Origin of the sequence: Microbulbifer hainanensis (assembly GCF_014904735.1) — a bacterium.
GTDB classification, from domain to species: Bacteria; Pseudomonadota; Gammaproteobacteria; order Pseudomonadales; family Cellvibrionaceae; genus Microbulbifer; species Microbulbifer hainanensis.
On sequence record NZ_JACZCR010000028.1, the window covers coordinates 115343 to 165534 of the forward strand.

Annotated in this window: 37 protein-coding genes (1 of these 37 cut by a window edge); 25 read left to right on the forward strand and 12 right to left on the reverse strand. The window is 57.5% G+C overall.

Annotated features, from left to right (window positions below):
* A protein-coding gene (locus IG168_RS11295) for a cation diffusion facilitator family transporter (RefSeq protein ID WP_193164498.1) crosses the window boundary here: on the reverse strand, positions 1–442 show its 5' end (the start). The gene continues 674 nt to the left of window position 1, outside the view; the window shows 442 of its 1116 coding nt (coding positions 1–442); it begins with the start codon at positions 440–442; its stop codon lies beyond the left edge, outside the window.
* A gap of 200 nt (positions 443–642) precedes the next feature.
* Between IG168_RS11295 and IG168_RS11300 the strand changes: the two genes are divergently transcribed.
* The 7 genes from IG168_RS11300 (at position 643) to IG168_RS11330 (ending at position 13831) form a co-directional block, all read left to right on the forward strand.
* Entirely contained in the window at positions 643–2301 is a 1659-nt protein-coding gene (locus IG168_RS11300) for a DUF1254 domain-containing protein (protein WP_226876851.1), read from the forward strand.
* A 55-nt stretch (positions 2302–2356) separates the two neighbouring features.
* Positions 2357–4387: a DUF3604 domain-containing protein gene (locus IG168_RS11305; protein ID WP_226876853.1), complete on the forward strand. Its 2031-nt coding sequence runs from the start codon at positions 2357–2359 to the stop codon at positions 4385–4387.
* 125 nt (positions 4388–4512) lie between these two features.
* Positions 4513–6219, forward strand: coding sequence for an arylsulfatase (locus IG168_RS11310; protein WP_319024698.1), 1707 nt, complete (start codon positions 4513–4515; stop codon positions 6217–6219).
* Between the two features lie 1021 nt (positions 6220–7240).
* On the forward strand, positions 7241–8857 hold the full coding sequence (locus tag IG168_RS11315) for a sulfatase-like hydrolase/transferase (protein ID WP_226876855.1): 1617 nt from the start codon (positions 7241–7243) through the stop codon (positions 8855–8857).
* 159 nt (positions 8858–9016) lie between these two features.
* Positions 9017–9910: a hypothetical protein gene (locus IG168_RS11320; RefSeq protein ID WP_193164501.1), complete on the forward strand. Its 894-nt coding sequence runs from the start codon at positions 9017–9019 to the stop codon at positions 9908–9910.
* Between the two features lie 360 nt (positions 9911–10270).
* Positions 10271–12067 (forward strand): arylsulfatase, encoded by a 1797-nt coding sequence (locus IG168_RS11325; RefSeq protein ID WP_226876857.1) that lies wholly within the window; start codon positions 10271–10273, stop codon positions 12065–12067.
* Between the two features lie 33 nt (positions 12068–12100).
* Positions 12101–13831 (forward strand): arylsulfatase, encoded by a 1731-nt coding sequence (locus tag IG168_RS11330; protein WP_226876859.1) that lies wholly within the window; start codon positions 12101–12103, stop codon positions 13829–13831.
* Between the two features lie 148 nt (positions 13832–13979).
* Here IG168_RS11330 and IG168_RS11335 read toward each other — a convergent pair whose 3' ends face one another.
* Both IG168_RS11335 and IG168_RS11340 read right to left on the reverse strand, forming a co-directional pair.
* Positions 13980–15536 carry an arylsulfatase gene (locus tag IG168_RS11335; RefSeq protein ID WP_193164502.1) on the reverse strand — a complete coding sequence of 519 codons (1557 nt, stop codon included), beginning with the start codon at positions 15534–15536 and terminating at the stop codon, positions 13980–13982.
* A 106-nt stretch (positions 15537–15642) separates the two neighbouring features.
* Positions 15643–16650 carry an HAD family hydrolase gene (locus IG168_RS11340; RefSeq protein WP_193164503.1) on the reverse strand — a complete coding sequence of 336 codons (1008 nt, stop codon included), beginning with the start codon at positions 16648–16650 and terminating at the stop codon, positions 15643–15645.
* Positions 16651–16993: 343 nt separating this feature from the next.
* Between IG168_RS11340 and IG168_RS11345 the strand changes: the two genes are divergently transcribed.
* Both IG168_RS11345 and IG168_RS11350 read left to right on the forward strand, forming a co-directional pair.
* Positions 16994–19327, forward strand: coding sequence for a tetratricopeptide repeat protein (locus tag IG168_RS11345; protein ID WP_226876861.1), 2334 nt, complete (start codon positions 16994–16996; stop codon positions 19325–19327).
* A 242-nt stretch (positions 19328–19569) separates the two neighbouring features.
* Positions 19570–21402, forward strand: coding sequence for a DUF3604 domain-containing protein (locus IG168_RS11350; protein ID WP_193164505.1), 1833 nt, complete (start codon positions 19570–19572; stop codon positions 21400–21402).
* 36 nt (positions 21403–21438) lie between these two features.
* On the opposite strand, the gene IG168_RS11355 is transcribed toward IG168_RS11350, so the two are convergent.
* The gene (locus tag IG168_RS11355; RefSeq protein WP_193164506.1) at positions 21439–22461 is read right to left on the reverse strand and encodes a helix-turn-helix transcriptional regulator; all 1023 of its coding nucleotides are present in this window, start codon (positions 22459–22461) and stop codon (positions 21439–21441) included.
* A 157-nt stretch (positions 22462–22618) separates the two neighbouring features.
* Here IG168_RS11355 and IG168_RS11360 point away from each other — a divergent pair, with 157 nt between their 5' ends.
* From IG168_RS11360 to IG168_RS11405, 10 genes are all read left to right on the forward strand, one after another.
* Positions 22619–23599, forward strand: coding sequence for an NAD-dependent epimerase/dehydratase family protein (locus IG168_RS11360; RefSeq protein WP_193164507.1), 981 nt, complete (start codon positions 22619–22621; stop codon positions 23597–23599).
* Between the two features lie 51 nt (positions 23600–23650).
* Positions 23651–24157, forward strand: a complete 507-nt coding sequence (locus tag IG168_RS11365; RefSeq protein WP_193164508.1) for a 2,4'-dihydroxyacetophenone dioxygenase family protein — start codon at positions 23651–23653, stop codon at positions 24155–24157.
* Between the two features lie 122 nt (positions 24158–24279).
* Complete coding sequence (locus IG168_RS11370; RefSeq protein ID WP_193164509.1) at positions 24280–25116, forward strand: SDR family NAD(P)-dependent oxidoreductase; 837 nt, start codon at positions 24280–24282, stop codon at positions 25114–25116.
* Positions 25117–25230: 114 nt separating this feature from the next.
* Positions 25231–27114, forward strand: a complete 1884-nt coding sequence (locus tag IG168_RS11375; RefSeq protein WP_193164510.1) for a DUF1302 domain-containing protein — start codon at positions 25231–25233, stop codon at positions 27112–27114.
* 98 nt (positions 27115–27212) lie between these two features.
* Positions 27213–28787 carry an AMP-binding protein gene (locus IG168_RS11380; protein ID WP_193164511.1) on the forward strand — a complete coding sequence of 525 codons (1575 nt, stop codon included), beginning with the start codon at positions 27213–27215 and terminating at the stop codon, positions 28785–28787.
* A gap of 202 nt (positions 28788–28989) precedes the next feature.
* Positions 28990–30051 carry an AraC family transcriptional regulator gene (locus IG168_RS11385; protein ID WP_193164512.1) on the forward strand — a complete coding sequence of 354 codons (1062 nt, stop codon included), beginning with the start codon at positions 28990–28992 and terminating at the stop codon, positions 30049–30051.
* 172 nt (positions 30052–30223) lie between these two features.
* Positions 30224–31258 (forward strand): AraC family transcriptional regulator, encoded by a 1035-nt coding sequence (locus tag IG168_RS11390; RefSeq protein ID WP_193164513.1) that lies wholly within the window; start codon positions 30224–30226, stop codon positions 31256–31258.
* Positions 31259–31348: 90 nt separating this feature from the next.
* Positions 31349–32842, forward strand: coding sequence for a flavin-containing monooxygenase (locus IG168_RS11395; protein ID WP_193164514.1), 1494 nt, complete (start codon positions 31349–31351; stop codon positions 32840–32842).
* Between the two features lie 115 nt (positions 32843–32957).
* The gene (locus IG168_RS11400) at positions 32958–33539 is read left to right on the forward strand and encodes a hypothetical protein (RefSeq protein WP_193164515.1); all 582 of its coding nucleotides are present in this window, start codon (positions 32958–32960) and stop codon (positions 33537–33539) included.
* On the forward strand, positions 33532–35037 hold the full coding sequence (locus IG168_RS11405; RefSeq protein ID WP_193164516.1) for a phospholipase D family protein: 1506 nt from the start codon (positions 33532–33534) through the stop codon (positions 35035–35037). The genes IG168_RS11400 and IG168_RS11405 overlap by 8 nt, the downstream gene beginning before the upstream one ends.
* Before the next feature lie 2 nt (positions 35038–35039).
* Here the strand turns inward: IG168_RS11405 and IG168_RS11410 are convergent, their stop codons facing one another.
* Both IG168_RS11410 and IG168_RS11415 read right to left on the reverse strand, forming a co-directional pair.
* Entirely contained in the window at positions 35040–35528 is a 489-nt protein-coding gene (locus IG168_RS11410; RefSeq protein ID WP_193164517.1) for a hypothetical protein, read from the reverse strand.
* Positions 35525–36316 (reverse strand): DUF2092 domain-containing protein, encoded by a 792-nt coding sequence (locus IG168_RS11415; protein ID WP_193164518.1) that lies wholly within the window; start codon positions 36314–36316, stop codon positions 35525–35527. The genes IG168_RS11410 and IG168_RS11415 overlap by 4 nt, the downstream gene beginning before the upstream one ends.
* Positions 36317–36691: 375 nt before the next feature.
* Between IG168_RS11415 and IG168_RS20660 the strand changes: the two genes are divergently transcribed.
* Positions 36692–38122, forward strand: coding sequence for a sulfatase-like hydrolase/transferase (locus IG168_RS20660; RefSeq protein WP_226876863.1), 1431 nt, complete (start codon positions 36692–36694; stop codon positions 38120–38122).
* Positions 38123–38131: 9 nt separating this feature from the next.
* The gene (locus tag IG168_RS20665) at positions 38132–39226 is read left to right on the forward strand and encodes an alkaline phosphatase family protein (protein ID WP_226876865.1); all 1095 of its coding nucleotides are present in this window, start codon (positions 38132–38134) and stop codon (positions 39224–39226) included.
* Between the two features lie 116 nt (positions 39227–39342).
* On the opposite strand, the gene IG168_RS11425 is transcribed toward IG168_RS20665, so the two are convergent.
* From IG168_RS11425 to IG168_RS11450, 6 genes are all read right to left on the reverse strand, one after another.
* Positions 39343–39789: an OsmC family protein gene (locus IG168_RS11425; RefSeq protein ID WP_193164519.1), complete on the reverse strand. Its 447-nt coding sequence runs from the start codon at positions 39787–39789 to the stop codon at positions 39343–39345.
* Between the two features lie 142 nt (positions 39790–39931).
* The gene (locus IG168_RS11430) at positions 39932–41224 is read right to left on the reverse strand and encodes an OmpP1/FadL family transporter (protein WP_193164520.1); all 1293 of its coding nucleotides are present in this window, start codon (positions 41222–41224) and stop codon (positions 39932–39934) included.
* Between the two features lie 35 nt (positions 41225–41259).
* The gene (locus IG168_RS11435; protein WP_193164521.1) at positions 41260–42048 is read right to left on the reverse strand and encodes a transporter; all 789 of its coding nucleotides are present in this window, start codon (positions 42046–42048) and stop codon (positions 41260–41262) included.
* A 186-nt stretch (positions 42049–42234) separates the two neighbouring features.
* Positions 42235–43392 carry an acyl-CoA dehydrogenase family protein gene (locus IG168_RS11440; protein WP_193164522.1) on the reverse strand — a complete coding sequence of 386 codons (1158 nt, stop codon included), beginning with the start codon at positions 43390–43392 and terminating at the stop codon, positions 42235–42237.
* Positions 43393–43439: 47 nt separating this feature from the next.
* Positions 43440–44351 carry a DMT family transporter gene (locus IG168_RS11445; protein ID WP_193164523.1) on the reverse strand — a complete coding sequence of 304 codons (912 nt, stop codon included), beginning with the start codon at positions 44349–44351 and terminating at the stop codon, positions 43440–43442.
* A gap of 76 nt (positions 44352–44427) precedes the next feature.
* Positions 44428–44937 (reverse strand): Lrp/AsnC ligand binding domain-containing protein, encoded by a 510-nt coding sequence (locus IG168_RS11450; protein WP_193164524.1) that lies wholly within the window; start codon positions 44935–44937, stop codon positions 44428–44430.
* Between the two features lie 142 nt (positions 44938–45079).
* On the opposite strand from IG168_RS11450, the gene putA reads away from it, so the two are divergent.
* The 4 genes from putA (at position 45080) to IG168_RS11470 (ending at position 49961) form a co-directional block, all read left to right on the forward strand.
* Positions 45080–48238, forward strand: coding sequence for a bifunctional proline dehydrogenase/L-glutamate gamma-semialdehyde dehydrogenase PutA (putA, locus tag IG168_RS11455; protein WP_193164525.1), 3159 nt, complete (start codon positions 45080–45082; stop codon positions 48236–48238).
* Between the two features lie 349 nt (positions 48239–48587).
* Complete coding sequence (locus tag IG168_RS11460; RefSeq protein ID WP_193164526.1) at positions 48588–48806, forward strand: hypothetical protein; 219 nt, start codon at positions 48588–48590, stop codon at positions 48804–48806.
* A 117-nt stretch (positions 48807–48923) separates the two neighbouring features.
* Positions 48924–49373: an MBOAT family O-acyltransferase gene (locus tag IG168_RS11465; RefSeq protein ID WP_193164527.1), complete on the forward strand. Its 450-nt coding sequence runs from the start codon at positions 48924–48926 to the stop codon at positions 49371–49373.
* A gap of 156 nt (positions 49374–49529) precedes the next feature.
* Complete coding sequence (locus tag IG168_RS11470) at positions 49530–49961, forward strand: DUF695 domain-containing protein (RefSeq protein ID WP_193164528.1); 432 nt, start codon at positions 49530–49532, stop codon at positions 49959–49961.
* Positions 49962–50192 lie beyond the last annotated feature (231 nt).

Below are 50192 nucleotides of genomic sequence, written 5' to 3' on the forward strand. Positions count from 1 at the left end.
CCTTTGACGCCACCACCAGTACGTAGCCTTCCAGCACAAAGGCAATCAGCAGCACTATCGCCGATACCCAGATCGGCGAGAAGGAAAAGCCGAGAAAGGCAATGGACTCCGGCACTTCGATCGACGCCAGGTTGTGATACGCGTGCCAGGCGTGCGCCAGGCCAAGCCCGCAACCCACGGAAAACAGGCCGATGGCACTCCACAGGTTCCACAGGTATTTTTTCTGCCCGTGGCCGAAGGCGTACACCCGATCCGCCGGCTGCCCCCCGTGGGTAAGCCCGACCAGCAGGAATACCTGGTTCAGTGTATCCATCAGACTGTGGACTGCCTCGTTCATCATCGCTGCCGAGTGAGTGACAAATGCAGCGATAAATTTCAGGCAGGTAATGATGGCGTTGACACAGATGGCGTAGAGAACGGCTTTTTTTGAACCTTGTGCCATGGTAATTCCGACTTCCTTATCCGTTGGTTAGTTGCGGTGGGGGCTACTTTAACCTGTGAAAGCTTTGAACGACAGATGCAGATTCGTCCATAGCGCCGCGGGCATATACCTGTCAGTCCAATCGTCGTGCAGTTCAGTAAGATGCCTGGCACGGCATGGTCAAAAGTCAGTTAATCGCAGCAAGGGATCTAAGCTTTACTTTGAGTAAGTATGCAAAGGGAGTCAGCAAGGTGCACCCGCTCAAGTATCTGCCACTCTGCCTGATCGCTGCGACAGTCGCGACCACCCTACCTGGACTGGCCGCCGCGCAGTCGGGACCCAAAATTCCGGCGTCCATCACCACACCGGATAAAACCGAGACGCGCATCGGCACACTCGAATACGTGGATGGCGTGCCGACCCGGGAAACCGTTGGGCGCGTGCTCGACACCCTGGATTTCACCCGTGCACTCAATGCCTACAACAACAGCTTTCGCGGCGCTTCCGCCTACGCGATTCGTGAGGGTGTGCACAGCATCGGCGCCAAAGACAATGACGTGGTGATCTATCCCGAACTGATGGACGCCAACTCGCTGTTTCTTACCGCCAACGCCGACACCGTCTATTACATGGCGGCACTGGACCTGTCCAAGGGCCCGCTGGTGATCGAGCAACCGTCGATGGGGTTGGGCACCATCAACGACATGTGGTTCAGCTGGGTCATCGACGTGGGCTTTCCCGGCCCCGACCGTGGCCACGGTGGCAAATACCTGCTGCTGCCACCCGGCTACGACGGCCCCCTGCCCGAGGGTGGCTTTTATATTGCCCGCGTCAAGACCAATCACGCACTCTACGCCATGCGCGCCTACCTGGAGAACAATGACCCCAAGCCCGCGGTGGAAAACATCAAAAGCCACCTGAAAATCTATCCCTACGCGCCGGGCGGCGTGGGGACCAGTATCGCCACCGCACTGGAGGGCAAGGTGCGACTCGGCAAAAACCCGCCACCGCCAGCCACCAGATTCATCGATGCCACGGGCAAGGCATTCAATACGATTCCGCCGAGCGACTACGGCTTCTTCGAAATGATCAACGCCAACGTGCAGAACGAGCCGGCGGGCAGCTACGACGTGGAGCTTGCGGGCCAGCTGGCAGCGATTGGCATCGTCAGGGGCAAGCCGTTCCGGCCGGATGCACGGATGAAGAAAATCCTCGCCGATGCCGCCGCAGCCGGCGACGCCACCGGACGGCTGCTCAACTGGCGCTGGAAAATGGCGCGCCCGGATTGGGCCTACTACTCCGATTCCATGTGGGCCAACATGCTGTGGGAGGGCGGCGCCTTTTTCGAAACACCGCCGCCGCAATTTACCAAAGAGAGCATGTTCAAGCCCTACCCGCCCACTGGCGCCCGTACCCTCGACTCCCGCACCGCCTTCTACTTTGCCTACACCCTCGACTCGCCGGGAATGATCATGCGCATTCCCGATGTCGGCTCCCAGTACCTGATGGGATTCACCGACGCGGATGGCAACCCCTTCGATGGCAGCAAGACCTACAAGGTCACGTTGCCGAAGAATATCCCGGCAGGAAAATTCTGGTCCCTCACCGCGTATGACAACCAGACCCGCTCGATGCTGGTAACGCCACAGCGATATCCGCGTGCCGGAAGCCAAAGCTACCCGAGCCCGGCCGCAGAACCCAATCGCGACGGATCTACTACCATTTATTTCAGCCCTGAGAAGCCCGGTGGCATCGCACGCGGCAACTGGATACAGACGATACCAGGGAAAGGATGGTTCACAATCCTGCGACTCTACAGCCCCCTGGAACCGTTCTTCACGAAAAAATGGCGATCCGGTGAAATTGAACTGGTCAAGTAACCGGGGACGCTGATCGCGTCCCGTGCTTCATGGATTTTCGGCAAGGAGTGACCCAATGACGTTCAGGCAAAAGCCCGGCTCGCTACTCATACTGATGTTTCTGGTCGCGATATTGACCGCGTGCGGCGGCGAACGCGATACCACAAAAGGCGCAGCGAAAGACCAGGCGACCGGGAAGGAACAAATTATCGAGGAGGAAATGGGGACTGCAGTGCCCAAGTCTGAAGACCTCAACACTGAATCCAACCCCTATTCCGCCAGCGAATCTACGGCCCAGTCTTCCAGCGGATCCACCACTGGAGGCCAGGCGCCCTCTTCCGCCGACTATCCGACCAATGTCTATTTCGGCGATACCCACGTGCACACTGGCTGGTCTGCCGACGCGGGTATGGACGGCGCCATCCTGACGCCGGAAGATGCCTATCGTTTTGCCCTCGGCAAAGAAGTCAAATCCAACAGCGGCCTCAAGGCCAAGCTGCACCGCCCATACGACTGGTTCATGATCACCGATCATTCCGACGGCATGGGCGTGATCAACGAGATCCGCGCCGGCAATGACGAGATGATGGCGGATCCTATCGTCAAGCGCTGGCACGACGCACTGGCTTCCGGTGATGAAAAAGCCGCGGCGGACGCCAAGAGCGAACTGATCGTTTTGCAGTCCCAAGGCAAATTGCCGAAGGTGGTCATGGACCCCAAATGGATGAAATCTGCCTGGGAGAAAACCGTCGACGCCGCTGAGAAGTACTACAAGCCCGGCGAATTCAGCACCTTTATTGCCTACGAATGGACCGTCAATGCCAACGGCGGCGATAACCTGCACCGCAACGTGATCTTCCGCGATGGCGCCGAGCGCACACGCAGCCTGCTGCCGTTGACCACCTTCGAGACCCAGGATCCGGAAAAACTCTGGGCCTGGATGCAGGCCTACGAGCAGAAGACCGGCGGCCGCGTGCTCGCGATCCCCCACAACGGCAACTTGTCCAACGGCCGCATGTTCGAGGAACAGCGCTTCGACGGCTCACCCATGACCAAAGAGTGGGCACAGATGCGTGCGAAATATGAGCCGCTGTTCGAAGTCACCCAGATCAAGGGCCAGAGCGAATCCCATCCGTCCCTGTCACCGGAGGACGAGTTTGCCAGCTGGGATCTGTGGGATCGCGGCAACCTGATCATGAAGCCCAAGCCCAAGGGCGCGCTCAAGTACGAATACTGGCGCGAGGCACTCAAAAACGGCATGCGCCTCGAAGACGAACTGGGTACCAATCCCTTCCAGTACGGTGTCAATGGCGCCACTGACACCCATACCGGCCTCTCCACCACCGAGGAGGACAACTTCTTCGGTAAGTTCAAGACGCTGGAACCGAGCAACGAACAGCGCTGGAGCTTCCCACTGCTGACCGGGCCCAGTGGCGCCTATATCGGATGGGAACAGGCCGCCTCCGGCGTAATGGGCGTCTGGGCAAAGGAAAATACGCGCGAAGCCATCTGGGATGCGATGATGCGCAAGGAAACCTTTGCCACTACCGGCCCGCGGATCAAGGTGCGCTTTTTCGGTGGCTTCGATTTCAGTGATGCGGACAAGGACGGCGATATTGCCGCACTGGGCTACGAAAAAGGTGTCCCCATGGGCGGCAAACTGAGCGGCGCCAAGGAAGGCCAAACTGCAACCTTCCTCGTCGCGGCCATGAAAGATCCCGAAGGCGCCAACCTCGACCGCGTCCAGATCATTAAGGGCTGGGTCGATAGCGACGGCAAGACCCACGAAAAAATCTACGACGTGAAATGGTCCGGCGACCGGCAGCCCGATACCGATGGAAAAATTCCAGCAGTGGGAGATACCGTTAACCTGGAAAAGGCGACCTACGAAAACTCCATCGGCGACAAACAGCTGGTCGGTGTTTTCAGGGATCCCGATTTCGATCCCACGCAAAAGGCCGTCTATTATGCCCGCGTGCTGGAAATCCCCACGCCGCGCTGGACCCTGTACGACAAGGTACGCTTCGGACTGGACGACATGGACAAGGAGGTACCTCTGACCCACCAGGAACGCGCGTTTTCCAGTCCGATCTGGTATCACCCCTAGAGGTCACCGAGTCGTTCGTAATTATCTGTGATTTGTACGGGGTTCACTGCCCCTCGCGCGGAGAGTGATAAATACCTCTCCTCCGATGGACGGGGCTAACCTCAACCGGATGTGGAGGTCTTACAGTGTTGCATACCAAGGCAACAGGGCTGCTGGCACTGGCTATAATGATCACCCTGTTCTCCGGCTGTTCACGCGAAGAGTCTCCAAAACACCGCGATACCGCCGCCCCGCCGGAAAGCCAGACTCCCGCTAATGCGGATACAACTCAAAGCGCTCCCATATCAGAAACGCAATCCCGAGCAGCGTCCACCGGGCGCTCACCGAAAAAGCGGGAAGTGAACAAAGCCGGAAGGCAAGCGCATGATGGAAAGCCAAACATACTCATCATCTGGGGCGATGATGTTGGCATGTGGAATATCAGTGCCTACCATCGCGGCATGATGGGCGGCAGTACACCAAACATTGATCGAATCGCCGAAGATGGCATGATCTTCATGGATCATTACGCACAGGCGTCCTGCACGGCGGGCAGAGCCGCATTTATCACTGGGCAGTATCCAATTCGCACGGGACTGAGTACAGTCGGGCTGCCCGGTGCCAAAGAAGGCTTAATGGAGAAAGACCCCACCCTCGCCGAGATGTTGAAGCCTTACGGTTATGCTACCGGCCAGTTTGGCAAAAATCACCTCGGGGACCGGGATGAGCACCTACCGACCAACCACGGCTTCGATGAGTTTTACGGCATTCTCTACCACCTGAATGCAGGGGAATACCCGGAACAGTATGACTTCCCGAAAGACGAGGAAGTGCAGAAGAAACTGCATCTCAAGATGCGCGGCGTTATTCATTCCTGGGCACTTCCCGACGGCTCGCAGAAAATCGAGGACCTTGGCCCATGGGGCCGTGAGCGACAGCGCAACCTGGATCAAGAAGTACTCGAACAGTCAAAACGCTTCATTAAGGACGCCGTCAAGGCCGGCAAACCTTTTTTCGTCTGGCATAACACCACCCGAATGCATTACCGCACGAACCTCAGCAAGGAATATCAAGGAAAAAGCGGCTACGGACTCTATGCCGATGGCATGATGGAATTGGACGATGATGTCGGTGAATTGCTCGATCTACTCGACCAACTTGGTGTGGCGGACAACACCATCGTCATGTTTTCCACCGATAACGGCGCTGCATCAAACTCCTGGCCGGATGGCGGTAACCAGCCCTTCCACGGCGAAAAAGGTGTCGGCGGCTGGGAGGGTGCTTTCCGGGTCCCCATGCTCGTGAAATGGCCGGGACACATTCCCGCTGGCACCTATACCGGCGAGTTCATGACAATGGAGGACTGGATTCCCACACTCATGTCCTGGTTGGGTGATAAGAACATCAAGGAAGAATTGCTGACCGGTAAAGATATAGGCAAGCGGAATTACAAGGTGCATCTCGATGGCTACGACCAGAGCGACTTGCTGCTGAATCTGGGAAAATCAAAGCGAAAGGAGTTTTACTACTTTACCGAGGCAACGTTCCACGGCATGCGCTATGGTGACTGGAAACTCTTATTCATCAAGCAGGACCACTGGTTCCGCGCCCCGCAACAAGCTCTGACGACACCTTACATCATCAATCTCAAACTAGACCCCTTCGAGCGTTTTACCGAATCCCGAGGCTACGATGAATGGGCCGAGAATCGCAGCTGGATCCTCGGCCAGGCAGGTCCGAAGATCGCCCAGTTTGTTGAAAGCTTCAAGGAATTTCCGCCGAGCCAAAAGAGCATGGAGCTCCAGGTCGATGCTGTGAGCAAGACAATCAACTCCCAGGCGTTGATAAGGTGAGTCTACGCCGGTTGCATCATTGGATTCACCGACATCGACCCCGGTCGAATGATTAATTGCGCAAACTTGGTTTTTCAACCCACAGCAGTCATTTCACTGTTTTGGGACAATCCCAAACCAACATTCTGCTGATTTTCTCCGACGACACCTGGCGGGGCGAACTCTGCCCCTGCGGTGGACGAGAAGACCACGGCATGCCACACCGAATATCGACCGTAAGCCCGTTGTCGATGGGACGATCAATGATGTTGAGAAATGTCGTGTGCAACTTGATTGAGCTTTGCCTATGCATCGCTATTCTGCCATTCCCGCTGCTCTCGGACTGCGCCCGCATCTACGACAGCTCCAGCATCGGCGGATGGTGATGCTGCCTACATTCAGGGAGCGGGCTGCCTCAGATGTGAATAACCAGGGCCTACGATCAGGCGGATAGCATCCAGCTTGAACTCGGGGAATAAGGTTCGAGTTTATCTATTCATTGAATGCCTCTATCTCAGGCGTCGACTTTATCTCCTAAGTTTTTGTCCGGGATTTGTAGGCCACGGCAATCTTGACCGATCATTCACGGCGAAGCAGGTTTGCTGCGCCATCTCGCCGACACTGCCTCACATAGACGACTATTTTTTAACTGCGCGAAATTTGTCGAGTTGCATCTCAAGCATACTTTGTCGACGTCTTCTGCCAGATTCCAGTGGAATACCGACCGTCCCCATTCCATAACAAGCTTGAAACAAGCTATCACTGCGCTTCGACGAGTTCCATGCCACCTCAGGTGTACGCGTGCGGCAGAGTTAATGAATTTAACGAACGGACGAGTTAACAGTTAAGAGTTAAGAGTTAAGAGTTAAGAGGTATCAGAATGAATGGGAACTTCCTTCTACTAGCCTTGCGAAAGTTATGGCCAGTGTTGGCCTTATCCACCTTGGTATTATCGAACGGTGTAACTGCGCAAAATACGCGCGGCAGTACGACTGGCCCGACTTCGGCGCCGGGCTATGACCACCCGGAACAGTCCCTCACCATGAAGGATGTCAAGCCAGCTCCAAATATGTATCCGGTGCTGCAGCGCCCGGAACAATTGAAGCAAGCACAGGACAAGCTGGCCGCACTGCAAAGAAAGACCGGCAGGAAGCCCAATATCCTCATCGTCCTGCTGGACGATACCGGTTACATGGATCCCGGTTTTAATGGTGGCGGTGCTGCGGTTGGCAACGCGACGCCGAACTTCGACAAGTTCGCGCGGGAGGGGCTGATTCTGTCGTCAGCCTACACGACACCATCCTGCTCACCGACCCGCGCCACCATTCACACCGGACAGAACCCGCTGCACCATGGCATCCTGCGCCCGCCAATGTACGACGAACCGGGCGGTCTAGACGGGGCCATCACCATGCCCATGCTGCTCAAGAAACAGGGCTACGTAACCCAGGGTGTCGGCAAATGGCATATGGGCGAGAACCAGGGCTCGCAGCCCCAGAACGTCGGCTATGACGATTACGTCGGTTTCCTCGGTGTCTCGGACGAGTATACAGAGTGGCGCGATGTATATTTCAACCCCGAGGTTGCCTTATCGCCCGCGCGCTTCAAGTTTATGCAGGAATCGGGGTTCAACCATCACGAGGTTCACTGCACGCCCGCCGACAAGAAGAATTGCAAAAACCTCAAGCTTATCGACCTCGACTACATCAAGGATCTGGATACGCACTGGCTCGAGGTCAGCCTGAATTTCCTCGACAAGATGAAGGGCAGCAAGAAACCCTGGCTTCTCTACCACGCCACGCGCGGCTGCCACTTCGACAACTACCCGAACGATAAGTGGGCAGGCAAGTCAATGGCGCGCACCGTGTACTCTGACTGTTTCGTGCGTATGGATGACATCTTCGGCAAGCTCATGGCCAAGCTGGAGGCAAATGGAGAACTCGACAACACGCTGGTGCTCATGCTCGGCGGTGACAACGGTCCCGAATGCGAGGTGCCACCACACGCGCGCACGCCATTTCGCGGCTGCAAGGGATCGAGCTGGGAAGGTGGGGTTCGAGGCTCCGTCTTTGCATACTGGAAGGGCATGATCAAGCCGGGCCAGGCCGATGGCCTGTTTGATTTTGCCGACATACTGCCAACGGCACTGCATCTCGCCGGTGTACCCGGCGCCAAGCTGGCCGGCGAGTTTCCCAAGGACCGCTACGTCGATGGCGTGGACCAGGCCTCGTTCCTGATCGCGGATGACCACCTGTCGAATCGGCGCAGCCGACCCTATACCCTGAACCAGTACTTCGCCGGTATACGTATCGACGAGTTCAAGTACATCTGGACCGGTGAAATCCAGAATGGCGTCGTTCAAAAAGGCGACATAGGCGGGTTCAGTGGCCCGATCTTCACTGAGTCGGGTGGCGCCATCATGTTCAACCTCTACACCAACCCGCAGGAAGACGTGAGCATCGGCGTACGACATATCCCCATGATGACTCCGCTGATGTCAGCTGGCGCCTTCTATATGAAGGAGCTGATGGACTACCCGCCGCAGTTCAAGATCGGTTTCCTGTCCAACAATCCACCGATGTATAACCTGGCTCCTGAAGCGCGGGAGGCGATGAAGAAGATCATGGAGAAACGTGGGGTCGGCAGGGCAAATCCCTAGCCTGACTCAGGCATTCACAGTCAGGCCTTTCGGTACGGCCCTGCGTATGTGGGGCCGTCGACGATGACCGGTATATCGCCGGTGTCGACCCGACCATTTTTCTTGGCCGAAGATGGCCAGTCTGCACGTCACAGCCGACCCTACACGGTGAACCATTCAATGAGGGATATCTTCAACCAAAACCTGGTATCCCGCTTACTATTGGGTTCCCTGATTGGAGCTATATTTTTCTGCCACCCCGATGCCCAAGCGCAAACATCCCCCCCTGCTCCCTCACCCGGGGAACTGGCTGAGAGCGCTACATCGGGCCGGGCAGGTTACACACAATCACTGGCTTCCGAGGTCAACGACCCGACCGCCCCCCTGCCCCTGATTCAGTTCCGCAATATCTATGCGCCCGGCGTTCCCGGTACCGGTAGCTCGGCCAACCTGTTTGAAATCCAGCCTGTACTCCCCTTTGCGCCATCCGACACAATTCGGTTCGCACAGCTGATCAAGATCACCATACCGATCGTTACTTCACCAGCCCCAGACCGAACCACCGGGCTGGGTGACCTGCAAATGTTCGACCTGGTCGCGATCAAGGAGTCCTGGGGAAGATGGGGTTTCGGCGTGGCAGCGATATTGCCCACGGCAACCGCTCCGGAACTGGGACAGGAGAAATGGCAGCTCGGACCGGCCACCGCCATCATGTACACGGCGGTAAAGAATCTTCAGGTAGGCGCAGTGTTTCAGAATCCGGCGTCATTTGCTGGCGATTCGAATCGGGAAAGTGTCAATTCTCTGAGTATCACACCTACCCTGACCTACAACTTGCCCGGCGGTTGGTTTTACGGCCACAGTGATTACGACTTTGTTTTCGACTGGGAAAACGGTGGTGAAGCCACAATTCCGATCGGGTTTCAGGCGGGAAAAGTCTTCTCAGTGGGTTCCGAACATTTCAGTCTTTCGTTCGAAGGCGCGTACAGCGCGGCTCGCCCGGACGACTTTCCAAGATGGCTAGTTGGGTTCGAATTGAACTGGATTCTGCCAAAACACGCAAAACCCAAATGATTATCCGGCATTAATCGAACCATCATCTGCTATCGCGGATTGACGCAATGCCACCGGCATAGCTGCATCCGACTGCCATGAAAATCAACGGTGCGCCGAAAGTTCTGCCTTTCCCATTCACTTAACTTTATCGGCAACAATGAAATCGGCTATCCGCCCAATCGATTCTTAGTGCACATTAGGCGCATTATCGTCATAAGGACCAATATTCTTGGCTATATTCCTACCAGCCAGATTCCACGGAATCTTCCTATGTCGTAATCAGTCGAGCGCGCAGTAGTCACTGCTACACACCCATCGAAGCACACCGACACTGAAGACAATATCTCAATTGCATTTTCCGGACTGCGAGGTTTACCCATGCGAATTTTCTATTCTGCGTTAATGCTTTCTATTTTCCTCACCGCCTGCGGCGGCAGCAACGACGCCGCCGCAAAGAAACAGGAAAGCGCATCAACTGGCTCAGATGCAACGGCAAGCACAACCTCATCCCCCCAGTCCGAAGACCAAATGCCAGACACAACGACGAGCCAGGCCCCCGATAGGTCGCAAACTTCCGCCCAGACCACTGCCGCACCTTCGAACGTCAGGGGGACAAAGCCAAACATTCTGCTGATTGTTTCCGACGACACTGGCTGGGGCGATCTCGGTCCCTACGGAGGCGGTGAAGGACGCGGCATGCCGACACCAAATTTCGATCGCATGGCGGCTGATGGCATGACGCTCTTCTCCTTCTATGCACAACCGAGCTGCACCCCCGGCCGCGCCGCCATGCAAACCGGCCGCATTCCTAACCGCAGCGGCATGACGACGGTGGCCTTCCAGGGCCAGGGCGGCGGCCTCCCGCACGCGGAATGGACGCTGGGATCAGTGCTCAAGAAAGCCGGCTACAAGACTTACTTCAGCGGCAAGTGGCACCTGGGAGAATCCGACTACGCCCTGCCGAATGCCCAGGGCTATGACGTGATGAGGCACGCCTTCCTCTACCACGCCAATGCCTATACCTACGGCGACCCCACCTGGTTCCCGGATATGGACCCGAAGCTGCGCGCCATGTTCGACAAGGTGACCAAGGGCTCGATGTCCGGTAACGCCGGTGAAAAGCCACACCAGGATTGGAAAGTCAACGGCCAGTATGTCAACACCCCGGAAAAAGGTGTCGTCGGCTTGCCCTTCCTCGATGAATACATCGAGAAAGACGGCCTGGCATTCCTCGAGGATGCAGCCAAGGACCCGGACACGCCGTTCTTCATCAACATCAACTTTATGAAGAACCACCAGCCGAATTTGCCCGCGCCGGAGTTCAAGCATAAATCCATGTCCAAATCGAAGTACGCCGACGCCGTGGTCGAGCTGGATACACGCATCGGGCATGTCTTGGATAAACTGCGCGAACTTGGCCTGGATAAAAACACGCTGGTATTTTACACGGTCGATAACGGCGCCTGGCAGGACGTATTTCCCGATGCCGGCTATACGCCATTCCGCGGTACCAAGGGAACGGTCCGCGAGGGCGGTAACCTGGTACCCGCGATTGCCGTTTGGCCGGGAAAAATTCCGGGAGGAAAGCGCAACCACGACATCCTCGGCGGTCTCGATCTGATGGCCACCTTCGCATCCGTCGCGGGCATCGATCTGCCGAAAAATGATCGCGATGGAAAGCCGATCTACTTCGACAGTTATGATATGTCACCGGTATTGACCGGAACCGGAAAAAGTAAGCGCACAGCCTGGTTCTACTTTACCGAGGACGAATTAACGCCGGGGGCCGCCCGCGTAGGCAACTACAAGGCTGTGTTCAATTTACGTGGTGATGACGGCGCTGTGACGGGAGGATTGGCAGTGGACGCCAACCTGGGCTGGAAAGGCGCGAAAAAGTATGTGGCGACGGTTCCACAGGTGTTCGATCTTTGGCAGGACCCACAGGAACGCTACGATCTATTCATGAACAATTTCACCGAGCGCACCTGGACCATGGTCACCATCAGTCAGGAGATTGAGAATCTCATGAAGACCTATGTCGAATATCCACCGCGAAAACTGCAAAGCGAGACCTACACCGGCCCGATTACCATCAGTGGATATCAGCGTTTCAAATGGGTGCGCGAGCAGCTTGAGAAAGAGGGTGTCAAAATTCCGATGCCTACCGGTAACTAATTTTATTGAGAAGGGAACCGCAGGGAATTCAGCATGATGTCAGCAACACCCTCAAACCGTTGGGATCTTCGCTCATGGAAAATCCCAATTTTCCTCACACTGGTCTTCCTGAATTGCACTAACGCACTGGCGGCGAACAAGAAGCCCAATATTCTGTTTATCATGGGCGACGATATCGGCATCATGAATGTTGGTGCCTACCACCGCGGTCTGATGGTTGGCGAGACACCGAATATCGATCGCATCGCCAACGAAGGTGCGCTGTTCATGACCTATTATGCGGAGCAGAGCTGCACCGCTGGGCGCACAGCTTTCGTCACCGGTATGCAGCCTCTGCGCGCGGGCATGTTGATGCCGCAACTGCCCGGCGCCACCAGTTCCCTACTGCCCGGCACGCCGTCGATCGGCAAATTCATGCGCGACCTCGGCTATAACACCGGAGAATTCGGCAAAAACCACCTCGGCGACGTGACAGGCTCGCTGCCCACCGCCCACGGCTTCCAGGAATTCTGGGGCTACCTGTACCACCTGGATGCCATGCAACAGGTCAGCTTCCCGGATATCAACAAGACAACCACCGACCAGGCCGTCGTGCCGCCCTGTAAGAACACGCCGATCAAGGGCCTGTCCGACCCGCCCGGCGCCATCGACCCGAAAGATGGCACCTGTATGACGCCGCCGCGGCCGGTGATCTACTGCACCTCTTCGGATGGCACCGAGAAAAACCAATCCTGTAAGGATGAGGGCCCACTGACCCTGGATCGCTCTAGAACGGTAGACGAGGAAATCTCGGCCAAGGTCATCGACTTTCTCGACCGCAACGACCCGGACAAGACCGGCAAGCCCTTCTTCGTTTACTACAATCCGGCGCGCATGCATGTCACTACCATGCTCCCACCCAAGTATGAAAATATGCTTGGTACCAAGGGGGGCAAGGACTGGGGTATCAACGAGGCCGGCATGAAGCAGCTGGACGATAACATCGGCCTCGTGCTCAAGAAGCTGGACGACATGGGGGAGCTGGACAATACCCTAGTGGTCTTCACCACCGACAACGGCGCCGAAACAATCACCTTCCCGGATGGCGGTGTCACTCCATTCCGGGGCGGCAAGCTCACCACCTGGGAGGGGGGAATGCGCGTGCCCATGGTTGCCCGCTGGCCCGGTCACATCAAGCCGGGCACCGTCAAGGACGGGATATTCTCGGCTCTGGACTGGGTGCCCACCCTAGTCAATATCGGCGGGGGCCCCAAGGGCGACGCGCTGAAAAAGCAAATCGAGGCCGGCAAATATCCCGGTATCAAGAAGACAACCCTGGATGGCCACGACCAGCGCGACTATCTGGAAGGCAAGAGCGAAGAGTCCGCGCGTAACTATCTCTTCTACTACGCCGGTGCAACACCGTCGGCGGTCCGATACAAAAACTGGAAGTTCTACTACGGGATGGCGCCCGATACGGCATCGGGTGGCTTTACCGGTGTGCAGAAATTCCACTGGACCCAGATCACCAACCTCAAGCGTGACCCATTCGAAAAAAACGTCCTTGCGGACTTCAGTGCCCTTGCAGTGGGTGGTGCACTCGCGGGACCGAGCACGGCCTATATTTACGACTGGAACCTGCTGCCCATCGGGCAACAGTTGTGGCTCAAGGAGCTTGAAACCTACAAAAAGTTCCCGCCACTACAACAGCCGGCAAGCTATAACCTGGACCAAATAGTCCACTCCATGCAGGAGGTGAGAACCACCGGCCATGCGAGTGATTAACCGCGAGAATGCCCTCTAAACGCAGAAAACGGGCGCCCCTCGTGGGCGCCATTTTCGCATTTGCAGAGATACTATCTTCCGACAGCTATTTCAACCATCACTGAAAAAATTCAGGCCCGAACAGTTTGTTTTTGCTGACATCTTCGGATTAATCGCCAATTGTTTCGATCGATTGATTCAACTGCTCCTCAATCTTCTTGAGGTTAAATGCTCCCGGCGTCTGGCTCGGCGGGTACTCCTTCATAGTTTGCAGGAAGGTGGCCGCCATTTTCTGCAGTGGTACCAGCACAAACGCGCGCTCGAGGAGCCAGTTGTAGTAACCGTTGGCATTGTGTTGCGCGCGCTCCATTGGGTCACGACGCAGGTTGAAAATCAGTGGAATCCGTAACTCAGTGAAAGGCTCCATCCAGACGCCAAAGGCGTGGCCGCGGTTTTCCAGGAATACCGCTTTCCAAGCATCGTAACGCATAGCAACGATTTGGCCGTCGTCGTTTACGTAGATAAACTCCTTGCGCGGCGAATCGTCTGTCTTACCGGTGAAATAATCCAGCATGTTGTAACCGTCGATATAGTTGCGGTACTTCCTGCCATTCAGGCTTACGCCTTTGAGCAGTTGATCTTTGATCTTGGGGTTTCCTGCTACTGCTGAAAATGTCGGTAGCCAGTCTTCATGGGCCACTATGCCATTGAGGGTTTTACCCGCGGGGAACATTCCCGGCCAGCGCACGAAGGCGGGAACCCGGTAGGCGCCCTCCCAGTTGGAGTTCTTTTCTCCGCGGAATATCGTGAGCCCTCCATCCGGCCAAGTATTGAAATGCGGGCCATTATCTGTCGAATAAAAGACAATGGTGTTATCCGCAATCTTCAGTTGGTCAAGCAGGTCCAATAATTGGCCGACCTGTCGATCGTGCTCGACCATACCGTCTTGATACATGTTGCTATTCTTGCCGGCGAGGTTCTTGTGCTCCTCCTTCACATAGGTGGGAAAGTGCATGCGGGTGGCATTCCACCAGACAAAGAAAGGCTTGCCAGCATTAACCTGCTGTTTGATGAAATCCATCGCGGCAGCCAGGGTTTCCTCGTCGATCGTTTCCATACGTTTCTTGGTGAGTGGTCCGGTATCCTCTATCTTTCCGTCTGCAGTGGCCCTGATAACACCCCGGGGCCCAAACTTTTTACGAAACTCCGGGTTTTTCGGATAATCGCGGTGCTCCGGCTCCTCCTCTGCATTCAGGTGATAGAGGTTTCCGAAGAAAACGTCAAAACCGTGATTGGTGGGCAAGTGCTCATCCCGGTCACCAAAGTGGTTTTTGCCAAATTGACCAGTGGCATAACCCTGGCTTTTCAACACAGTGGCAATTGTGACATCGGTTTTCTGCCAGCCTTCTTTGGCACCGGGCAGACCGACTTTCGTCATTCCTGTGCGAATGGGAACATTGCCACCAACAAAGGCAGCGCGTCCGGCAGTGCAGGATTGCTGGCCGTAATAGTCGGTAAACGACAGCCCCTCATTGGCGATGCGGTCGATATTCGGGGTCTTGTAGCCCAACATTCCCCGATTGTTAAAGCTGATATTCCAAAAGCCGATATCATCGCCCCAGATCACGAGAATATTGGGTTTCGATTGTGCCAGGGCAGCACCGTGGTAGAGCAATAGCGAGGCTATTGGCACCAACAGCAAGCTGCGTAGTGAGGATAGGGACATACTGCCTCCCATATCTTAACCAGCCTGTAATTAAAACTTCCCGGCGAGGGACCGGTTACCCCGCCGAAAAGCTGGAAATCGGTCAATGTCGAGAACTGGCGTATCGCTAGCGATTGCCCAAGGGAAAAATCACTTTCCAGTCATTCTTCATATTCACCACCGTCCAGCCCGCCTTTGGCGCGGCGGCCAGGGCCTTGTCCAGCTGGCCCACATGGGAATCCCGGTCGTAGGCCCACTCGCGCTTGCCGTCAGTGTGGTGTACCAGCAGACCGAAGCGGTCGCCATCGCCGGTGGTGGTCCACTGCAGCATTTCGAAGTCGCCATCGGAATTACCGGCGGCAAAAATGGGCCGGCGGCCGATATGCTGGTAGATGCCCACTGGCTTGCCGGCCTTGTCATCGATCAGGTTCACTTCGGGCAGTTTCACAATTACCGGCTTGCCGTTACGCATTTCGTACTTGGCCTTGAGACTGCTGCCCACCACCTGCTCGGGCGGAATACCGTAGGTTTTTTCGGCGAACGCGCGCAGAAAATCGATGCCACCACCAGAGACAATAAATGTTTTGAAGCCATTCGCGCGGAGGTATTTCAGCAGTTCCAGCATGGGCTGGTAGATCATCTGGGTGTAGGGCTTGTTGGTCTCTGGGTGTCGTGCGGTGGCCAGCCACCTTTTGACGCTTGCCTGAAATTCTTCACCGGTCATCCCCGTATGGGTGGCCGCAATTAGCTGCATCAGAGCGGGCTTGCCGCCTGCGAGTGCTTTCTTGGGATCGCCTTTCAATATCGAGGCAAAGGGCTCCTTTTGCTTCCACTCCGGATGTTTGGGGGCCTGCTCTTTCACTTTGTCGATGGCGTAGAGCAGTTGGAAGTAGACCGGCTTCTCCGCCCACAGGGTGCCGTCATTATCGAATGTGGCGATGCGCTGTTCGGGCGGCACAAAACCGGCAGCCCCCTGTTTGGTGGTCTTTTCAACGAAGGAGATGATGGACTGCTTGGTTTTGCCATCATTCCACGATGGCAGCGGGTCGCTGGCCTGAGCGCCCGCCATCACAGCACAAGTGGCGAGCGCAATGCCGAGAGTCGTCAAAATACGGAGTAAGCGCTGAAACTTCATGGTCACTCCTCGAGCGGGAACACAACAGCGAAATCAATGCCGCGGAAACGTGGCACTTAGTTTTACTTTAGCCGATCACTTGACAACCAAATTCCACAACCCTGAAGAGAACCTGACAGTCATTTGAATCAACGATGCGCTTGCACGGTAGCCGCCAAGCTACAGAACGATTTCGTACAAGGCGCCTAAACCTGCCCGACGTGACCGGATTAAGTGCCAGAATTACGGTTCCTGGACTAGCCTAGAGAGATGCCACGCCATGGGACGTGGCCAAATAGTCAATAACAAGATTGCGGCTCCGCATCAGCCGCCCCGCTTCGCCATGACACAATCCGCAATTCCAATGTTGATTCTGTTCCGGTTGCTGCTCGTTGCACTGTTGCTCGGTGGCTGCGACAGAACCAGTCTGCCCGACGCTGAGCGAGAGAGCGGTCCAGCCGAGACTACGCCGGCCGCCTCAATACCCGCGAACTCGCCGAGCCAGGAGCCCCCCCACCCCGCCAAATTGGCCGGTACTGTTACCGGTACTGTGGCCGGTGCGTCTGCCGGTATTTTTGTGGGCACAGAGGTGTGCGCATCCTGTCACGAGCAACAGTTCCAGTCCTGGCGCAATTCACAGCACGACCTAGCCATGCGCGAAGCCAATGACACTACGGTAGCTGGCAACTTCGATAATGCGGAATTCAACTATTTCGGTACCGTGTCGAAATTCTTCCGCCGCGACGGCGATTTCTACGTCCGCACCGACGGTGCGGACGGTAAGCTGCACGACTTCCCCATCGCCTATACCTTCGGTGTCTATCCGCTGCAGCAATATCTGGTCAAATTTCCCGGCGGCCGGCTGCAGGCATTGAGCATCGCCTGGGATAGCCGCAGCAAATCCGAGGGTGGGCAGCGCTGGTTCCACCTGAATCCGGACGAGCATATTGAACACGGTGACGAGCTCCACTGGACCGGTCTGAATTACAACTGGAATTTCATGTGCGCGGACTGCCACTCCACCAACCTGCAGAAAAACTACGACTCAGCCACTCATACCTATGACACGAAATGGTCTGAAATCAATGTCGCCTGCGAGGCCTGCCACGGGCCCGGCTCGCGCCACGTGCAGTGGGCCAAAGATCCCAGTGCCGGGGTCACCAACAAGGGACTGAAGGTTTCCTTCGCCAGCCGCAAGCTGGCCGCGTGGCATATGAATCCCGACACGGGTATTGCACAGCTCGTGAGGCCTGCACAGACACAAACGGAACTGGAGACCTGCGCCCAGTGCCATTCGCGCCGAACAACCGGTTTCCCCGGCGCCGAGGCGGGAGATCCGATACTCGCGCACTTCAATCTGACGTTGCTGAGCGAACCGCTCTACCATGCGGATGGCCAGATCAATGACGAAGTCTATGTGTACGGCTCCTTCCTGCAGAGCAAGATGCACGCGGCCGGAGTGACCTGCAGCAACTGCCATGACCCACACAACCTGAAAGTACGCATCGAGGGCAATGGCCTGTGCGGCCAGTGCCACCTGCCGAGCAAGTTCGACACGCCCGACCACCACATGCATCCGGTCAACAGTAGTGGCGCCCAGTGTGTCAGTTGTCATATGCCCACCAAGACCTATATGCAGGTAGACGCGCGCCGCGACCACAGCTTCCGTATTCCCCGCCCGGATCTGTCCGACCGCCTGCAGACACCCAATGCCTGTACCGGCTGCCACAGTGACAAATCCAATGCCTGGGCAGCGGCAGAACTGGAGAGGAAATTCGGCAAGCCAAACCGCAGACACTACGGTGAAGCCCTCTACGCCGGCCGCCACGGCCTGCCCGGCGCGGAGGGGGCACTGATGGCACTGATCGTCGACGAGAAACAACCGGAAATCGCGCGGGCTACCGCGGTGAGCCTGCTGCCGCACTATCTGTCGCGAAACTCAGCGCAACTGCTACAGGCCATCGCCCAGGGAGACAACGCGCTGCTGCAACTCGGCCTGGCGGATTCTCTACAGGCGGTGCCACAACAGGTCCGGCCCGCACTCGCCATTCCCCTGCTGTATGAAGACGAACCCGTCATCGCCGCGCTCGCCGCCAATGCCCTGGTCGGCATGCCGATGGACAATTACCCGGCCTCGGTGCAACAGCAATTTGCCCGGGCCCTCAACCAGTACCTCGAGCAGGAGAAATTCAACAGCGATCGGCCCGAGTCTCTCGCCAACTTGGCCGGCGTCCGCGCACAGCAGGGGCAAATACAACAGGCGGAAGCGCTGTTCCAGCAAGCCATTTCGCTTGCGCCCTATTACACCCCCGCCTACGTCAATCTCGCCGACCTCTATCGCGCCTCGGGCCGCGAGGGCGATGCGGAATCCCTGCTACGCACGGCACTGGGAAAGGTCACCGTCAAGGCGCCAGTGCAGCACAGCCTCGGCTTATCCCTGGTGCGCCAGCAGCGCAAAGCGGAGGCATTGAAGTACCTGCACCTAGCCGCCGAGAGCTCGCAGGGCTCGGCCCGCTATGTTTATGTCTACGGCCTAGCGCTGAACTCTGTCGGCAAGACAGATGAGGCATTGAATACCCTTGATCAAGGGCTGGCGCGTTTCCCCGGCAATGTGGAAATCCTCCAGGCACTGGCGTCCATCAACCGTGAGACGGGCAATCTGGAAAAAGCCAAGCACTACGCGGATATGTTGCGCTGAATCCAACGAAAGGTGTCACGGCGGACAAGACTCCCAAGCGCTCCCCCTCGCAAAGCCTCTATGCTTACCGCTATACAACGCCGATCGGCGATGTCCCGCGGTTTTTGCGAGAGGTATCCATGCGCAACTTTGCCCCTTCTTTTTTATTTGCTTTATGTGCCTTATTACTGGTCGCCTGTGGCGGGGACCGCGGCGAACACAAGCAGGCTCCGGACTCGGCCCCACCGGCGAAAAGCGATGAAATGACGCCGAGCGAAGAGGTTTCGCCAGATGGAACCGGTACTGGCGATGCCAAGGAAGCGATGCTGGAGGAAGAATCCGCAACCGCCGCCGAATTCCCCGCCAATGTCTACTTCGGCAATTTCCACGTGCACACCAGCTATTCGTTTGACGCAGTAACCAATGGATCCACTACAACGCCCGCGGATGCCTACCGCTGGGCCCAGGGAGAAGCCATTCCCGCCGGCGTGCTGGGCGGCGAACTGAAAATCGAGCGGCCACTGGATTTCTATGCGGTGTCCGACCACGCCGAGTATCTCGGTGTCTTCAAGAAAATGTTCGACCCCAACAACCCGCTGAGCAAACTGCCGATCGCCAAGGACATAACCTCGAAAGATACCAAGGTGGCCTTTGATGCCTACGCCCGCATTCTCGATTCGATGCAACCGGGTATGTCTGACCCAACCCTGTCCGATCCCGCGGTTACCAAGCCGATCTGGAAGGAGATGGTAGAGACCGCCGACAAATACTATCAACCTGGCAAGTTCACCACCTTCCCCGCCTTCGAGTGGACCTCGAACCCGGACAAACTGAACCTGCACCGCGTGGTGGTGTTCCGCACTTCCGAGGGCGTACCGGATCTACCCTATTCCGCGCTGGATTCAGAAGACCCGCGCGACCTGTGGAAGTGGATGGAAACCACCCGCCAGGGTGGCGCGACCCTGTTCGCGATTCCGCACAACGGCAACGCCAGTGACGGCCTGATGTTCCCGGTCGAGCTCGATGGCAAACCCCTGACGGCAGAGTACATCGAGACGCGCGTGAACAACGAGCCAGTTTACGAGGTGTCCCAGATCAAGGGCACTTCGGAAACCTTCCCCAGCCTCTCGCCCAACGACGAGTTCGCCGACTTCGAAATCTGGGATTACATCCTCTCCTCGACCAAGGTCGTGCGCCCCAAACACAAGAAAGGCGGCTATGCGCGGCAGGCCTATCTCGATGGCATATCGATGGCGGCCAATGGCAAACAGAATCCCTACGTATTCGGCCTGATCGGCGATTCCGACACCCACAACTCAGCCTCGGCAATTGAGGAAGACAACTACACCGGTAAATTTGGTATCGAGGCCAGCCCCGAGCACCGCCTGGACGGCCCCATCCCCGGCGACGAAGCGAATAATCAGCGCGTGCGGGAATTCAGTTCCGGCGGTCTCGCCGCAGTGTGGGCGCCGGAAAACACCCGCGAAGCGATCTGGGATGCGGTCAAGCGCAAGGAAACCTTCGCGACCTCAGGTACGCGCCTGAAGGTGCGCTTCTTCGGTGGCTGGGATTACGATGACCAGAGTATGCAGGGCGAAGAATGGGCTAAAGCGGCCTACGGTGCCGGCGTGCCGATGGGTGGCAACCTGGAGCCCGGCGGCGACGGCCAGAAACCGGTCTTCCTCGTGCAGGCGATGAAGGACAGCGCCGGTGCCAACCTCGACCGTATCCAGATCATCAAGGGCTGGGTGGATGAAGCCGGCGAGCAACACCAGAAGATTTTCAATGTCGCCCTGTCCGACGACCGCAAGGCCGATGCCAACGGCAAGGTTCCAGCGGTGGGTAACACGGTCAATGTCAAAGATGCCACCTACACCAACGATATCGGCGCAACGCAGTTGTCGGCGGTCTGGACCGATGAGGATTTCGATCCGGAGCAGTACGCGTTTTACTATGCCCGCGTGATCGAGATTCCGACCCCGCGCTGGTCGACTTACGATGCCATGCGCGTCGGGCGCAAACCCCGCGACGATCTGCCGGTAACCATCCAGGAGCGCGGCTGGACGTCCCCGATCTGGTATTCGCCCGGTCAGTAAAAACAGCGTAGAACCAGCGGTGTGTTCGCCGACGATCTAGCGCGGCTCGCCTTCCTGGTGGAGCGCGCGCCAGCGGCTCGGCGAGAATCCGGTCCAGCGCTTAAAGTTCCGACTGAAAATCGCCACATCCGCGTAACCCAGATTCAGCGCCAGGTCGGTCACGGATAACTGCCCGTGTTGCAGATGCCTCTGGGCAATTTCCATACGGGTACGCTGCAGCAGCTCGCGGAAGCTGGTCCCCTCGCCCTGCAACCGCTTCTGCAACACGCGCGGATGCAGATTAAGCCCGACGGCCACCCGCTCAATATTGCACTCGCCACTCGGTAACAGGTTGCTGATGATATGGCGCACCTGTGCCTGCAAGTTCCCCGGATAAATGGATTCCAGCATTTTGATGCGTTGTTGGAAGTGCTCACGCAGTAACTGCTCATCGTAGTGAGGTTTGCGCCCCGCCCAGCTCAACGGAAAACTCACACCGCCAAAATGGCTGCCGAACAGGACGTGCCCCACATATTTTTCCGGCAGCTGCAGTGCGCCTTCCCGCAATGCCTCCGGCAACGCCTGTGGCAGGTGAATTTTCAACTGGGTACCGGCATTTTCGACCATCTGCGCAATCGTGTTGTAGGCCTGCCCCGCGCTCAACTGCATCAGCTGCGCCAGGCCGGTGGTATTGGTGAAATCAAACCCCAGTTGCAGTTCCAGCAACTCACCGTGGGGATACTGCTGCACGTGGACACCGTGGGCGTGCAGGCTGATGTGTTGATCCGCATAGGTAAGCGCATCGCCGAGGGTTTCCTGCTGGCGAATCGAAAGCGCGATCTCACCCAGTGCCAGGATGCTCTGCCGGGCCGCCAGGCGCAGTCCAAAGAGCGGTTCCATGCACCGGCTGGCGGTGGCATCGAGCAAATCCGCGAGCCGCGTATACGACACATAGGTATTGGGATCGCGCAGCTGCGCACTGCTGAAACCGGCCTCACGCAATATCTGCGCCGGATTGTGACCCAACTGACTGACCAGCTGTTCATAACCTTCAATCGCACCACTGCGAATCAGAAACATCTCTCCCCCCGGTGTTCATGAATAGTCACCACCAATTCGCAAAAGATCAACTTTTGCTCGCAAATAGTCAAGTTGTTATTCCGCGCCATTACATAGACTGCGACCAGTGCATTGAGGCCACAACCAGAACAATAAGAAAACAAACCGGAGAATTGCGATGCAGAGAGTATTTGTGACCGGTGCCGGCGGATTTATCGGTCGACACCTGGTCGCGCAACTGCTGGAACGGGGTTGCTATGTCACCGCTCTGATGCTGGCAGGTGAGCCGGTGCCCGCAGCCTGGGAGGGGCGCGTGCGCACCGTCACCGGCGATGTACGCAGGCTGGCGGCGCAGGCCGAGGAAATCGGCAAGATCGACACCATCTTCCACCTGGCCGCTGTGGTCAGTGACTGGGGTGCCCGCCAGGAGCACGTGGACATCACCGTGCACGGTACCAGGCAGGCAATATTGCTCGCGCTTAAGTGGAATGCACGCTTTGTCGTTACCACCAGCGTGGCGGCGTTTGGCAGCGCCATGGGCACCGGGACACTCAATGAGGAAACACCGCGCGGCGTGCCAGCTTCCAGTTACGAATATGCTAAGCAGCAACAGGAAGATGTAACCCTGAAAGCGGTGCGTGAGCAGGGACTGCGCGCAGTCATCGTTCGGCCGGCCAACGTGTACGGGGTCGGCAGTGTTTGGGTAAACCGTTTTCGCGAATTCCTCGCCGAGAAAAGGCCATCGCTGCTGGGCAGTGGCGACTGGGATGCGGGCCTTGTGCATGTGCGCAACCTGATCGACGCGCTGGTACTGGTAGCTGAGAGCGACAGGATCGGCAATGGGGAAATCTTTGTGATTTCCGACGGCCAGGGCATCACCTGGAAGCAGTATTTAGACGCGCTGGCGCAAACACTATCGCTGCCCGCACCGAAAAGCATTCCCAATTTTCTCGCGCGCCTGCTTGCACCGCTGATGGAATTTTTTGGCAAGCTGATGCGCCTTAAAAATGCACCACCGGTAACCAATCTGGGCTATCGACTGACCGGTGTGGAAAGTATTTTCGACGCAAGCAAAGCGAGATCTGTGCTCGGCTATCAGCCGAAAATTACCTTGGAAGAAGCCATGCAGGAAATCCGGCAGGCTTACGATCAATCCTGAGAATGACTATTCAAACCAGAAGTACCTACAGCAAATGAGAGGAAACAAAATATGACAATTCCATTCCCCATTCATCCGCAAGACTCCCTGCTGACCATCAATACTGACGAGCAGCCGATCGTCAAAAATGCGCTGCCGGGCGTACACGTATCTCCGTGTTTTCTCGATCCGGAAAACGGCGTGTGGGTACTGCGTGTGCAGTTCGAGCCGGGTACGGTTCTGCCGCGACACTTCCATACCGGTTGTGTCCACCTGTACACCACTTCCGGTAGCTGGCATTACACCGAGTACCCGGACCAACCGCAGACCGCCGGCAGTTACCTGTACGAGCCGGGTGGCTCCGTTCACCAGCTCCAGGTGCCCGAGACCAATACCGAGATCACCGACACCTTCATGGCGGTATTTGGTGCGAACATCAACTTCGATGAGAACGACGAGTTCATGAACGTGATGGACGCCGGCTGGATCGAGACGGTTATGCTGGAAGCGGCCAAGGCCCAGGGCATTGTTCCGCGCTATATCAAGCCGAAGACCGGTGCTGGATACTCCGACGAGTGATCTCTCCACCCCCTCCACGGAGGGGGGCCACAATTGCCTTCCGGCAAAAAATTATTATCGCGCGCCCCTGCCTGACCGATCCTATCGGGCAAGGCGCCGTGCATTTTGAATGAGAGAAAACCATGAGTAACTGGAAACACGGCACACCAAAGACGGCATTCGTCTCCGGCGGAGGTAGCGGTATCGGACTCAACCTGACCCGCGCACTGCTGAAAGACGGCGCCAGCGTGGCGATTTTTGACCTCAAGGTGGAGGACGCCCTGCTGACTGAATTGCGCGAGCTCTGCGCTCCGGGACGCCAGGTCGAAGCCTATATCGTCGACATGACCGATCACCAGGCCCTGGAAGCGGCAATGGATCGCGCCGCGAATGAGATCGGCACCCCGGACTTCGCGGTGAATTGTGCCGGTGTTCTGAGCACAGCGGTTTTTACCGAAATGTCTTACGACATGTTCGAGCAATCCATCCGCGTCAACCTGATCGGCAGCCGCAATTTCGCCGCGGGCACACTGCGCCATATGCAGCCCGGCGGACATCTCGCACTGATTGCTTCGCTGGCCGGCATCTGCGGCAGCTACACCCACGCCGCCTACTCCGCCTCCAAGTTCGGCGTTGTCGGTCTGGCGGAGGTCCTGCGCACAGAACTGAAACCAAGGGGCATTGATGTCTCGGTGATCTGCCCTGGCGAAATCATGACGCCAATGCTGGAAGAAGAGCGCAGGGTCGGCAGCCGTGTGACAGAGATCGTCAACGAGTTCGCAGGAGTCCTGCCGGTGGAAAAGGCGGTCGCAGGTATTCTCGCCGGGCTGCGCAAGCGGCAGTACATGATTACACCGGGCTTCAGGGCCAAGTTGACCCGCGCCCTCGCTCGGAAAGCCACTGCCCTGTTCCACTGGGTCGTGGACGGCAAGGTGGCCAAAGGCCTGGCGCAGGAAAAACGGCAGGCAGCGCGCTCTTGAACCACGCACTTCAGAACGCTCTTAAACCCACTCTTAGCACACGCTTCGGTAAAGGCGCACCGGGGCGGCCGCGAGGCCGCCCGCAAAAATAATGATAACGCTGTAGGTTACGCGATGATCCTCTTTCCCCAATTGCAATTAAAACCGTTCGATCACTTTCCGCGCAGGGCCCTGAGCAGAGCCATTGCTGCGCTGGCACCCGCACTGCTGTTTGGCACCGCCGCCGAGGCAAAAGAATTCCAGCTCGGCGCCATCAAGGCAGAAGTGCACGGCGGCCTCACCGCGGGCGCCCAGTGGATGGCCGAAGAACCAAACCCGGACTTCATCAACCAGGGCAACGCCGACCTGATTGGTTTCGGATCCGCCGGGGAGTTCAATCCCAACCTCGGGCGCGATCTCGATGACGGCCGTCTGAACTTTCGCGAACGCGGAGATGTCGCATCGACACCACTGGTATTCAGCGCAGATATGAATCTGGCATACCAGAATTTCGGCCTGAACCTGCGAGGCAATTTCTGGTACGACTACACGCTGGAAAATCACAAAGTGGATTTCGGCAGCGCAGCCTCAGGCTACGGCAGTGGCACGACCCTCGGCGACAGCCGCCGCGATGTATTGCAAGACTACCAGCTAGAAGCTTACGCCTATGGCAATTTCAAGGTGGGCGAACGGGACCTGCATTTCGGCGTCGGGAGCAAAACCCTCAAGTGGGGCGAAGCGCTGTTTTTCCCGAATGGTATCAACGCGGTCAACCCATACGACGTGGCCGCACTGCGTATGCCCGGCACCGACCTGCGCCTCTCCGTCCCGATGGCCTACGGCAAGTTCGCCGTGAGCGACAGTCTCACACTGGAAACTTTCTATCAGCTCGCCTGGCGCCCCACAGTACTGGACGGATGCGGTACCGCCTTTTCTGCCTACGACTATGTCGCCGACGGCTGTGTCGGGGCCTTCCCGCAGGGACCCAATGATGCCGTGGCCAATACGGCACAGCTCTATATTGACCGCGGCGAAGATCGCAAAGCGCGCGACGATGGCCAGTTCGGCCTGGCGGTGAAATACAAGGTGGAAAGCCTGAATACCGAGTTCGGTGCCTACGGCATGAACATCCATTCCCGCGAACCGTTTGCCAGTCTCACCGTGAGTACACACGACACGCCCGGCACCGGCTGGCGCAATCCGCTGGAAGACCCGGACAACCTGGAAAACAACGGCAATTACTTCATCGACTACCCGGAAGATATCCGTATCTACGGCCTCAGTTTTCATGCCGATCTATTCCAGGCCACACAGCTCTTTGGTGAGCTTAGCTATCGCCCCAATCAGCCGGTACAGCTTGCCACTGGCGACCTGATTCCCGCCTTTGCCAGCAGTGCCGAATTCCTCGCCAGCGTGATCGGGCAGCAGCTGACCCTGGGCGAAGATGCCATCAACGCAGCGCCCGGCTCCGTTTACGAGGGTTACGATCGACGCGAAATCTCGCAGCTGTCACTCGGCGCCATTCAGCCGATTCCCAACGTACTCGGTTCGCGCGCCCTGGTACTCGTAGCCGAGGCCGGCATGAAATACATGAACGATCTTCCCGGCCTCGACGAACGCCGTTACAACAAGATGGACACCTACGGCACCAACTTCGCGCACAACAGCGCAATCGGTTGCGCCGTCGGTGTTCCGGTAGAGGAATACCAGCGGTATGCCTGCAGTGCCGACGGTTACACCACGGAACTCTCCTGGGGCTATCGCCTGCGCGCCCAGTTGCTCTACCCGGATCTTGTCAAAAACCTGTCGGTAAACCCCTATATGATGTTTGGGCAGGACGTAAACGGCTGGTCCTGGGATCGCAACTTCGTCGAAGGGCGACAGATGGGCCAGCTCGGTGTCAGCGCGGAATACGACAAGCGCTATACCGCGGATCTGCACTGGTCCGGCAGTGGGAATACCCACCTGGCCCGGACCGACCGGGACTATCTGGCACTGACGGTCGGCGTGAAGTTTTGACCCGGTCCTCCGCGACGCCAGGCATCGCCTGTGGCGTCGCGGAACGCCAGTTAGCGATTAAACTGGGGAGGACGCAGCGCGCGCATGCAGAGAAAAAGATGTTAGACGATTCGCTATACCCACAGCGCCGGAACCTGGCAGCATTTATCGAACAGAACCTGCGGAAGTATGCCGATAAGCCAGCGTATCACTGTCTCGGGCAGACACTGACTTTCGCCGAGGTGGAAAAGAAATCCCGCCACCTGTCCCAGTGGCTGCGACACGACGCCCGACTCCAGCCCGGCGACCGCATCGCCATTCAACTGCCAAACCTGATCCAGTTTCCCATTGCCGCCTACGCGGCACTGCGGGCTGGACTGATCGTCGTCAATACCAACCCGCTCTACACGCCGCGGGAAATGCAGCACCAGTTTTCCGATTCCGGTGCCAAAGCGCTGGTCATCCTGGAGGATTTCGTCAACAAATATGACGCGATCAAGGCGGACACCAGTATCGAGCAGGTGCTGGTCACCAGCCCCGGGGAGCTGCTCGGTGTCCCGGTCAATACCGGGGAAGGTAGTTGCGCCCTGCTCGACGCCATTGAGCGCGGGCGGGACTTAGCGCCGCTGTCCGGCAGCCCGGCACAGCTCGAAGATACCGCTGTACTGCAATACACTGGCGGCACAACTGGGGTAGCCAAGGGCGCCTGCCTGACCCACGCCAACCTGATCGCCAATGCTGCGCAGATGAACCAGCGTCTGACACAGCGCTGTGACGAAGGTGTCGAAATTTTTGTCTGTCCCCTGCCCCTGTACCATATCTACGCATTTACCGTGAATATGCTGGCCCTGTTCAGTCTGGGCACCCTCACCATATTGATCCCGAACCCGCGGGATCTCGACAGTGTCGTCGACACCATCAAACCATTCCGCTTTACCGGTTTTTCCGGCCTCAACACGCTGTTTGCCGGCCTCTGTCGTCACGAAGGTTTTCGCCAACTGGATTTCAGCACACTGAAGGCCACATTCTCCGGCGGCACCGCGCTGACCAGTACTGCCGCACAGCTCTGGCAATTCACTACCGGTTGCCCGATAACCGAAGGCTGGGGGCTTTCCGAAACCTCTCCCGTAGTGACCCTGAACGAATTCGGGCAGGAGGAAATCGGCACGGTCGGCACACCCCTGGTCGACACGGAGGTGCAGGTCTGGAATGAGGCGGGCAATGCGCTTGCGGATGGCGAGAGCGGCGAACTGGTCGTCCGCGGACCACAGGTGATGAAAGGCTACTGGCAACGGCCTGAAGAAACGGCAAAAGTAATACAGAACGGTTTTTTCCGCACGGGGGACGTCGGCCTGATACAGGAAAATGGCAATATCCGAATCGTCGACCGCCTGAAGGATATGATTATCGTCTCGGGCTTCAATGTATACCCGAATGAAGTCGAAGAAGTGCTCTGCTGTCACCCCAGGATACTCGAGGCCGCCGTGGTCGGCATTCCCAGCGAGAAAACCGGCGAAGCTGTTTGCGCACACCTGGTCGTGAACGGAGAGATCGACGAAAACGAAATTACCGCGTTTTGCCGCGAGCGACTGACTGCCTACAAGGTTCCCAAGAAGTTTGTGCTGCACACAGAACTGCCGAAATCTACCGTAGGCAAAATACTGAGGCGGGAATTGCGCACTGATGCCGATTGAACACCATACGTCCATCAGACAATTTATCTCTCCGTATCAGCGCGTGCGGCGCCTGATACTGCAACGGATTACAGCGGATTACACACGCTTGTTCGCCGTGTCCACAGCCAATAGGAGATGACCGTCACACTGGCTGCCATCCCGGTGTGACTAGCCGCCGAGCCGCAGGGCAATTGCTGGCGCTGACCTATCATTGTTCTCTATGACAAGCCTGATTCGCACCGCGACGCTGATAGGCTTCGCCGATGTGGTCACCGAGCTGGATGGTGACCCATCTGAACTACTGCGTCGCGCCCATATCGATCCGCGCAAACTCTGCGACCTGGACGGCGTGATTTCGCTGCGCGCCAGCATGGGCTTGCTGGAAGCCGCGGCGAGAGAATACGACTGTCCAGATTTCGGGCTGCGTATGGCGCAATATCAGGACCTGATGGTTCTGGGCCCTCTCGCAATCGTCGCACTGGGAGAAAAGACCGTCGGCGACGCCCTGGAAAAAATCACCCAGTTCATGCACTTCCACTCTCCTGGGCTCACTGCCTGGGTAGAGCGGGACAGCGAGCCCGGACTCACACACCTGACCTTCGCCCTGGATGTCCACGCCGTAGAGCGACGCCATTTTCTGGAGAGTGCACTGGTCGTAGCCAATACCACGATGAAAATGCTTTACGGTGAAGGTTTCAGGGCTGAAAAGGTACTGCTGGGGTTCGACTCACCATTGCCGCAGTCCAGTTATCACAAATATTTCGCCGCCCCCGCCCAAGTCCGCCAAAAATCCACGGCTCTGGTTTTCGCCAATCGCTATCTCGACGGCACCCTGGTCCGGGATAGCGCGCGTATGCACGACATCATGGCAGAGTTCGTCAACGATGCCATCGGCGACCGCACCATGACGGTCACCGAGCAAGTGAAAATGTTGATCCAATCCCTGCTGCCGACACAGCGCTGTTCCCTGAAGTTTGTGGCAATGCAACTGGGAATCAATCCACGTACGCTGCAACGGCGCCTCGCCGAGGCGTCATTGGTGTTCGAAGATCTGCTCGATCAGGTGCGCCGCGAACGGGCTGACTTTTATCTGGCAGAGCCGGATATGCCTGCCGCACAGATCGCCGGCTTGGTCGGTTATTCGGATCAGAGTTCGTTTAACCGGGCCTGCCGGCGCTGGTTTGCCAGGACCCCAATGGAGCGCCGTCGGCAATTGCAGGAGTCGATCCGCAGGGACGTCGTGCACGGCAACGCCGCGCTCCTGACGGACGCGAGAGACTAATCCAGTCACAACGCCCCCTGCTGGCATGAAATGCCAACCCTCTTTGTCAGGCGACGCAGAAACCTTTCACAACACCGGATTTTATTCGGTGTGACTGAGAGTGCATTGACTGACCGTCCACTTTCCGGAATGATTTACGCCCGCGCGCCCGCAGCATTACCGCGACCTGCCTATGACCGCTTTTATCCGCAGCACATCCCTCATTGGCTTTTTCGAGCTCGTCACCGAGCTGAATGGTGACCCGATCGCATTGTTGCGTCAGAATTTTCTCGATCCACACAAGGCTGCCAACTTCGAGGGCGTGATCCCCTTCCGATACCAGGTAGCACTTTTCGAGCAGTCGGCTCGACAACTGGAGTGCCCGGATTTCGGCCTGCGCCTGTCGGAGTTCCAGAGCCTGATGGTACTCGGCCCTTTCGCCGTGGTGGCGTTGAACGAGCGGGATGTCGGCAGTGCCCTGCGCAAGATCATTCAATATATGGGCTTTCACTCAACGGGCCTGACCATCAACCTGGTTGCCGACGAAACGCCCGGTATGGCCCGTCTAGAATTCGATACCAGCGAACCGATTGCCGACGTCCGCCAGCAAATGGAACTCACCCTCGCCGTCGCCAAGAATGCAGCAGGCATGCTGTACGGCGACGACTTCAGATTTCACGCCGTGCTACTGCGCGGAGATTCTCCACTGCCTGCCACACGATACGAGACCTGTTTCCAGGCGCCGGTTCGCTTTCGGCAGGGAAAATATGCGCTGGTATTCGACCGGGAAAAGCTGCACCGACCGATTGATCACGCCGCCAATTTTATGCAGAACACCATGGAGCGGTTTATCGGCAATGTGACAAGCGAATGCGATATGGCCCTGGGAAGCCAGATTGAACTGCTTATCCACTGCCTGCTACCCACCATGCGCTGCTCACTGGTGACCGTCGCCGATCTGCTGGGTATATCGCTACGCACGCTACAACGGCGGCTCGCAGCGGAGTCTTTGGTATTTGAGGACATGCTCGAAAGAATTCGCCGGATTGCGGCTGACACCTACCTGTCAGAGCAGGAAATGCCGATCGCACAGGTGGCCGGGCTATGCGGCTATACGAGCCAGAGTTCATTCACCCGCGCCTGTCAGCGCTGGCACGGCATATCACCGCGAAATCGACGCAAGCAGCTGGCTGCCCAATTCCACGCCGCTTACCTATCTCCGGTCTGACGGGCGACACACCAGTTAACTCTTCCCAAATGGGTTAAAACCCGCGACACTGGGGCAATAAAAATAAAGTCAGCCATCAGTGAGTGAACAATGCAGTCACAACACTTCGATGTATTGATCATCGGTGCCGGCCTGTCGGGCATTGGTGCCGCCTGTCGCCTCAGCCAGGAATGTCCCGGCAAGCGCTTTGCAATCATCGAGCGGCGCGATCGGGTCGGCGGGACCTGGGACCTGTTCCGCTATCCTGGTGTCCGTTCCGATTCGGATATGTTCAGTTTCGGATTCGATTTTCGCCCCTGGAATGGTCTCAAGGTACTGGCCGACGGCCCGGCCATTCGCAACTATATCGGTGAAACGGCGGCCGAATTCGGTGTGGCCGACAAGATCCATTTCGGTATCGAACTGAAGGATGCCAACTGGTGCAGTGACGACAATCGATGGACCCTGCAGGGCATTGATACAGCTACCGGCACGACGCGCCACTATACCTGCCGCTATCTGATTTCCTGTACCGGTTACTACGATCACCACCAGGGGTATCTGCCGGAATTCCCCGGCATCGCGTCATTCAAAGGGCTCTGTATTCACCCGCAGCAATGGCCGGAAGACCTGGAATACCGTGGCAAGAAAGTGGTCGTGATCGGCAGCGGCGCCACCGCCGTGACACTGGTACCGGCCATGGCCCGCGACGCGGCGCATGTCGCCATGTTGCAACGTTCACCGACCTACGTGTTGTCAATTCCGGCCTACGACAAGCTATCTGAATTCCTGCAGCGCTTTCTACCGGAAAAATGGGTCTTTAAAATGGCTCGCTGGCGCAATATCAAATTACAGCGGTGGATGTACCGGGTTTCCAAACGTTGGCCGGGCTTGATGCGGGCGCTGTACCTGCGCGGCGTGCGCAAGGGGCTCGGTGAAAACTTCGACATGCGTCATTTCACACCGAGCTACATGCCATGGGACCAGCGCCTCTGCGCCATTCCCGATAAGGACCTGTTCCTCGCGTTAAAGTCCGGCAAGGCCACCGTCGTGACGGACCAAATAGAAACGTTTACCGAAAACGGAATCCTGCTCAAGTCGGGCCAGCACCTGGATGCCGATATCATCGTCACAGCCACAGGCCTCAATCTTCAGGTACTCGGCGGCATGCAATTGCGCGTCGATGGCGCTCCGGTTTCGATTCCCGAAAAGCTCACCTACAAAGCCGTGCTGATGGAGGGTGTACCCAACATGGCCTGGATTTTCGGTTATACGAATGCGCCCTGGACACTGAAAGCGGATATCGCTTCACGCTATGTGTGCCGCCTGCTGAACCATATGGATAAATGGGGATACCCGGTTTCCGTCGCGCTCGACCGCGAGGGCAACGCCTCAACCGGCTCCGTCATGGGCGCACTGCAGTCCGGTTACGTTGCGCGCGGCAACCAGGTATTGCCGCGCCAGGGCAAACGCTATCCCTGGCGTATTCTGAACAATTATGAAAAAGACGCCGAGATCCTGCTCACGCATCCCATCGAGGACGGCATTCTGGAATTTTACGGGGCAACGGCAGGCGCCCCCGACGCAGAGGCATCTATCGCCTGACAATAGCGGTCACGCCAACTGCAGTGTCTGCTGCGCGGACGACCGAAAGATTGACTAGTCTGTCTGAGGACGGGCCGATCAACCGGCGACCGCAACGCACACTGCGGGCGAATGGATGCGTCAGCAAATCGGTCCGCGTTTCGCCGAAATTCCCTATGGCCAATACACAGCGATGAGCGACCGCAAGCGAAGAAAATTTACCGCCTATTACATATTCGCCAAGATATTTTCGCTGCTGTTTCTGGCCATGTGCGCGGCCATCCTGATCTCTACCATTTTTACTTTCACCGAATTCATATTCTCCTCGGCGATTTTCTACAAGGAAAACGAGATTCCGGAACTGGTGATCAATGCGATCAGCAACCTGATCATTGCACTGGCAATGTTTGAACTGTTTCTGGTAATCAATATCGATGATCATCCGGAATCCAAATACAAAACCATGCACGTCCTGCTGGACTCGGCGCCGCGCTTTATCATCGTTGTGTGTGTGGCACTAGGGCTCGAGGGCCTGGTACTTGTCATCAAATTCAGCCAGGACAACAAGACCGAAGAGCTGCTCTACCCGATGGCCGTCATCGTCAGCTCTGCCATTCTGCTGGTAGGCCTCGGCATCTTCCTCAAGATCTGTCCGCGCGGCTCCGAGGACGAGGAAAAACCGCCTGAACCGGAACCGGCTGCCAAGCCCGATGAATAGGCAGCCCGGCGCAGCTCGCCCGGCGGCGGAACACAGCGCTGCCCTGCCCCCGGCCACTGAATCGCGGCTCGCCAGAACCGTGGAGCGCGAGACGAGCAGCCATTCACCGCAGCACTCTGGATTCTATCTGCTTGATGATGGACTCTCGGCGTATGTTGCGCGTATCGCGCTGGTCGAGGAAGCAGTCACCTCCCTAGACCTGCAATACTACATCTACAGTGACGATACCGCCGGACGCATCCTGACCGGTAAACTCCTGCAGGCTGCCGACCGCGGCGTACGTGTGCGACTGCTGGTCGACGATCTGGGGACCCGCCTGACCAACCCCTGGATTGTGACACTGGCCAGCCACGAAAATATTCACATCCGTGTCTTCAATCCGGTTGAGGGCCGCAGCGGCCTTCGGCGCGGGCTCGAGCAGGTAGTCAATTTCGGCCGTATCAATCACCGCATGCACAACAAGCTGCTGGTGGCCGATGGCATCGCCATTATTACCGGCGGGCGCAATATTGCCGACGGATACTTTTCCAAGTCTGATATCGAGTTTCTGGACGTGGATGTCGTTTCCGTGGGTGCCGTGGTAGCGGATGCCGCCAGCGTATTTGATCGCTACTGGAACAGCACTGCAGCTGTGCCCGTTACCGACCTGCCCTTTGCCGAGAAGGATGAACACACGCTCGATGAGTTGCGCAAGCTGGTTACGCGCTATCTCGATGGTGAGGAAAAATCGGATTTCAGCCAGGCGCTCGCCGAGTCGACATTGGCGCGCCGACTGCGCAACGGCGATGTGCCCTTTGCCTGGGGGAAGGCGACGCTATACGCCGATCCGCCGGAAAAGGCGACCGACCGGGACAAGGTGCCGGCCAGCGAATATCCCGGGTACCAACTGGAAAAAATTGTAAAGCAGGCGCGCCAGCGCCTGCAGATTGCCAATGCCTACCTGATTCCTGGACAGGCCGGTGTTCAGCTGTTTTCGGAGATACAGCGGAATGGCGCCCAGGTGGATATTCTCACCAACGGCCTGGGCACCAACGACGAGGCGGTCGTCCACGGCGCCTATGCGCAATACCGCGCGCCACTATTGCGCGCCGGTATCCGCCTGTGGGAACTGCGCCCCATGGCCGAGCAGCGCCGGCGACTGCACTGGTTCAAGGGAAATTCCCGTGCCAGCCTGCACGCCAAGATCTTCGTACTCGACACTGACCGGGCTTTCGTGGGTTCCATCAACCTGGACCGCCGCTCGCTGATTCAGAACACCGAAGTCGGCCTGTTAATGAACAGCACACCTATGAACGAGCAATTACACGCACTGTTTGAGCGCTGGGTGACGCCGGACTCCGCCTGGCGGCTGCGGTTCGACAAGGAAGATCGTATCCGCTGGCACGGCGAGGACGACCATGGCAAACCGTTGACAGAAGACAGGGACCCGGATTCAACCCTCTGGCAACGGTGGCTGTCGCGCGTGCTGGCCTGGTTACCGATAGAATCCCAAATCTAGCCTCAACCCGGCGGGGCAACCACTTCGTAAACCACCTGGGTGCCCGAATACGAAGGGCGATACCAGCTGCCATCACAGCGTTCGTAGGTAATGCCGCCGACAGCTATGGTGGTACAGGCTGGCGGTAGCGCATAAACGAAACTGCCGATGGCTGCACCCGCGGCGACACCTGCCCCCACTCCGGCCCAGTAGCCACCCGGCCAATAATGGGGGCGATAGGGATAGCGATGATCGGGAACTATCCGGCGGTCCGGTTCAATGCGGCGCTCCGGCAGCGGACGCGGTCCCAGTGGGCGAAATGCCCCACCGCCAAACCCGCCGATTCGGCCCATACCACCGAAATGGCCACCGATATTGAAGTGCGCACCGCCACCGATAAAGCCCGGACGCGCCTGCGCTTCAGTCGGCAACAGCAAGGCCGAAAGCAATAGTCCGGCACCTACAGTCGCGGCCAGCGCAAAACGGCCGTAAGAAAATTCAGGATCAATCATTGCTTTTTCTCCCCCTGTTTAACCTTGCGAAACGGGATACGCTTGGCATCTTTCGGTAGCTGGGGGCGGAACAGTTTGTCTGGTAGGGACTCCGCGACATGCCACTTCAGAGTGGCGGTAAAACGCGGGCTGCCCGGATCCGATACATTCACAATAGAGATTTGCGCGGGAAGCGCGGGACCTTTCTCGGGCAACCATATTTCCCAGTCGAGCTTGGCGCCGCGGAATGCCCAATGCTCAACCTTTTTGTCATTGATCTCTGCCGGGCCGACCAGAAAGGCCTCTTTGATGTCATGCTTCGGCGCGTCCGGCGTACCCCACTCCAACAGATCTGCCAGAGGCACTTCCAGACCATAGTCACTGGCGATTTTAATCAGGGCCGAGCGGCTGTCGGTGTTGAGGTCGAGCTCGCCAAAATATCCCTCCTCAGGCGCCACCATCACCAGCTTCTCGCCATTGTGAAACAGCAGGCGGGTAAAGTTGTCGGTGCGCAATTCCGTGCGCAGGTGGTCAGGGCGGCGGAACCGCATCTTGTAGTCGCCGCCGATCAACAACTTCTGGCCGTTTTCCATCACCACTTCGGTGGCCAGGTCCGCATCAAAGCTCAGGGATTTTTTTTCGGCCAGCGCATCGCCCATACGCTTCAGCGCGTCGAGCGCCGCGGGTTCGGGCCCGCCGCTTTGGCTTTTACCTTGCTGCTGACCGGTGGCAGCGGGGGAAACCGACAATACCAGAGCTAAAAAAAGTGTTAGCAGTGGTGACAGCCGGTTGGTAAAGAAATTCACCATAATGCACGGCTCCCTATCGGACCGAGGGAAAGATTGACAGAAAAGGACGACCACCGGCTATACAGCAGTCGCTACTTCAAGCCTAGTGGAGGTAGAAATAGACGCAATTACGCCGTTGAGAGCAATTCGCTATAAGGCTTCGAGTGTACATAGCCGACTGAAGACAGCGAGGAAATACACAGTACACGTGCAGGGTTGGAATGCCTGAGAAAGGCGAAAAACAAGGCGGCGACAAAATTTACGCGGAAAGCATTGCACAGGGAAAAGAATTGCTACGTTAACTGCATACCGGTGCGGAGCCAGGCTACCCCTTTTAATTACCTCGACACGCCGCTTCGCCCGCGCTTTTATTTTACCCGCAGGAACACTCGTAAAATGTCACTGCACATCAAAAGTTTCGTTGTCACAGCCATCGCGTTAATGAGCTTGGTCTCTCCCGCACCGGCCGAGGAAACCGCAAAGCCGGGGTCGCCCGCGGCCACTACCACCATCAGCGGCAAACAGCTACCCCCGCCCGATCCGAAATTCGGCGGCGTAATCAAGCGCAATGCACTGCAGTCAAAGGCCTGGTGGGCGCCGCGCGTGGTACCACCGAAGAAGGCACCGAATATCCTGCTGATCATGACCGATGACGCCGGCTTCGGCGTGCCCAGCACCTCCGGCGGGGTTATTCCCACGCCGACGCTGGATCGCATCGCCAAGAACGGCCTCCTCTATAACAACATCCACTCCACCGCGCTCTGCTCACCGACGCGGGCGGCGCTGATTACCGGGCGCAATCATCACTCGGCTGGCTTCGGCGTAATCTCGGAACAGTCCACCGGTTTCCCCGGCTACAACAGCATCATCAGCAAGGACAAGAGCACCATCGGCAGGATATTGCTCGACAACGGCTACGCCACCTCCTGGTTCGGCAAGGATCACAATACGCCGGCCTTCGCCGCCAGCCAGGTCGGCCCCTTCGACCAGTGGCCCACCGGCATGGGTTTCGAGTATTTTTACGGCTTTGTCGGCGGCGATGCCAACCAGTGGCAGCCAAACCTGTTCCGCAATACCACACAGATCTATCCCTTCAAGGGTAAGCCCGGCTGGAACCTGGTCACCGGTATGGCCGACGACGCCATCGACTGGTTGAACCGGATCAACCAGACCGATCCCAGCAAGCCGTTCTTTTTGCATTACGTGCCCGGCGCGACCCACGCGCCGCACCATCCCACTCGGGAGTGGGTCGACAAAATCCACAACATGCACCTGTTTGACGACGGCTGGAACAAACTGCGCGAGCGCATCTTCGAGAACCAGAAGCGCCTCGGCGTCATTCCCGCGGATACCCAGCTGGAGCCCTGGCCAAAAGAGTTGCTTAAGAACTGGGACGATTTAACCGCTAAGGAGAAGAAACTCTTCATCCGACAGGTAGAGGTCTTCGCCGCCTACGCCGCCTATAACGACCACGAAATCGGTCGGGTCATCCAGGCCGTCGAGGATATGGGCAAGCTCGACGACACACTGATCATCTACATCAACGGCGACAATGGTACCAGCGCCGAAGGTGGTCCGCTCGGCACGCCCAACGAGGTCGCGTATTTCAATGGCGTTAACGAAATGCCGGTCGACGTGCAGATGAAGTGGTACGACGTCTGGGGCACCGAGCAGACCTACAACCATATGTCTGCCGGGTGGTCCTGGGCCTTCGATACGCCCTTCACCTGGTTCAAGCAGAATGCATCCAAGCTCGGCGGCATCCGCCAGTCCATGGCAATTTCCTGGCCGAATGGCATTGAGGACAAGGGCTCGCTTCGCGAGTAATTTATTCACGTGATCGATGTGGTACCAACGCTGCTGGAAGTCACCGGCATCAATGCGCCCGAAACCGTGGACGGCATCAAGCAGGCGCCGATTGAGGGGACCAGTTTCGCCTATACCTTTGAAAAGAAGAATGCCAAGGCACCTTCGCGGCACAAGACCCAGTATTTCGAGATGATGGGCCAGTGGGCGCTCTATCACGACGGCTGGCTGCTCAGCACCAAGGTCAACCGCGCGCCCTGGGAAGCCTTCGGCCCTGCCAATCCGGATCCGCTCAACAACCAGGTGCTGGAGCTCTATAACCTGGACAAGGACTTCAGTCAGTCACAAAACCTTGCCGACAAATACCCGGACAAGGTGAAGGACATGAAGAAGCTGTTTATCGAACAGGCCGACAAGTATCAGGTCTTCCCACTGGATGCCTCGGTAGCCGCACGCATAGTCGCGCCGCGGCCGAATATCACCGCCGGCCGTACCGAGTTTGTCTATACCCATCCGATGGTCGGCCTGCCGCAGGGCGATTCGCCTTTTCTGCTCAACAGTTCCTACACGATTACCGCGGACATTACCGTCCCCAAAGGCGGTGCCGAGGGCATGATTTTGACCTCCGGTGGACGTTTTGCCGGCTACGGATTTTACTTGCTCAAGGGCAAGCCGGTATTCCTGTGGAATCTTATCGACCTCAAACGCGTGAAGTGGGCGGGGCCCGAGGCACTCAAGCCCGGGCGACACACGCTGGAATTCGATTTCAAGTATGACGGCCTTGGCGTGGGCACACTCGCGTTCAATAGCATGAGCGGTCTCGGCCGCTCCGGGACCGGCACCCTCAAGGTGGATGGCAAGGCAGTCCAGACCATCACCCTGAAGCACACGTTGCCCATGATCCTGCAATGGGACGAGAGCTTCGACATAGGATCCGACACCCTGACCGGCGTCAATGACGCCGACTACCGGCCACCCTTCCCGCTCACAGCAAAGCTCAACAAGCTGACGATCAAGGTGGAGCCCCCGCAGCTCACGAAGGACGACATCAAGAAGCTGGAGAATACGACGGCGACCGCAGTGGACGGAAACCCGATTCACCATTTACAGGGCGGGCCGCACTGATCCCTGTGCTGCGGCATTGGAAGCTACCAAAAGCCGGGGCGGTCTGGGACGCGCGTTACTTGCGTTTACGATTCGCACAAAATCTGGATAAACCCGTAATATCTCTGGTTTAAGCGCTAGGCTGACGACAGCCTCGAGCGCACCACGATTTCCGAGGTGAGGGTATTGTGTACCGGGCAGCGATTTGCAATTTCCAGCAAGCGCTCCCGCTGCTCACCGGTCAGCTCCCCCTCCAGGGTTATCTCACGCACTATCTCGTCGATCTTGCCCTCTTTGGTTTCGCAGTCCGCACAGTCCTTCGCGTGCACCTTGCGGTGGGACAATATCGTGCGCACGCGTTCCAGAGGAATCTTCTTGTGATCGGCGTACATTCGAATGGTCATATTGGTACAGGCGCCGAGTCCCAGCAGCACATACTCATATGGGCCCGGGCCCTTGTTGTTGCCGCCGACATCCTCGGGCTCATCGGCAATCAAGCGGTGCGGGCCGGAATGTAATGTCTGGGTAAACTTGCCCTCCCCCGCTTCTTCGACGGTGACTACCGTCGGTGTTGGTCCACTCATCCGTACTTCCTTTTCTCTGTTTATTGGTCACTGGACTCAGGTCCGTGAAAAGCCATTATGACTACAATCCGGATTCAGCTAAACCGGGCCGCCTTGTCTGCAGTCGTCAACTCGATCGCACGGGGACGCTGAACGCCGGCTTTTACAGCTCGAACTGCACCGACGCCCCAAAGAAATTCAACGCGTAATTGTCGTAACTGCCCTGCAACCGAGGATTAAAGGGCGCCCCGCCGCTCTGGTCGATCTTGGTATCTCCCATCCACACCAGTGTATAGCCGACATCGAGCCGCAGCCCCGGGCACAGTTCTTTGCGCGCCCCCAGTCCCAGGCGCCAGGCATTGTCGACAACCAGATCCGCGGTGCGCGAACCCAGATCTTCAATACTGCTGTCGTAAGCGACACCTGTGGAAAGCGACCACCCCTGTAACCTGCCCGAAGTAAAGAGGTGCCGAACGCCGAGGGCACCGTGCCAGGAATCGTCATATTCCCGGTTGATCGTGGCGCTGGTCTGATTCGGGTTGTCAATTTCGAAGCCGATATAGCCAAACTGTGACCACTCCTGCCAGTTGAGATTGGAATACAGGGTGGTACGCGGCGTCAGGCGCTGTTGCAAGCTGAGCGTCAGCGTCTGCGGCACCGTCATATCGATCTTTGTGCGCGCGCCATTGAGCCGTGAGACCAGCTGCGAAAAAAGCGGCCCAAAGTTTCTGAGGCGCAAATCGTCCCGGAAATTCCAGTCGACCTCAGAGGTGTACACAAGTCCCAGCGTGGTGGCAGTGGTCGGTTTATAGGTCACACCCAGATTGCCGCCATAGCCGATATCGATATCGTCGTATTTCAGTCTGGCATCGCCGCCGAGCAGTCCGGCGCGGGGGCGGGACTCGTATTTGTAGTAGCCACCCATCACATTGAGCGCCAGGCCGAATGACAGGCAGTCACTCGCCTTCCAGCTCAGGGAAGGGAGCAGGCTCATACCGATGAGACTGGTCTCAGTAACAAAGCGGCGCCCCTTCCAGCCATTGTCGTAGTCCAGTACACCACCCATATTTCCCGCCATGGCGAAGCCCCAGCCCAGACTGTCGGTGAGGCGCCCCGCGGCAAAGAATCCCCCGCCCGGAAACCACTCGATCGCATTGCCGCCATCGCCGCCGGGGACGTTGCTCTCACCTCCGTCGCTGAAATCGAGGTTTCCGTAGAGTAACTGCCCGGCGGCCATTATCTCGGTATCGTCACGCCACACAGTCCCGGCCGGGTTGGTGTATGCGGTGGAGGCGTCTTCCGGCATCGCCGCCCAACCTGCGCCGGCAGTACCCAGCGTCGGCGTGCCGATTTCCCAAACCATCAGGCCGCCCGCGCTGGCCAGCGGTGATAGCAAAAGCGCACTGGTCGCCACGACAAGGGCTAATTTTTTATGGGAGAACTTGGACTGATCCATAACCAACTCCATCTGGCAGCGGCTGCCAATCCACGCTATTTCGGGAAAAGCAGGATGAAATTAAATCGAAAACCCATATTGTCTGCGCCACTATCCGGGCTCTCGGCGTAATAGCGCGGTCCCGCCTGTATCTGGTAGGTCTGCTTGCCCACTTTGAATACCTTGGCAACCAGAAAGGCGACGGGGACATTCCACTGCTCCGTTTCCCAGTCATAGGTCGACTCAGTTTGCAGCGTATAAGTCCAGGCACTCGGTGTGGTGTAGGCAAAAAAGGGCTGTATGAAAGTGCTGTTGACGTCGGCGCGGTTGCGGTCGCCGCCATAAGACCAGATATGGTTGACCAGTGCGCCGATGGTCCAGCCACCAGTCTGCTTCAGCACAACGCCGGTCGGACCCGCCCCCCACTTGTCGGTGCCCAGTTCTTGTTCAGTAGCGGTAGGAAACAGAAAGACCGGCCCCACCCCCCAGGTGATGCCGTTCACCGGCTCTGCTGGAGAGAAAAACAGGCTCTGGGTGGTATCGCCGAGGCCGGTTCTTTCTGGTGACTGCGGGAACACATCTTCCTGGTTGATCACCGGAACGATGGTGCGGCTGATGAGATTCCATTTGTCATTCAGGGTAATCGGAATGACTGGCTGAATATTGAGTGTGTAGCGTCGCCCCTGGTTGAGAGGGCCGACGTCGCGATCAAAATTATTCTGGAAAGGCACGCTGATCAGGCTGGAAACCGGATTGGCCAGTTTTTTTGCCAGATCCGCCCCGCTTTGTGCGTTGGCCAGTAAACCATACGCCAACAGCAGAAAACCCAGCGCCAATTTCCACATTCCAAAACTCCGAAGCCTGCATAGGGATCCTATTTCGCTTGGTAAAGTGTAGAAAGAAATTTGCTGCTGAATTTTCCCCCTGCGTTGGGCTGAGGGGAATTCGATAGATGAGCTGCCAGACAAAAAAATGCCCGGCGACGTTTCCGTTGCCGGGCTCTGTGATTCAGGTTATTGGCGCGAATACTGTCAGCGAACGCCGTCGAGCAGGTGACGTGCGATAATCAGGCGCTGAATCTCACTAGTGCCTTCATAGATGGTGGTGATGCGCACATCCCGCGTCATGCGCTCAAGCGGATACTCGCGGGTGTAACCCACGCCGCCGTGCATCTGCAGCGCCACGTAACAGGCCTCGTTGGCCTTTTCGCTGGCAAACAGCTTGGCCATGGAGGCTGCGGGGCCGAACTGCTGGCCGGCGTCTTTTTGCCAGGCCGCCTGCATCAGCAGTAGCCGGGCGGCTTCCAGTTCAGTGTACTTGTCCGCCAGCTGCCACTGCAGGCCCTGAAAATGTGCCAGCGGTTTGCCAAACTGTTCGCGTTCCTGCAGATAGGCGCGCGCGCAATCCAGCGCCTCCAGGCCAATGCCCAGGGCCAGGGAGCCGATACCGATGCGTCCACCGGCCAGCTCGCCGGCGGCGATGCGGAAACCGCGGTTTTCTTCGCCGAGCAGATTGGCGGCGGGAACACGGCAGTTGTCGAACCCCACTTCGTTGGTTACCGAGGCCTTCTGCCCCATTTTCTCCTCGGCCTTGCCGATGATCAGGCCCGGCGTGCCCGCCTCGACCAGGAAACAGGAGATGCCCTTGCCTTTCGGCGCGTCGGTATCGGTTACCGCCCAGACGACAAAAATACCGGCGAACTCAGCGCTGCTGATAAACAACTTGCTGCCGTTCAGTACGTATTCATCACCCTCTTTTACCGCGCGGGTGCGCATGGCGGCCGCATCGGAACCGGAACCCGGCTCCGTCAGGCAGAAGGAACCCGCGGCGTATTCGCCGCTGCAGATTTTCGGCAGGTAGCGGTTTTTCTGGTCGTCATTGCCCACCGCCTGGATTACCTCTGCAACCATATTGGTCACGGAAGTGGTGGTTGCAGTGGAGGCACAGCCGCGGGCGAGTTCGGTGATGGCGAGACTGAAAGCGATGGTACCGGCGCCGGTGCCGCCAAAATCGGGGTCGATATTGATCCCCATAAAACCCAGCTCGGCCAGCTGCTTGAGCTTGTCGAGCAACAGTTCGCGATTGCCGGTTTTGTCCAGTTCCGCGGCAACGGGCTTGAGTTCGCTGTCGGCAAACTGGCGCGCTGCCTCCTGAATCATCTGCTGTTCTTCAGTCAGTGCGAAATCCATAAAGTACCTGCTTTTTATTTATCAGCGCTCTTCAATGGAGCATCTCATCATCGTTTGTAGATCAATCGGCGCAGTAATCCCTGCTGGATTGCTACACCGAGCATAATCAAAACCAGACCAACAATGGTTGCCATATGAATCTTTTCACCCACCAATATTGCAATCAATAGCAACGAAAGCGGCGGCGATAGGTAAATCAGGTTACTGATGCGTGCTGTGTTGTCGCAGGACAGTAGCGCCCCCTGCCACAGCAGGAAGGCGATGCCCATTTCAAACAGCCCCACATAGACCGGCCCCAGCCAGCCGGTCAGTGGCGGCCACTGCCAGCCGCCCTGCACCACCAGTGCGGCGGCGAGCCATGGAAGGCCACAAAGGAAGCTCAGCAGGAGATTGACCGGCGCACTGCCGCCAATCCGCGTATTCAACAGCCAGTAGCCGCACCAGATCAGCGTGCTGAACAGCGCCAGGCCAACCCCCACAGGGTTGGCAAATTCCAGTGACAGTGGATTACCGCTGGTGGCGATCACCAAAACACCGCTGTAGCAGACCAGCGCCGCAAACAGGTCCTGGGGCCGCAACTGCTGCTTCAGTATCGGCACCGACAGCAGCGCAAGCAGTACTCCCCAAGTGTAATTGAGGGGCAGGACCTGCTGCGCCGGCAGCATGTCGTAAGCGTGAAACAGTACCAGGTAATAAAGGAAGGGATTGCAGAAGCCCAGCGCCAGATACCAGCGCCAGTTTTGCCGCCAGGCGGCGCGAAGTTCGGTCCAGAGCCCCATTTTCGTGACTACCGCGCCCATAAACAGCGTCGAAACAACGGCAGCTACACTCACCAGCTGCAGGGGAGTTACAAACTGGAGGGACAGCTTGAAGGCACTGGCCACAGTCGACCAGCAGGCCACTGCAGCCAGCGCAAAGAGATAGGCGCGGCGATTGTCGACGGACCGGGATTTATCCATTGGGGACTACTCAGAAAGCCTGCTATCGGCGGCCCGGGTGGGCAGCCGTAGCGCTCCCGACCCGCCTGAATCGATATCAGCGTTTGCCGCTTTTGGCTTTGGGCTCCGGGTCGGGCACGGCCACGGCGGTGTCCGTTTTCACTTCCTGAATCACCACATAGGTATGGGTTTCCCGTACACCGGGAATAGAAGCGAGTTTTTCACCGAGGAATCGGCGGTAGCCGAGCATATCCTTGATACGGATTTTGATCAGATAGTCGAAACCACCGGCCACCATATGGCATTCCTGCACCTCTTCCAGGCTGGAGACGTGCTCATTGAAGGCCTCGAGGGCGGAGGTGGCGGTATCGGTCAGCGTGACCTGGATATAGACGACGAGGCCGGCGTGTACCTTGAGCGGATCCAGCAGGGCCACGTAATCGCGGATAAAGCCCTCGCGTTCGAGGCGCTTGACCCGTTCCAGGCACGGTGTCGGGCTGAGATTCACCCGCCGCGCCAGCTCTACGTTTGGCAGGCGCCCTGCCCGTTGCAGGATGCGCAGTATCTGCCGGTCTATCCGGTCCAGATCTTCCAACTGTCGAGACATAGCGACATACCCTACTGGTGATTAGCGTTATAGGCGTGATATTTAACCACAACCGGCGGCAATATGGCGATTAATTCTGAGCACTTTCGCACATAATCCGGTTTTTTATTCTGGCCCTAAATTACAGAGCTTGGGAGACAATATGTCGACAAAATTCGCCGGCCAATCTACCGAACAGCTGCACAGCGCCCGCGAGCGGGCCCGCCAGTATCTACATGCCGACGAAAACCAGTGTGTGAGCGAGCTGCTGGGCGCGCCCCGGCCCGACGACGCACTGCGCCAGCGGATCCTCCACACAGCCCGTGAACTGGTGCGCCACTCGCGCCAGCACCGCAAGCAGCGCGGGACCCTGGATGCCTTCCTGCAGCAGTTCGGCCTCTCCAATAAGGAAGGGGTGGCGCTGATGTGCCTGGCCGAATCCCTGCTACGTGTACCGGATGCGGATACTGCCGACAAACTGATCGCTGAGAAAGTGCATTCCGGCAACTGGGCAAGCCATCGTGGCCAATCTGACTCCCTGTTCGTGAACGCCTCCACCTGGGGCCTGATGCTCACCGGCAACATCGTCGAGCTGGACCCGGATATCACCGAGAAGCCTTCCAGCTGGATGAAGCGCCTGGTCAGCCGCATGGGCGAGCCGATGGTGCGCACCTCGATGATGCAGGCCATGAAGATCATGGGCGGCCAGTACGTACTGGGCCGCACCATTGAAGAAGCCCTGAAACGCGGTCCCGCGGAAAACCTGCCGGGCACCCGCTTCTCGTTCGATATGCTCGGCGAAGGCGCCCGCACCATGGCGGACGCCCAACGCTACTTCGATGCCTACATGATGGCGATCGAAAAGATCGGCAATCACAACGACAAGCGCGACGTGGTCGAGGCCAACGGCATCTCTATCAAGTTGTCCGCCCTGCACCCGCGCTACAGCGTACTGCAGCGCGAACGCGTGATGACCGAGCTGCTGCCACAGGTCAAAGCCCTGTGTGTCGCCGCCGCCAAATACGATATGGGCCTCAATATCGACGCCGAAGAAGCCGAGCGCCTGGATATCTCCCTGGATATCTTCGAAGCCCTCGCCCGCGACCCGGAACTGAAAGACTGGCAGGGTCTCGGCTTTGTACTGCAGGCCTACCAGAAACGCGCCCCGCATGTGGCCGACTGGCTGATCGCCCTGGGCCGCGACACCGGCCGCAAACTGATGGTGCGCCTGGTAAAAGGCGCCTACTGGGATACCGAGATCAAGCATGCCCAGCAGATGGGCCTGTTCGATTACCCGGTTTACACCCGCAAGTGCCACACCGACCTGTCCTACCAGGTGTGTGCGCAGAAACTGCTGGACGGCCGCGACGCCATCTACCCGCAGTTCGCTACCCACAACGCCTACACCGTGGGCCTGATCCTGGAAATGGCCGGCAACAGCGGCGGCTATGAATTCCAGCGCCTGCACGGTATGGGCCACCTGCTCTACGCGCAGATCGAAGCCGTCCACGGCGAGCGTGTGCCGGTGCGCGTATACGCGCCTGTGGGTGCCCACAAGGACCTGCTGCCCTACCTGGTGCGCCGCCTGCTCGAGAACGGCGCCAACAGCTCGTTCGTGAACCGCTTTATGGACGAGAAAACCCCGATTGAAGAACTGGTGCAGGACACCCTCTCCCTGAGCGAGGCCTGCAATCCCTATCGCCACCCGCAAATCCCGGTACCGGAGGACATTTATATGGGCGCTGAGGCTCTGCCACGGAAAAATTCACACGGCATGGAACTGACTGATCCTGTTGCCGTAGAGCCACTGCTGGCGTCCGTAGAGAAAATGCGCGGCAAGCTGTTCCACGGCGGCCCGATCGTTGACGGCGTCATGGGCAAGACCGAAGAGCAGGTCCTCAACCCGGCCACCGGCGACCTGGTGGGCTATACCGCCAATACCGACAAGCACCTGATTGACCAGGCGTACCAGTCCGCCACCGAAGCCCAGGTTGCCTGGGATCGCCTCGGCGGCGAGAAGCGCGCAGCGATTCTCGACAAGATCGCCGACCTCTACGAACAGCACATCGACGACCTGACGGCGCTGATCTGCCTGGAAGCCGGCCGCACCCTGAACGACGGCATCTCTGAAGTGCGCGAGGCAGTGGACTTCTGTCGCTACTATGCCAACGGCGCGCGCAAGCATTTCAGCGAGCCCACCGAGCTGCCCGGCCCCACCGGCGAAAGCAACCAGCTGTTCCTGAGTGGCCGCGGCGTATTCGTCGCCATCAGCCCTTGGAACTTCCCGCTGGCCATCTTCACCGGCCAGGTGGTTGCCGGCCTCGCCGCCGGTAACGCCGTGCTGGCCAAGCCCGCGGAACAGACCCCGCTGATCGCTGCGCGCGCCGTGGAACTGATGCACGAAGCGGGCGTACCCACAAAGGTACTGCACCTGATCACCGGTACCGGCGCCACTGTCGGCGCCCCGCTGATCGAGGACCCGCGCCTGTCCGGTGTCGCCTTCACCGGCTCCACCGAAACCGCGCGCCTGATCAACCAACAGCTGGCTGCGAAGGAAGGCCCGATCACCCCGCTGATCGCCGAGACCGGCGGCCAGAATGTGATGATCGTGGACTCCACCGCCCTGCCCGAGCAGGTAGTGGACGATGTGATCCAGTCCGCCTTCCTGAGTGCCGGCCAGCGCTGTTCCGCCCTGCGCGTCCTGTGCGTACAGGACGTGATCGCGGACAACCTGCTGAATATGCTCAAAGGCGCTTGCGAGGAACTGACCCTCGGCGATCCGTCCAAGCTGGAAACCGATATCGGTCCGGTGATCGACGAGAAGGCCCTGGACCTGCTGGAAGCCCACCGCGAGCGCATGCAGAAAGAAGCCAAGCCACTGTTCGCGTTCGACGAAGGCAAGAAGCCTGGCACCGGTACTTTCTTCGGTCCGCAGGTGGTCGAGATTGAAGATTTCTCCGCGCTGAAACGCGAAGTCTTCGGCCCTTTCCTGCACGTCGTCCGCTTCAAGGCCGGCGAACTGGAAGACGTGATCCGCCGCATCAACGCCACCGGCTACGGCCTGACCTTCGGCCTGCACTCCCGCATCGAAGGCCGCGCCAGCGCCGTGTTCAAGCGCGTTAACGTGGGCAACACCTACGTCAACCGCGACATGGTCGGCGCCGTGGTGGGCGTCAACCCGTTCGGCGGCCAGGGCCTCTCCGGCACCGGCCCGAAAGCCGGCGGCCCGCACTACCTGTTCCGCTTCGCCAACGAGAAGACCAAGACCGTCAATATCGTGGCCACCGGCGGTAACACCGAGCTGTTTACGCTCGGCGAGTAACTTCCGGTCTCACAGGACCACCCCAAGGGCGAACCATTACGGTTCGCCCTTTTTTATTTCCGATTTCCCCTTCTTCCCGAGATCAGGAGCCAAAGGCTCTTGTTCACACCCGATATCGCGTAAGCCTTTGATTTATCAAGCACCCGTAATATGATCAAGAGCCGTACAAAAAAATAAACGACAAAGGCCCTCGCTCACTACTTCTGCTCAACATTCAAACAAAAAACTTTAAGCAACTGATTTCCCTGGATTTTTCTAGCAGGCTAGATAGTGAAGCTAGGAAATAGTAGCCAAAGAGATAGTGAGCAGGTGGCTCTTTAATAAACTGTTATGTGCTTGAGGAAGCTCTGTGCTCGATATAATTGAATTCATAGGTGAAGTTGGTAGTTCATTCCCATATTTGTATCGGGCATGGGGTTTTATTTTGCTTCCTTCATACCGGAAGCGGGTGCTCCATGAGTACAAGGCTAAGTCAAAAGCCTGGGTTGCTTTTGATACGTTGATGAGCCTTCTTTTTTTCGTGTTGGAGCTGTGGTTGGTGGCTTTTGTGCTGGACTCTGTTTTCTAGCTTGTGCTGGCACATAACAAGCGGCTGTTGGCGCCCCTTCGGGGCTGGGACGGCCTTGCCGCTGCTTCGCAGCTCCAGGTCCGCCCCAAAGCCGGGCGTTAGGCATTCGCAAATATCATGCAAAATAAGGTCTCATTATCGCAGTACGTAAGGAAGCGAAACGGTGTTGCATTGGGTGCAAACCATTCCATGAGAAATATGCTATCTCGCTCTTTGGGTGCCGGTTCATTCCCGGTGTTTTGGCATTATTGGAACCCAATATGGGGCTACTATTTGTCTCGCAACGTCATGAAACCGCTCGGTTTATTCTTGCCGAGTTGGCTGGCGGTCGTTTTTACCTTTCTTGTTAGTGGTGCGCTCCATGATTTAGCGGTTTCTCTCGTTAAATGGAAGGTAATTATATTTTTTACACCATGGTTTGCCCTTATGGGTATTACAGTCGTTTTGTCAAAGCATTTTGCTATTTCTTATCGCTCATATCCGTGGTTTGTTCGTACAGCAATAAATATACTTTTTATCGGTAGTGCACTGTTGGCAACATGCTTAGTAGAGGGTAAGTATGCCTAACGATCACAGGAAGTATGCTACAGTCCTTTGGGCTTCCGCGGGACGTCTTACGTTATGCACGTTTTGCGCCGGTCGCTGCGCTCCCATTTTCGTGCAAAACGCGCACAAGGTAAGCCGCCCCTGCTGTGGGCGTTACATTTCAAGGAGAAACCAATAATGGAGTTAAAGGAAGATAAGTGGTCGGTTGCAAGCGGAGAGAAGGGCGGTGCTCGGATTATCTACCGCTATCGATCATCTATTGCAGAAAATGTGGTTAAAAACGATTACTCTACAATGATCGTTATATCCTGGGATTTTGATGGTTCTAATAGCAATGGTTTACCTTATGGAGAAATCAACGATCGACAGCAATTATTAGAGGGTCAACTAGATTGGCTAGATGACCCGGAATACTCCTATCTCACGCAAGTAGTAACCGGAAACGGAAGAAAAGAGTGGCTATGGTATGTAAAAGATTGTGGTGTATGGATGGAAAAATTAAATGAATCACTATCAAAACAACCAGTTTTTCCAATAGCTATCGATTTTTATGATGAACCTGAGTGGGAAACATACAGCAGGTTCGTAGCTTGGGCCCCAAAAATCTAACAAGGCCGGGTAGATAGGCTCCGGGCCTTGGGACCTCCGCGGGACAGCTTACCTTGTGCGCGTTTTACGCAGGTCGCTATGCTCCCAATTTTGCGCAATACACGCACAAGGTAAGCTGCCCCCGCCGGCGGCGTTAGCTCCAAGACTTACCCACGCTTAGTAGACACTCTGTATAGTTAGGTTTCGGCCTAACACGGAGGTGTACCATGGGTAAGAAGAGAACTCAGGCTT

Excerpts from the sequence above, each read along its gene's own strand:
- IG168_RS11305 (WP_226876853.1), top strand. The coding sequence starts at position 2,357 with ATGACGTTCAGGCAAAAGCCCGGCTCGCTACTCATACTGATGTTTCTG.
- IG168_RS11315 (WP_226876855.1), top strand. The coding sequence starts at position 7,241 with ATGAAGGATGTCAAGCCAGCTCCAAATATGTATCCGGTGCTGCAGCGC.
- IG168_RS11320 (WP_193164501.1), top strand. The coding sequence starts at position 9,017 with ATGAGGGATATCTTCAACCAAAACCTGGTATCCCGCTTACTATTGGGT.
- IG168_RS11325 (WP_226876857.1), top strand. The coding sequence starts at position 10,271 with ATGCGAATTTTCTATTCTGCGTTAATGCTTTCTATTTTCCTCACCGCC.
- IG168_RS11330 (WP_226876859.1), top strand. The coding sequence starts at position 12,101 with ATGATGTCAGCAACACCCTCAAACCGTTGGGATCTTCGCTCATGGAAA.
- IG168_RS11335 (WP_193164502.1), bottom strand. The coding sequence starts at position 15,536 with ATGTCCCTATCCTCACTACGCAGCTTGCTGTTGGTGCCAATAGCCTCG.
- IG168_RS11340 (WP_193164503.1), bottom strand. The coding sequence starts at position 16,650 with ATGAAGTTTCAGCGCTTACTCCGTATTTTGACGACTCTCGGCATTGCG.
- IG168_RS11345 (WP_226876861.1), top strand. The coding sequence starts at position 16,994 with ATGTTGATTCTGTTCCGGTTGCTGCTCGTTGCACTGTTGCTCGGTGGC.
- IG168_RS11350 (WP_193164505.1), top strand. The coding sequence starts at position 19,570 with ATGACGCCGAGCGAAGAGGTTTCGCCAGATGGAACCGGTACTGGCGAT.
- IG168_RS11355 (WP_193164506.1), bottom strand. The coding sequence starts at position 22,461 with ATGTTTCTGATTCGCAGTGGTGCGATTGAAGGTTATGAACAGCTGGTC.
- IG168_RS11360 (WP_193164507.1), top strand. The coding sequence starts at position 22,619 with ATGCAGAGAGTATTTGTGACCGGTGCCGGCGGATTTATCGGTCGACAC.
- IG168_RS11365 (WP_193164508.1), top strand. The coding sequence starts at position 23,651 with ATGACAATTCCATTCCCCATTCATCCGCAAGACTCCCTGCTGACCATC.
- IG168_RS11370 (WP_193164509.1), top strand. The coding sequence starts at position 24,280 with ATGAGTAACTGGAAACACGGCACACCAAAGACGGCATTCGTCTCCGGC.
- IG168_RS11375 (WP_193164510.1), top strand. The coding sequence starts at position 25,231 with ATGATCCTCTTTCCCCAATTGCAATTAAAACCGTTCGATCACTTTCCG.
- IG168_RS11380 (WP_193164511.1), top strand. The coding sequence starts at position 27,213 with ATGTTAGACGATTCGCTATACCCACAGCGCCGGAACCTGGCAGCATTT.
- IG168_RS11385 (WP_193164512.1), top strand. The coding sequence starts at position 28,990 with ATGACAAGCCTGATTCGCACCGCGACGCTGATAGGCTTCGCCGATGTG.
- IG168_RS11390 (WP_193164513.1), top strand. The coding sequence starts at position 30,224 with ATGACCGCTTTTATCCGCAGCACATCCCTCATTGGCTTTTTCGAGCTC.
- IG168_RS11395 (WP_193164514.1), top strand. The coding sequence starts at position 31,349 with ATGCAGTCACAACACTTCGATGTATTGATCATCGGTGCCGGCCTGTCG.
- IG168_RS11400 (WP_193164515.1), top strand. The coding sequence starts at position 32,958 with ATGCGTCAGCAAATCGGTCCGCGTTTCGCCGAAATTCCCTATGGCCAA.
- IG168_RS11405 (WP_193164516.1), top strand. The coding sequence starts at position 33,532 with ATGAATAGGCAGCCCGGCGCAGCTCGCCCGGCGGCGGAACACAGCGCT.
- IG168_RS11410 (WP_193164517.1), bottom strand. The coding sequence starts at position 35,528 with ATGATTGATCCTGAATTTTCTTACGGCCGTTTTGCGCTGGCCGCGACT.
- IG168_RS11415 (WP_193164518.1), bottom strand. The coding sequence starts at position 36,316 with ATGGTGAATTTCTTTACCAACCGGCTGTCACCACTGCTAACACTTTTT.
- IG168_RS20660 (WP_226876863.1), top strand. The coding sequence starts at position 36,692 with ATGTCACTGCACATCAAAAGTTTCGTTGTCACAGCCATCGCGTTAATG.
- IG168_RS11425 (WP_193164519.1), bottom strand. The coding sequence starts at position 39,789 with ATGAGTGGACCAACACCGACGGTAGTCACCGTCGAAGAAGCGGGGGAG.
- IG168_RS11430 (WP_193164520.1), bottom strand. The coding sequence starts at position 41,224 with ATGGATCAGTCCAAGTTCTCCCATAAAAAATTAGCCCTTGTCGTGGCG.
- IG168_RS11435 (WP_193164521.1), bottom strand. The coding sequence starts at position 42,048 with ATGTGGAAATTGGCGCTGGGTTTTCTGCTGTTGGCGTATGGTTTACTG.
- IG168_RS11440 (WP_193164522.1), bottom strand. The coding sequence starts at position 43,392 with ATGGATTTCGCACTGACTGAAGAACAGCAGATGATTCAGGAGGCAGCG.
- IG168_RS11445 (WP_193164523.1), bottom strand. The coding sequence starts at position 44,351 with ATGGATAAATCCCGGTCCGTCGACAATCGCCGCGCCTATCTCTTTGCG.
- IG168_RS11450 (WP_193164524.1), bottom strand. The coding sequence starts at position 44,937 with ATGTCTCGACAGTTGGAAGATCTGGACCGGATAGACCGGCAGATACTG.
- putA (WP_193164525.1), top strand. The coding sequence starts at position 45,080 with ATGTCGACAAAATTCGCCGGCCAATCTACCGAACAGCTGCACAGCGCC.
- IG168_RS11465 (WP_193164527.1), top strand. The coding sequence starts at position 48,924 with ATGCAAAATAAGGTCTCATTATCGCAGTACGTAAGGAAGCGAAACGGT.
- IG168_RS11470 (WP_193164528.1), top strand. The coding sequence starts at position 49,530 with ATGGAGTTAAAGGAAGATAAGTGGTCGGTTGCAAGCGGAGAGAAGGGC.